General features: G+C 73.4%; 54 protein-coding genes (2 of these 54 cut by a window edge). 32 read left to right on the forward strand and 22 right to left on the reverse strand.

All coding sequences use genetic code 11. The features are described from left to right. Together AMK13_RS32085 and AMK13_RS32090 are read right to left on the reverse strand one after the other, a co-directional pair. Window positions 1-1,021, reverse strand: the 5' portion of a protein-coding gene (locus tag AMK13_RS32085) for an NADP-dependent succinic semialdehyde dehydrogenase (protein ID WP_074005190.1). The gene continues 368 nt to the left of window position 1, outside the view; 1,021 of the gene's 1,389 nt are visible here — the first part of the coding sequence; its start codon is at window positions 1,019-1,021; its stop codon lies off the left edge, out of view. A gap of 120 nt (window positions 1,022-1,141) precedes the next feature. Then, on the reverse strand, window positions 1,142-1,423 hold the full coding sequence (locus AMK13_RS32090; protein WP_049659828.1) for a DUF6158 family protein: 282 nt from the start codon (window positions 1,421-1,423) through the stop codon (window positions 1,142-1,144). A gap of 140 nt (window positions 1,424-1,563) precedes the next feature. Between AMK13_RS32090 and AMK13_RS32095 the strand changes: the two genes are divergently transcribed. After that, window positions 1,564-2,547 carry an adenosine deaminase gene (locus AMK13_RS32095; RefSeq protein WP_074005191.1) on the forward strand — a complete coding sequence of 328 codons (984 nt, stop codon included), beginning with the start codon at window positions 1,564-1,566 and terminating at the stop codon, window positions 2,545-2,547. 45 nt (window positions 2,548-2,592) lie between these two features. On the opposite strand, the gene AMK13_RS32100 is transcribed toward AMK13_RS32095, so the two are convergent. From AMK13_RS32100 to AMK13_RS32110, 3 genes are all read right to left on the reverse strand, one after another. Continuing rightward, window positions 2,593-3,213, reverse strand: a complete 621-nt coding sequence (locus AMK13_RS32100; RefSeq protein ID WP_074005192.1) for a vitamin K epoxide reductase family protein — start codon at window positions 3,211-3,213, stop codon at window positions 2,593-2,595. After that, a complete protein-coding gene (locus AMK13_RS32105; RefSeq protein ID WP_074005193.1) occupies window positions 3,210-4,001 on the reverse strand; it encodes a DsbA family protein in 792 nt (263 codons plus the stop codon). Before AMK13_RS32105 ends, AMK13_RS32100 begins: the two co-directional genes overlap by 4 nt. Before the next feature lie 102 nt (window positions 4,002-4,103). Then, window positions 4,104-4,763: a hypothetical protein gene (locus AMK13_RS32110; protein ID WP_074005194.1), complete on the reverse strand. Its 660-nt coding sequence runs from the start codon at window positions 4,761-4,763 to the stop codon at window positions 4,104-4,106. Between the two features lie 455 nt (window positions 4,764-5,218). Between AMK13_RS32110 and AMK13_RS32115 the strand changes: the two genes are divergently transcribed. Next, window positions 5,219-6,088 (forward strand): Fpg/Nei family DNA glycosylase, encoded by an 870-nt coding sequence (locus AMK13_RS32115; protein WP_049660526.1) that lies wholly within the window; start codon window positions 5,219-5,221, stop codon window positions 6,086-6,088. A gap of 117 nt (window positions 6,089-6,205) precedes the next feature. On the opposite strand, the gene AMK13_RS32120 is transcribed toward AMK13_RS32115, so the two are convergent. Next, window positions 6,206-7,066: an SAM-dependent methyltransferase gene (locus tag AMK13_RS32120; RefSeq protein WP_074005195.1), complete on the reverse strand. Its 861-nt coding sequence runs from the start codon at window positions 7,064-7,066 to the stop codon at window positions 6,206-6,208. Window positions 7,067-7,494: 428 nt separating this feature from the next. Here AMK13_RS32120 and AMK13_RS32125 point away from each other — a divergent pair, with 428 nt between their 5' ends. From AMK13_RS32125 to AMK13_RS32145, 5 genes are all read left to right on the forward strand, one after another. Continuing rightward, window positions 7,495-8,160 carry a polysaccharide deacetylase family protein gene (locus AMK13_RS32125; protein ID WP_158077770.1) on the forward strand — a complete coding sequence of 222 codons (666 nt, stop codon included), beginning with the start codon at window positions 7,495-7,497 and terminating at the stop codon, window positions 8,158-8,160. 151 nt (window positions 8,161-8,311) lie between these two features. Further along, window positions 8,312-8,638, forward strand: coding sequence for a hypothetical protein (locus AMK13_RS32130; protein WP_074005197.1), 327 nt, complete (start codon window positions 8,312-8,314; stop codon window positions 8,636-8,638). A gap of 165 nt (window positions 8,639-8,803) precedes the next feature. After that, window positions 8,804-9,676 (forward strand): sulfurtransferase, encoded by an 873-nt coding sequence (locus tag AMK13_RS32135; RefSeq protein ID WP_049658298.1) that lies wholly within the window; start codon window positions 8,804-8,806, stop codon window positions 9,674-9,676. 205 nt (window positions 9,677-9,881) lie between these two features. Beyond that, entirely contained in the window at window positions 9,882-11,408 is a 1,527-nt protein-coding gene (locus AMK13_RS32140) for a M1 family metallopeptidase (protein ID WP_074005198.1), read from the forward strand. 164 nt (window positions 11,409-11,572) lie between these two features. Continuing rightward, window positions 11,573-13,102, forward strand: coding sequence for a M1 family metallopeptidase (locus tag AMK13_RS32145; RefSeq protein WP_074005199.1), 1,530 nt, complete (start codon window positions 11,573-11,575; stop codon window positions 13,100-13,102). 67 nt (window positions 13,103-13,169) lie between these two features. Here AMK13_RS32145 and AMK13_RS32150 read toward each other — a convergent pair whose 3' ends face one another. The 3 genes from AMK13_RS32150 to AMK13_RS32160 form a co-directional block, all read right to left on the reverse strand. Further along, window positions 13,170-13,979: an aminoglycoside N(3)-acetyltransferase gene (locus AMK13_RS32150; protein ID WP_074005200.1), complete on the reverse strand. Its 810-nt coding sequence runs from the start codon at window positions 13,977-13,979 to the stop codon at window positions 13,170-13,172. Window positions 13,980-14,077: 98 nt separating this feature from the next. Next, a complete protein-coding gene (locus AMK13_RS32155) occupies window positions 14,078-15,199 on the reverse strand; it encodes an alkene reductase (protein WP_074005201.1) in 1,122 nt (373 codons plus the stop codon). Window positions 15,200-15,233: 34 nt separating this feature from the next. Continuing rightward, on the reverse strand, window positions 15,234-16,601 hold the full coding sequence (locus AMK13_RS32160; protein WP_074005202.1) for a condensation domain-containing protein: 1,368 nt from the start codon (window positions 16,599-16,601) through the stop codon (window positions 15,234-15,236). A 243-nt stretch (window positions 16,602-16,844) separates the two neighbouring features. Here AMK13_RS32160 and AMK13_RS32165 point away from each other — a divergent pair, with 243 nt between their 5' ends. The 3 genes from AMK13_RS32165 (at window position 16,845) to AMK13_RS32175 (ending at window position 22,080) form a co-directional block, all read left to right on the forward strand. Further along, a complete protein-coding gene (locus AMK13_RS32165; protein ID WP_241853121.1) occupies window positions 16,845-18,134 on the forward strand; it encodes an MFS transporter in 1,290 nt (429 codons plus the stop codon). Window positions 18,135-18,263: 129 nt separating this feature from the next. Then, window positions 18,264-19,442: a serine hydrolase domain-containing protein gene (locus AMK13_RS32170; protein ID WP_074005203.1), complete on the forward strand. Its 1,179-nt coding sequence runs from the start codon at window positions 18,264-18,266 to the stop codon at window positions 19,440-19,442. Between the two features lie 175 nt (window positions 19,443-19,617). Next, on the forward strand, window positions 19,618-22,080 hold the full coding sequence (locus AMK13_RS32175) for a penicillin acylase family protein (RefSeq protein ID WP_241853122.1): 2,463 nt from the start codon (window positions 19,618-19,620) through the stop codon (window positions 22,078-22,080). 75 nt (window positions 22,081-22,155) lie between these two features. Here the strand turns inward: AMK13_RS32175 and AMK13_RS32180 are convergent, their stop codons facing one another. Further along, the gene (locus AMK13_RS32180) at window positions 22,156-23,445 is read right to left on the reverse strand and encodes a cytochrome P450 (RefSeq protein WP_107418919.1); all 1,290 of its coding nucleotides are present in this window, start codon (window positions 23,443-23,445) and stop codon (window positions 22,156-22,158) included. 26 nt (window positions 23,446-23,471) lie between these two features. After that, on the reverse strand, window positions 23,472-24,827 hold the full coding sequence (locus AMK13_RS32185) for a glutamine synthetase family protein (protein WP_074005206.1): 1,356 nt from the start codon (window positions 24,825-24,827) through the stop codon (window positions 23,472-23,474). Between the two features lie 423 nt (window positions 24,828-25,250). Between AMK13_RS32185 and AMK13_RS32190 the strand changes: the two genes are divergently transcribed. From AMK13_RS32190 to AMK13_RS32235, 10 genes are all read left to right on the forward strand, one after another. Then, window positions 25,251-25,439 carry a ferredoxin gene (locus AMK13_RS32190; protein WP_049656520.1) on the forward strand — a complete coding sequence of 63 codons (189 nt, stop codon included), beginning with the start codon at window positions 25,251-25,253 and terminating at the stop codon, window positions 25,437-25,439. A gap of 3 nt (window positions 25,440-25,442) precedes the next feature. Beyond that, complete coding sequence (locus AMK13_RS32195; protein WP_274538708.1) at window positions 25,443-26,780, forward strand: NAD(P)/FAD-dependent oxidoreductase; 1,338 nt, start codon at window positions 25,443-25,445, stop codon at window positions 26,778-26,780. Window positions 26,781-26,790: 10 nt separating this feature from the next. Beyond that, window positions 26,791-27,597 (forward strand): acetoacetate decarboxylase family protein, encoded by an 807-nt coding sequence (locus AMK13_RS32200; RefSeq protein ID WP_074005207.1) that lies wholly within the window; start codon window positions 26,791-26,793, stop codon window positions 27,595-27,597. A gap of 52 nt (window positions 27,598-27,649) precedes the next feature. Further along, the gene (locus AMK13_RS32205; RefSeq protein ID WP_074005208.1) at window positions 27,650-29,113 is read left to right on the forward strand and encodes an aldehyde dehydrogenase; all 1,464 of its coding nucleotides are present in this window, start codon (window positions 27,650-27,652) and stop codon (window positions 29,111-29,113) included. Beyond that, window positions 29,106-30,044, forward strand: coding sequence for a 3,4-dihydroxyphenylacetate 2,3-dioxygenase (locus tag AMK13_RS32210; protein WP_049650718.1), 939 nt, complete (start codon window positions 29,106-29,108; stop codon window positions 30,042-30,044). The genes AMK13_RS32205 and AMK13_RS32210 overlap by 8 nt, the downstream gene beginning before the upstream one ends. Window positions 30,045-30,056: 12 nt before the next feature. Continuing rightward, window positions 30,057-30,902, forward strand: a complete 846-nt coding sequence (locus AMK13_RS32215; RefSeq protein WP_074005209.1) for a fumarylacetoacetate hydrolase family protein — start codon at window positions 30,057-30,059, stop codon at window positions 30,900-30,902. Window positions 30,903-30,929: 27 nt separating this feature from the next. Beyond that, window positions 30,930-31,547, forward strand: a complete 618-nt coding sequence (locus tag AMK13_RS32220) for a TetR/AcrR family transcriptional regulator (protein WP_074005210.1) — start codon at window positions 30,930-30,932, stop codon at window positions 31,545-31,547. A gap of 140 nt (window positions 31,548-31,687) precedes the next feature. Beyond that, window positions 31,688-33,136: an APC family permease gene (locus AMK13_RS32225; RefSeq protein WP_074005211.1), complete on the forward strand. Its 1,449-nt coding sequence runs from the start codon at window positions 31,688-31,690 to the stop codon at window positions 33,134-33,136. Between the two features lie 137 nt (window positions 33,137-33,273). Continuing rightward, on the forward strand, window positions 33,274-34,761 hold the full coding sequence (locus tag AMK13_RS32230) for an aldehyde dehydrogenase (RefSeq protein ID WP_074005212.1): 1,488 nt from the start codon (window positions 33,274-33,276) through the stop codon (window positions 34,759-34,761). Then, window positions 34,758-35,474, forward strand: coding sequence for a gamma-glutamyl-gamma-aminobutyrate hydrolase family protein (locus AMK13_RS32235; RefSeq protein WP_074005213.1), 717 nt, complete (start codon window positions 34,758-34,760; stop codon window positions 35,472-35,474). Before AMK13_RS32230 ends, AMK13_RS32235 begins: the two co-directional genes overlap by 4 nt. A 3-nt stretch (window positions 35,475-35,477) precedes the next feature. On the opposite strand, the gene AMK13_RS32240 is transcribed toward AMK13_RS32235, so the two are convergent. From AMK13_RS32240 to AMK13_RS32250, 3 genes are all read right to left on the reverse strand, one after another. Next, window positions 35,478-36,050 carry a MarR family winged helix-turn-helix transcriptional regulator gene (locus tag AMK13_RS32240; protein WP_049650724.1) on the reverse strand — a complete coding sequence of 191 codons (573 nt, stop codon included), beginning with the start codon at window positions 36,048-36,050 and terminating at the stop codon, window positions 35,478-35,480. Between the two features lie 150 nt (window positions 36,051-36,200). Further along, the gene (locus AMK13_RS32245) at window positions 36,201-36,899 is read right to left on the reverse strand and encodes a hypothetical protein (RefSeq protein ID WP_241853123.1); all 699 of its coding nucleotides are present in this window, start codon (window positions 36,897-36,899) and stop codon (window positions 36,201-36,203) included. Continuing rightward, entirely contained in the window at window positions 36,896-37,459 is a 564-nt protein-coding gene (locus AMK13_RS32250) for an RNA polymerase sigma factor (RefSeq protein WP_074005214.1), read from the reverse strand. The genes AMK13_RS32245 and AMK13_RS32250 overlap by 4 nt, the downstream gene beginning before the upstream one ends. Window positions 37,460-37,774: 315 nt before the next feature. Here AMK13_RS32250 and AMK13_RS32255 point away from each other — a divergent pair, with 315 nt between their 5' ends. Beyond that, window positions 37,775-38,605: an SAM-dependent methyltransferase gene (locus AMK13_RS32255; protein WP_074005215.1), complete on the forward strand. Its 831-nt coding sequence runs from the start codon at window positions 37,775-37,777 to the stop codon at window positions 38,603-38,605. Window positions 38,606-38,748: 143 nt separating this feature from the next. Here AMK13_RS32255 and AMK13_RS32260 read toward each other — a convergent pair whose 3' ends face one another. The 7 genes from AMK13_RS32260 to AMK13_RS32290 form a co-directional block, all read right to left on the reverse strand. Continuing rightward, window positions 38,749-39,528: a hypothetical protein gene (locus AMK13_RS32260; protein ID WP_143204684.1), complete on the reverse strand. Its 780-nt coding sequence runs from the start codon at window positions 39,526-39,528 to the stop codon at window positions 38,749-38,751. 30 nt (window positions 39,529-39,558) lie between these two features. Then, window positions 39,559-40,758, reverse strand: a complete 1,200-nt coding sequence (locus AMK13_RS32265; protein WP_074005217.1) for a cytochrome P450 — start codon at window positions 40,756-40,758, stop codon at window positions 39,559-39,561. Window positions 40,759-40,830: 72 nt separating this feature from the next. Then, the gene (locus AMK13_RS32270; RefSeq protein ID WP_198959479.1) at window positions 40,831-42,699 is read right to left on the reverse strand and encodes a non-ribosomal peptide synthetase; all 1,869 of its coding nucleotides are present in this window, start codon (window positions 42,697-42,699) and stop codon (window positions 40,831-40,833) included. 4 nt (window positions 42,700-42,703) lie between these two features. Further along, window positions 42,704-43,804 (reverse strand): Gfo/Idh/MocA family protein, encoded by a 1,101-nt coding sequence (locus AMK13_RS32275; protein WP_079272685.1) that lies wholly within the window; start codon window positions 43,802-43,804, stop codon window positions 42,704-42,706. Between the two features lie 10 nt (window positions 43,805-43,814). Then, window positions 43,815-44,660, reverse strand: coding sequence for a hypothetical protein (locus tag AMK13_RS32280; protein WP_074005219.1), 846 nt, complete (start codon window positions 44,658-44,660; stop codon window positions 43,815-43,817). Continuing rightward, complete coding sequence (locus tag AMK13_RS32285) at window positions 44,657-45,781, reverse strand: hypothetical protein (protein WP_074005220.1); 1,125 nt, start codon at window positions 45,779-45,781, stop codon at window positions 44,657-44,659. Before AMK13_RS32285 ends, AMK13_RS32280 begins: the two co-directional genes overlap by 4 nt. Further along, entirely contained in the window at window positions 45,778-46,944 is a 1,167-nt protein-coding gene (locus AMK13_RS32290; protein ID WP_198959480.1) for a type III PLP-dependent enzyme, read from the reverse strand. Before AMK13_RS32290 ends, AMK13_RS32285 begins: the two co-directional genes overlap by 4 nt. Before the next feature lie 513 nt (window positions 46,945-47,457). Between AMK13_RS32290 and AMK13_RS32295 the strand changes: the two genes are divergently transcribed. The 9 genes from AMK13_RS32295 (at window position 47,458) to AMK13_RS32335 (ending at window position 53,840) form a co-directional block, all read left to right on the forward strand. Beyond that, the gene (locus AMK13_RS32295) at window positions 47,458-47,763 is read left to right on the forward strand and encodes a hypothetical protein (protein ID WP_198959481.1); all 306 of its coding nucleotides are present in this window, start codon (window positions 47,458-47,460) and stop codon (window positions 47,761-47,763) included. A 9-nt stretch (window positions 47,764-47,772) separates the two neighbouring features. Continuing rightward, on the forward strand, window positions 47,773-48,282 hold the full coding sequence (locus AMK13_RS32300) for a thiamine pyrophosphate-binding protein (RefSeq protein ID WP_074005222.1): 510 nt from the start codon (window positions 47,773-47,775) through the stop codon (window positions 48,280-48,282). An 86-nt stretch (window positions 48,283-48,368) separates the two neighbouring features. Then, on the forward strand, window positions 48,369-48,863 hold the full coding sequence (locus tag AMK13_RS32305) for a thiamine pyrophosphate-dependent enzyme (RefSeq protein ID WP_198959482.1): 495 nt from the start codon (window positions 48,369-48,371) through the stop codon (window positions 48,861-48,863). Between the two features lie 29 nt (window positions 48,864-48,892). Next, window positions 48,893-49,975 carry a phosphoribosyltransferase gene (locus AMK13_RS32310; protein WP_074005223.1) on the forward strand — a complete coding sequence of 361 codons (1,083 nt, stop codon included), beginning with the start codon at window positions 48,893-48,895 and terminating at the stop codon, window positions 49,973-49,975. A gap of 104 nt (window positions 49,976-50,079) precedes the next feature. Continuing rightward, window positions 50,080-50,613 carry a GTP cyclohydrolase I gene (folE, locus tag AMK13_RS32315; RefSeq protein WP_049650735.1) on the forward strand — a complete coding sequence of 178 codons (534 nt, stop codon included), beginning with the start codon at window positions 50,080-50,082 and terminating at the stop codon, window positions 50,611-50,613. 104 nt (window positions 50,614-50,717) lie between these two features. Next, a complete protein-coding gene (locus tag AMK13_RS32320) occupies window positions 50,718-52,028 on the forward strand; it encodes an MFS transporter (RefSeq protein ID WP_074005224.1) in 1,311 nt (436 codons plus the stop codon). Further along, window positions 52,025-52,693 carry an HAD family hydrolase gene (locus AMK13_RS32325; RefSeq protein ID WP_074005225.1) on the forward strand — a complete coding sequence of 223 codons (669 nt, stop codon included), beginning with the start codon at window positions 52,025-52,027 and terminating at the stop codon, window positions 52,691-52,693. The genes AMK13_RS32320 and AMK13_RS32325 overlap by 4 nt, the downstream gene beginning before the upstream one ends. Window positions 52,694-52,763: 70 nt before the next feature. Then, a complete protein-coding gene (locus AMK13_RS32330) occupies window positions 52,764-53,369 on the forward strand; it encodes an NUDIX hydrolase (RefSeq protein ID WP_074005226.1) in 606 nt (201 codons plus the stop codon). Window positions 53,370-53,438: 69 nt separating this feature from the next. Continuing rightward, window positions 53,439-53,840 (forward strand): NUDIX hydrolase, encoded by a 402-nt coding sequence (locus AMK13_RS32335; protein ID WP_074005227.1) that lies wholly within the window; start codon window positions 53,439-53,441, stop codon window positions 53,838-53,840. A 1-nt stretch (window position 53,841) separates the two neighbouring features. Here the strand turns inward: AMK13_RS32335 and AMK13_RS32340 are convergent, their stop codons facing one another. After that, window positions 53,842-55,206, reverse strand: coding sequence for a wax ester/triacylglycerol synthase family O-acyltransferase (locus AMK13_RS32340; RefSeq protein ID WP_143204685.1), 1,365 nt, complete (start codon window positions 55,204-55,206; stop codon window positions 53,842-53,844). Between the two features lie 279 nt (window positions 55,207-55,485). Between AMK13_RS32340 and AMK13_RS32345 the strand changes: the two genes are divergently transcribed. Beyond that, on the forward strand, window positions 55,486-56,469 hold the full coding sequence (locus tag AMK13_RS32345; RefSeq protein WP_049655836.1) for an alpha/beta hydrolase: 984 nt from the start codon (window positions 55,486-55,488) through the stop codon (window positions 56,467-56,469). 13 nt (window positions 56,470-56,482) lie between these two features. Next, window positions 56,483-56,678: the start of a peptidoglycan DD-metalloendopeptidase family protein gene (locus AMK13_RS32350; RefSeq protein ID WP_074005229.1), read on the forward strand. It continues 1,379 nt past the right edge of the window; 196 of the gene's 1,575 nt are visible here — the first part of the coding sequence; the start codon lies at window positions 56,483-56,485; the stop codon falls past the right edge of the window.

Here is a 56,678-nt window from a genome sequence, read left to right on the forward strand (position 1 = left end):
CCGGGCGCCCGCCGCCGCACTCCACCCGGGCGCCGTGCACCCGGGCGTCCTCGACCAGTTCCTCCAGGTCGTCCCGGCCCTGGCGGCTGGCCAGCGGGCCGACGTCGGTGGACTCGTCCATCGGGTCGCCGACCTTCAGCGCGCCCATCGCCGCGGTGAAGGCGGCGGTGAAGCGGTCGTACACGTCGGTGTGCACGATGAAGCGCTTGGCGGCGATGCAGGACTGGCCGTTGTTCTGCACCCGGGCCCGGACGGCGGTGCGCACCGCCGCGTCCAGGTCGGCGCTCGGCAGCACGACGAACGGGTCGCTGCCGCCCAGCTCCAGGACGGCCTTCTTCACCTCGTCCGCCGCGGTGGCCGCGACCGCCCGCCCGGCCGGCTCGCTGCCGGTGAGGGTGACGGCGACGACCCGGCGGTCCCGGATCACGCCCTCCACCGCGCCCGAGCCGATCAACAGGGTCTGGAAGCAGCCCTCCGGGAACCCGGCCCGCTGGAACAGCTCCTCGATCGCCAGCGCGGTGCGCGGCACGTTCGACGCGTGCTTGAGCAGGCCGACGTTGCCCGCCATCAGGGCCGGCGCGGCGAACCGGAGGACCTGCCAGAGTGGAAAGTTCCATGGCATGACGGCGAGAACCGGACCGAGCGGACGGTAGCGGACGTAGGCCCGGGAGGCACCGGAGTCGGCGACGTCGGCCGGGGCCGGGTGCTCGTCGGCGAGCAGCTCCTCGGCGTGGTCCGCGTACCAGCGCATCGCCTTCCCGCACTTGGCGACCTCGGCGCGGGAGGCGGCGAGCGGCTTGCCCATCTCCTCGGTCATGGTGCGGGCGACCGCCTCCAGCTCCCGGTCCAGCAGGTCGGCGGCGCGGCGCATCAGTTCGGCGCGGGCGGCGAACGGGGTGCCGCGGTAGCTGTGGAAGGCGGCCTCGGCGCGGGCCAGCCGCCGCTCGATGCCGGCCGCGTCGAGCGGCTCGAAGGTCTGGACGGTCTCGCCGGTCGCGGGGTTGACGCTGGCGATGGGCATGCGGGGCTCCCAGGTGGGGTCACGGTCCGGTGCGTCTGCCCTCACACCCTCCCCGACCGCCCGCCTCCGGGCACGCCACCGGGCGCCCGGCGTGTCCCGGCGGGCGCGCGGCCCGCCCCGTCACTCCGGCAGCGACTCCACCCGGGCCGCCGCCTCCCGGGCGCGGGCCCCGGCCCTGGTCCGCGCGGCGGTGACCTGCCGGCTCGGGAAGCGGTGCAGGTACTCGGCCTCCAGCTCCCCGGTGCGCAGCGTGTGCCGCTTCAGCGCCTCCTCCGAGCCGTACAGGAACGTCTCGTGCCGCGTGCGGTGCAGCTGCTCCAGCTCGTGCAGGAGCGTGTCGTTGCCCAGGGCGTGCGCGGAGATGCCCGCGGGCCGGATGTGCGGGTCTTCGGCGTGCCGCATCTCGGTGCCTCCTCGGCGGAAGTCCCCTCCTCCAGGGTGCCCGCCGACCGCCGCCGCTGCACCCGGTCCGTCGGCGCGGATCATAGGATGAATCCTTCCGTACACGTTCAGGACCACCCCGCTAGCGCTCGGACACCCACATGCCGCTTCCCAAGGCCGAACTCCACCTGCACATCGAAGGCACCCTGGAGCCCGAACTCGCCTTCGAGCTCGCCGCCCGCAACGGTGTCGAGCTGCCGTACGCCGACACCGAGGCGCTGCGCGAGGCGTACTCCTTCAGCGACCTCCAGTCCTTCCTGGACCTCTACTACGCGCTGATGGCCGTGCTGCGCACCGAGGACGACTTCGCCGACCTCGCCGACGCCTACCTGGCCCGGGCCGCCGAGCAGGGCGTCCGCCACGCGGAGATCTTCTTCGACCCGCAGGCGCACACCGCGCGCGGGGTGCCGCTGGGCGTGGTGGTGGACGGGCTGACCCGGGCGCTGGAGCGCGCCGAGGAGCGGTACGGCATCAGCACGCAGCTGATCATGTGCTTCCTGCGGGACGAGTCCGCCGAGTCCGCGCTGGAGACCTTCGAGGCCGCCCGCCCGTACTTCGGCCGGATCGCCGGCATCGGCCTGGACTCCGCCGAGGTCGGCCACCCGCCGGTCAAGTTCCGCGAGGTGTACCGCCGGGCCGCCGAGGCCGGGCTGCGCCGGGTCGCCCACGCGGGCGAGGAGGGCCCGGCCGCGTACATCACCGAGGCGCTGGACGTCCTCGGCGTGGAGCGGATCGACCACGGGCTGCGCTGCCTGGAGGACGGCGAGCTGGTCGCCCGCCTGGTGCGCGAGCAGGTCCCGCTGACCCTCTGCCCGCTCTCCAACGTCCGGCTGCGCTGCATCGACACCCTCGCCGACCACCCGCTGCGCGAGATGCTGGACGCCGGCCTGCTGGTCACCGTCAACTCCGACGACCCGGCGTACTTCGGCGGCTACGTGGAGGACAACTTCCGCGCCGTGCGCGAGGCCCTCGCCCTCGACCAGGAGACCCTGCGCCGGCTGGCCGCCAACTCCTTCCGCGCCTCCTTCATCGGCGAGGAGCGCCGCGCCGAACTCCTCGCCGAGGTCGCGGCGTACGCCTTCTGACCTGCCGGACCGCCGCCCCCGCGCGGGCGGGGGCGGCGGACGGGGTCAGAGCAGGGTGCTCCAGTAGTACCAGAACCGGTTGAGGACCAGCAGCGCGATCACCGCGTACCACAGCGCCGGGACGACCCAGTGGTAGCGGGCCGCCTCCCGGACGGCCACCCGCAGCCGCGGGCCCACCGGGATCACGCCCGAGCGCAGGTTGTGCAGCGTGGTGTACCAGAACAGCGGGATCACCGCGGCCCACACCACCATGCAGTACGGGCAGAGCGCGCCGATCCGGTACAGCGCCTGGTACATCAGCCAGGTCACGAAGCCGATGCCGAACACCGTCCCGGCCTGCAGGCCGAGCCAGAACCAGCGCCGGAACGCCGCCCCGGACAGCAGCCCGGCACCCACCGCGATCACCACCCCGAAGGCGACCAGCCCGATCAGCGAGTTGGGGAAGCCGAAGGCCTCCGCCTGGTCGCTGCGCATGATCGAACCGCAGCTGATGATCGGGTTGATGTTGCAGCTGGGGACGTAGGACGGGTCCTCCAGCAGCCGGATCTTGTCCAGGGTGAGGACCGTCGAGGCGAACAGGCCGACGGCGCCGCCGATCAGCAGCAGCCAGGCGAACGGGCGGCTCGCGCCGTACCCGGGCCGCCCGGCGGGGGCGCCGGCCGTCACCCGGTCACCTGCTTGACCATCGCGGTGAACTGCTCGGGGGAGACGGCCTTGCCGTTGTTCAGGACGTCCAGCTTCTTGCCGTCCAGCTTGACGGTCGGGGTGCCGGTGACGTCGCTCTTGTTGAACTCCTCGTTGACCTTGGCCGCCCACGGCGCGTACGTGCCGTCCTGGACGGCCTTGACGAAGGCGTCGGTCTTCAGCCCGGGCACCTGGCCGGCCAGGTCCAGGATGTGGTTGACGTCGCCGAAGGCGTCGCTGCGCTCGTCCGGCTGGTTGGCGTACAGCACGTCGTGGAACGCCTTGAACTTGTCCACGCCCTCGTTCAGCGCGGCGCCGGCCGCGGCCAGCGCGGTGCGCGAACCCTTGCCGCCCAGGTTGTTGTCCAGGAACGTCGCCAGATGGTAGTCGACCTTGTACGTGCCGTCGTCGGCGAGCTGCTGGATCGCCTTGCCGGTGGTGGTCTCCAGCTGCTCGCAGAACGGGCAGCGGAAGTCCTCGTAGACGTCCAGGGTGTGCGGGGCGTCGGCCTTGCCGTAGGTGATCACGGTGCCGTTGGTACCGCTCGCGTTGGCCGGCACGACCAGCGGGCCGTTCGCGGCGTTCGAACCGGAGCCGGAGGAGCCGCCGACGGCGAAGGCCACACCCGCCACCAGGGCGAGCACGGCGGCGGAAGCGCCGCCGACCACCACCCGGCGGCGGATCCGGTCGGAGCGCTCGGCCTGGGCGCGGGCGACGCGCATGCGGTCGGTGGCGGAGGCCTTCTTGTCGGTCTTGCGGGTGTTGCTCATGGGGTGTCGTCCTGTGCTCTCGGGCGTACGGGGCGGCGCGGCCGGTCGGGGCCAGCGCGGGAGGAGAGAACAGCCGACTGAGCGGGCAGGAAAGCCCGTGGCTCAGACGGCCAGGGCGAACACCGGCGGACCGCGCCGGACGGCCGGACGGACGACGACGTCCTCGGCGGGGACCAGCACGCGGCTGGCCCGGGGGAACGGCACCCGGGACGGCGGACGGGACGGCAGCGGCGCGACCAGCAGCCGCAGCCAGCGGGCGGCGGCCGGCAGGTGGCGGTGCAGGAACTCGCCCAGCATCCGGACGGCCCCGGCCAGGCAGCAGAGCGCGGCGTCCGCGCGGCTCAGCCAGAAGGCGCCGGCCAGCGCGATCACCGTGTGCAGCAGGAGGAGCAGCAGCAGGCCGGTCTGGGCGGAGACGCCGTGGCCGAGCAGGAAGCCGCCGAGCGAGCCGCCGCCGCAGAGCAGCGGCTGGAGGCCGTGTCCGCTGCCTGGCGGCAGCGAGGGACAGGTGCTCTGGGCGAGGTCGAAGAGGGCGCCGGCGGCCAGCTCCAGCGGCAGGAACACCGCCGCGACCGCCGGGAAGCCGCGTTCGCGGCCGGCCAGGGCGAAGGCCGCGGCGAAGACGGCGGCCGAGGCGAGCAGCATCGGGCCGACGGGGAGGGTGCGGCCGGTGACCAGGACCTGGCCGAGCCCGGCGAGCAGCACGACCAGCGCGGCGAAGACCGCTGCGCGGAGCGTTCTGGTGACCGGGCTGGTGTTCATGGCATCCGAGTGTGCCACAGGTTGAATGTGGAACGGTCTGCTGGGAGGGGGGCTGTGAAGAGGGTCACCACCTGGGCTGAGCTGGGCTTATGCGGGGCTTACGGGGGTTGGGGTGGGGGTGTGGGCTCTCGGGAGGGTGGGGGGCCGGGGGCGGCTCCGGGGGTGGCCGCTCCGGGGGCTGGATGATTTTCAGACTGCCAACCCTGGAGGTGGGGCGTTCAGATCGTTGGCAGTCTGAAAATCACCCGTCACGCCCCTCTCCGCGGCCACCCCCTGCGCCACCCCCTCCCGCAGCGCGTCCCTCTCGCCTGGTCGGGTGGGGAGGGGCGGGCGGGTGGGGGTTGCCGTGGGTGGGTGGGTGCTGGGGGAGGTTTTGTTGCGGGCGCGCGGGCTTTTGCCCTGCGCGCCCGCTGGGGGAGCGCGCGGGGGGTGGGGGGTCGGGGGAGACTGGGGGCATGCCGGAGCTGCCTGAGGTCGAGGCGTTGAGTGCTTTCCTGTCCGAGCGGTTGACCGGGCGGGTGATCGCTCGGGTGCAGCCGGTGGCGATCAGTGCGTTGAAGACGTACGACCCGCCGGTGACGGCGTTGGAGGGGCGGACGGTCGGGGCGGTGACCAGGCGGGGCAAGTTCCTGGATGTCGAGGCGGAGGGGCTGCACCTGGTGGTCCACCTGGCCCGGGCGGGCTGGTTGCGGTGGAAGGACGGTCTGCCCGCTGAGCCGCCGCGGCCGTCTCCGCGCAATCCGCTGGCGCTGCGGGTGCGGTTGGCGGGGGAGGCGGGGGACGGGTTCGATCTCACCGAGGCCGGGTCGAAGAAGGGGCTGGCGGTGTACGTGGTGCGGGAGCCGGCCGAGGTGCCGGGGGTGGCCAGGCTCGGGCCGGATCCGCTGGACCCGGGCTTCGGGCTGGCGGACTTCGCGGCGCTGTTGCGGGGCGAGCGGCGTCGGCTCAAGGGGGTGCTGCGGGACCAGGGGGTGTTGGCGGGGGTGGGCAACGCCTACTCGGACGAGGTGCTGCACGCGGCCCGGATGTCGCCGTACAAGCTGGCCGCGAGTCTGACCGAGGACGAGGTGGCCCGGCTGTACGAGGCGCTCGGGGGCACGCTGCGGGAGGCGGTGGAGCGCTCGCGGGGGCTGGCGGCGGGGGAGCTGAAGGCGGAGAAGAAGCTCGGGCTGCGGGTGCACGGACGGACCGGTGAGCCCTGCCCGGTGTGCGGGGACACCATTCGGGAGGTGTCCTTCGCGGACTCCTCGTTCCAGTACTGCCCTACCTGCCAGACCGGGGGCAAGCCGTTGGCGGACCGGCGGTTGTCGCGGCTGTTGAAGTGAGGGGGAGGAGAAGTGAGGGGGAGGGGGAGGGGAAGTGGGGAGGGGAGGGGAGGGGAGGGGAGGGGAAGTGAGGGGTGGGACGGGTTCTGGCCGTCCCACCCGGTCGTCGGTGTTTGGTCAGCGCTTGATGGCGACGCCGCCCCAGTAGTAGGCGGCCTTCGGGTCGGCCGGGGGCTCGCCGTCGGGGCGCCAGGCCAGCACAGGGGCGACGCCCGGTTCGACCAGGTCCCAGCCGTCGAAGAAGCGGACGACGTCGTCGTAGCCGCGCGGCACCAGGGTCATCCCGCCGGCCCGGGCGGCCTCGGCGACCTTGCCGACGGCCTCGGGGTCGAAGTCCGGGGTGGGGGTGGTCAGGGCGATGCAGCTGCCGGCGGGCAGGGCGTCGCGCAGTGCGGCGACCCGGCCCCAGGGGTCGTCCTCGTCGGCGATCAGCATCAGTACGGCGATCATCAGCAGGCCGACGGGCTGGGTGAGGTCGAGGGTGGCGGTGAGCGCCGGGTCGGCGAACAGCTCCTCGGGCTTGCGCAGGTCGGCGTGGATGTAGGTGGTGCGGCTGGCCGGGCTGGAGACCATCAGGGCGCGGGCGTGGGCGAGCACGATCGGGTCGTTGTCGACGTAGACCACCCGGGTGCCGGGGCTGACCGCCTCGGCGATCTCGTGGGTGTTCGGCGAGGTCGGGATGCCGGTGCCGAGGTCGAGGAACTGGCGGATGCCGTGCTCCTGGGCGAGGTGGCGCACGGCCCGGCCCTGGAACGCCCGGTTGGCCTTGGCCATCGCCTTGACGCTCGGTACGGCCTGCTCGATGGCCTGCCCCATGGCGCGGTCCGGCGGGAAGTTGGTCTTCCCGCCCAGCCAGTAGTCGTACACGCGCGCAGAGTGCGGGGCGGTGGTGTCGACACCGAAGCGTTCCCACTGGCTGAGCTCGGTGGCGTCGTCGTCCTGCGGGCCCTGGCGGGGGGAGTCCTGACTTGTCGTCATGGCCACGTCCTCTGATGGCAGATCATCACACTGGGGAAGGCACAGCGTAGCGGTCCGGACGGGAGGTGGAGCGTCCGGTCGGGGAAGATCCGTGGAAGATCTTCGGATGTGGAGTGGACGGCCGGTGGCCTTGAGCCGTCGGAGTGGTGATGGGGGCCGTCGGAGTTGCCGTCGGGGAGTGGCGGGGACGGCCGGGGGAAGCATCCAGAATGCTGTCAGATCGTCAGATTACTTCGCGCAGATTGCTGCTGGTTGCGGCCGGAATGTCCCTGCTGGGGACGGCCGCCGGATGTCGGAGCCCTTGGGGTGGCGGGGAGGGCGGTGCGGCAGCGGGGGCGGCCGATGCCGCCGCTCCGGCCGACCCGGCGGGGCCGGCGGGGGCGTCGGCCGCGCCGTCGGTGGCGGCCCCGGGGGGCACGCCGTCCGCGGTGCCCTCGCCGGCGCCGCCGTCCGGCGCCGCGCCGAGCGCGGTGCCCGTGCGCCGGGCGCTCTCCGAGGCGGAGAGCAAGCCGGTGTACGACCTGGACCCGGAGCGGAAGGTGGTGGCGCTCACCATCGACGACGGGCCGGACCCCCGGTACACGCCGACCGTGCTGTCGATGTTCGAGCAGTACGGGATCAGGGCCACGTTCTTCCTGATCGGGGAGAACGCGGTCGAGCACCCCGCCCTGGTGCGGGAGATCGCGGACCGCGGCCACCACATCGCCAACCACACCTGGACCCACCCCGACCTGCGGCACATGTCGGAGGGCAAGGTGCGGGACGAGCTGGAGCGCACCTCCGACCTGCTGCAGCGGACCACCGGCCGGCAGCCCACCTGGTTCCGCGCGCCGGGTGGGGACTTCTCGGCGGTCTCGCTCAAGGTGGCCGCCGACCTGGGGATGCGGAACATGGCCTGGTCGGTGGACCCGCGGGACTGGGCCCGGCCGGGGACCTCGGCGATCATCGACCGGGTCCTCAAGAACGTCCGGCCCGGGTCGATCGTGCTCAACCACGACGGGGGCGGGGACCGGTCGCAGACGGTGGCGGCGTTGAAGGCGTACCTGCCGGTGCTCGTCGACTCGGGGTATCTCTTCACGGCTCCGCCGAACTGAGTTTCGCATGACGGGGCAGGTCGCGGTTTTAACCCTTAAACCACTCGAATGGGTGGATTAGAAGAACCGTTTCTGCGGTTTTTGGGCCTCTAGGGTGATCTCGCACCAATTAACCGGGTACTGCCGAGTACCACCTGAAAGGCCCTCACTCATGCGTCTCCGCAACGCCATGCTCGCCGCCGCCAGCGCCGTCGCCCTCGTCCTCGCCGTCCCGTTCTCCGCGAATGCCGCGACGGGCGACTTCCTCTACAAGGTCGGCCCCGGGGTCCCCACGGGCCTGGCCGACCCGAAGAGCCGCGAGTGCATCGACCTGCCGTGGACCACCGAGCAGGACCCGGGCTTCGCGCCGGAGAACCTCACCCAGTCCACGGCCACGGTCTTCCTGGACTTCGGCTGCTCGGGCGACGTCTTCTACGTCATGAACCCGGGCAAGAAGCTCGGTGACCGGCTGAAGCTGCGCTCCGTGGTCTTCTCCTGAGCGCCGGGGAGCGCGGGGTGGCCGGGGCCGGGCGGGCGGCGTAGGTTCGAACTGTCCGGCCCGGTCGCCGGCCCCTCGCCGTGCCCGTACGCCTGTCGTCGTCGCGCGGCCCGCCGTGCCCGTGGTCGGGCGCCGCAGCCTGGGCAGAGCGAAGGAGGGCCTGGGATGACCGGCAACGGCTACGCGCACCCCGAGGCGTTGGTCCGCACCGAATGGCTGGCCCACCACCTGGACGACGGGACGATCCGGGTCGTCGAGGTGGACGAGGACACCGAGGCCTACGACCGGGACCACATCCCCGGCGCGGTCGGCTGGAACTGGACCACCGACCTGCACAGCCAGGTCGGCCGGGACTACATCGACCGCGACGGCGTCCAGCACCTGCTGCGGGCGGCCGGGGTCGAGGACGACACCACCGTGGTGCTCTACGGGGGCAACAACAACTGGTTCGCCGCCTACGCCTACTGGCTGTTGCGGCTGCGCGGCTTCGGGCCGGTGCGGCTGCTGGACGGCGGGCGCAAGAAGTGGGAGCTGGAGGAGCGGGAGCTCACCCGTGCGGTGATGGACTACCAGCACAGCGGGTTCCGGTTGAGCGGGCCCGAGCGGCCGGAGCTGCGGGCGCTGCGGGACGAGGTGCTGGCCAGGGCCGAGGTGTTCGCCAAGCCCGGGGCGGACGCGGTGCTGGTGGACGTCCGCTCGCCGGCCGAGTTCCGGGGCGAGCTGATCGCGCCCCCGCACCTGCCGCAGGAGCAGGCGCAGGTGCCCGGGCACATCCCCGGCGCGGTCAACATCCCGTGGTCCCAGGCGGCCAACGACGACGGGTCGTTCCGTTCGGCGGAGGAGCTGCGGGCGCTGTACGGGGGGAAGGGCGTGGAGCCGGAGCGCGAGGTGATCGCGTACTGCCGGATCGGCGAGCGGTCCGCGCACACCTGGTTCGCGCTCACCGAGCTGCTCGGGTACCCGCACGTGAAGAACTACGACGGCTCGTGGACGGAGTACGGCTCGTTGGTGCGGGCGCCGGTGGTGCTCGGGGCGTGAGGGGCAGGAAGGGCAGGAGGGGTGCGAGGGGCTTCAGGGGCCTCAGGGGTGGGTGAGGTGGCGTGACGGCTTCGCGGCCGGGCTGCGAAGCCGTCGTGTCGGCGGGTTTCTTTTCATGAACATCTCACCGGAGGGGAGTGGACGAGGGCCTGCCGGGACAAGGATCGATCCGACCCAATCGTTCCGGTGATCCCTGGAGGACCACGTGCGCAAGAGGCTGATCGTCTCTGCTGCCAGTGCCCTGAGCCTGTTCCTGGCCGTTCCCGCCTCGGCTTCCGGCTTCCAGCCGGGCGCGGCCGGGGTCGGCGACCCGTACTACCCGACCTACGGCAACGGCGGGTACCGGGTCTCGCACTACGACATCCGGTTGAAGTACCAGCCCGCCACGGACGAGCTGGAGGGCACCACCACCATCCTCGCCACGGCCACCCAGGACCTCTCCCGGTTCAACCTCGACTTCGCGTTGGACGTCTCGGAGGTGCGGGTCAACGGCCGGGTCGCGAAGTTCGCCACCAGCGGTGAGCAGGAGCTGGAGATCACCCCCGCGCGGCCGCTCGCCAAGGGCTCCCAGGCCACCGTGGTGGTGCGCTACAAGGGTGTGCCCTCCACCGTGAAGAAGTACGGCTTCACCAGCTGGCACCGGACCCCGGACGGCGCCGTGGCGGCGAACGAGCCCGAGGCCGCCTGGTGGTGGTTCCCGAGCAACGACCACCCGAGCAACAAGGCCACCTACGACGTCTCGGTGCTGGTGCCGGACGGCAACCAGGTGATCAGCAACGGCGTGCTGACGGGCACCACCTCGCAGGCCGGCTGGACCCGGTACAGCTGGCGGGAGAACAAGCCGCAGGCGACGTACCTGGCCACGCTCGCGGTCGGCAAGTTCGACATCACCCGGGACACCACGCCGAGCGGGCTGCCGGTCTACAACGCGTACAGCAAGGACCTCGGCGAGAACGCGGACGCGGCGCGGGCGAGCGTCGAGCGCACCGGTGAGCTGGTGGACTGGCTGAGCGGCTACTTCGGCGAGTACCCGTTCAGCTCGGTCGGCGGCTACGTCCCCAATGTGCCGACCGGCTACGCCCTGGAGACCCAGACCCGGATCTTCTACAGCCCCCGGCAGTTCGCCCGGGGCACCAACACCTCGGTGGTCGTCCACGAGCTGGCCCACCAGTGGTACGGGGACAGCGTCTCGCTCTCCAAGTGGAGCGACATCTGGCTGAACGAGGGCTTCGCCCGGTACTCGCAGTTCCTCTGGTCGGAGCACGAGAACGAGGGCACCGCGCAGGAGCTCGCCGACTACGTCTACGCCTCGCACCCGGCCGACGACCCGTTCTGGAAGGTCAAGCCGGGCGACCCGGGCCCGGACGACCAGTTCTCCGGCGCGGTGTACGACCGGGGTGCGGTGGCCGTCCAGGCGCTGCGCAACGCCGTCGGGGACGAGAAGTTCTTCAAGATCCTGAAGGGCTGGCCCACCGAGCGCCGCTACGGCAACGCCACCATCCCGGAGTTCCAGGCCTATGCGGAGAAGGTCTCCGGGAAGAAGCTCGGGGACGTGCTGAACACCTGGCTGTTCACCCCCGGCAAGCCGGCGGTCGGGCCGGTGCCGCCGGGTGCCGCGGCCGCCGCCTCGCTGGCGCCGGGCGCGGGCCGGGCGGAGGGTCGGCTGCCGGCGGAGCCGAAGTCCTGGAAGCAGATCCAGGAGACCAACTCGGTGCACCAGTCCCATAGCTGACGACATGTCGGAATGGTCGGCGTGACGGCTTCGGGGCGCGGGCGCGAAGCCGTCATGTCGGCGCATTTCTTTTTATGAACATCTCACCGGAAGGGAGTGCGGGAGGGGTTGACGGGACAAGGATCGGTTCAACCCCATCGTTCCGGTGATCCCTGGAGGACCATGTGCGCAAGAGGCTGATCGTCTCTGCTGCCAGTGCCCTGAGCCTGTTCCTGGCCGTCCCGGCCTCGGCTTCCGGCTTCCAACCCGGCGCGGACGGCGTCGGGGACCCGTACTACCCGACCCTCGGCAACGGCGGGTACCGGGTCTCGCACTACGACATCCGGTTGAAGTACCAGCCCGCCACCGACGAGCTGGAGGGCACCACGACCATCCTCGCGACGGCCACCCAGGACCTCTCCCGGTTCAACCTCGACTTCGCGCTGAAGGTCTCGGAGGTGCGGGTCAACGGCCGGGTCGCGAAGTTCGCCACCAGCGGTGACCAGGAGCTGGAGATCACCCCCGCGCGGCCGCTCGCCAAGGGCGACCAGGCCACCGTGGTGGTGCGCTACAAGGACGTGCCGTCCACCGTGGAGAGGTACGGCGGCTACACCGCCTGGCGCCGCACCCCGGACGGTGCGGTGGTGGCCGGGGAGCCCGTGTCGGCCGCGTGGTGGTACCCGAGCAACGACCACCCGAGCAACAAGGCGACCTTCGACGTCTCGGTGCTGGTGCCGGACGGCAACCAGGTGATCAGCAACGGCGTGCTGACCGGGACCAGTTCGCTGGCGGGCTGGACCCGGTACAGCTGGCGGGAGAACAAGCCGCAGGCGACCTACCTGGCGACCCTGGCGATCGGCAAGTTCGACATCACCCAGGACACCACCGCGAGCGGGCTGCCGGTCTACAACGCGTACAGCAAGGACCTGGGCGACAACGGCGCCGCGGCGCGGGCGAGCATCGAGCGGACCGGGGAGCTGGTGGACTGGCTGAGCGGCTACTTCGGCGAGTACCCGTTCAGCTCCGTCGGCGGCTACGTCGCCAACACCTCCTCCAGTGGCGCCCTGGAGACCCAGACCAGGGTCTCCTACGGCCCCGGGCTGTTCGCCCGGGGCACCAACACCTCGGTGGTCGTGCACGAGCTGGCCCACCAGTGGTACGGCGACAGCGTCTCGCTCTCCAAGTGGAGCGACATCTGGCTGAACGAGGGCTTCGCCGAGTACTCGCAGTTCCTCTGGTCCGAGCACGAGAACGAGGGCACCGCGCAGGCAGTGGCCGACTACATCTACGCCTCGCACCCGGCCGACGACCCGTTCTGGACCGTCAAGCCGGGCGACCCGGGTGAGGAGAACCAGTTCTCCGGCGCGGTGTACTACCGCGGCGCGGTGGCCATCCAGGTGCTGCGCAACGCCGTCGGGGACGAGAAGTTCTTCCAGATCCTCAAGGGCTGGCCCACCGAGCGGCGCTACGGGAACGCCACCATCCCGGAGTTCCAGGCGTACGCCGAGAAGGTCTCCGGCCAGAAGCTCGGGGACCTGCTGAACACCTGGCTGTTCACCCCGAGCAAGCCGGCCGTCGGACCGGTGCCGCCGGGTGCCGCGGCCGCGGCCTCGCTGGCGCCGGGCGCGGACGCCGGCCGGGACGCGGCGCCGGTCGAGCCGAAGTCCTGGAAGAAGATCCAGGAGGCCGGTTCGGTGCACGAGGGCCGGCACTGACGGCAGGGCGGCACGAGGGGGTTCGGGTCGGCGGTTCCGCGCGCGCTGCGGGGACCGTCGGCCCGGCCTATGCCTCCCCGGGGCCGTCCGCCGCCAGCAGTTCGGTGAGGCGGCGGACGGCGAAGGGTATGAGCTCGCGGACCGGGACCAGGCGGCAGGGGGCGGCGCCGACGAGGACCTCGCGGATGCCCGCCAGCTCCTCGAACTCCCGCCCCACGACCGGGAAGTGGGTGTCGTTGTCGTCCCCCACGTCCGGTGCCTCGATCCAGACCCGCTCGCCCTGGATCGCCATCGGGAAGCGGCGGAGCTTGAGCCGGCGGTTGGGGGCGAAGGTCTCGGCGTAGTGCAGGAAGGTGTTGCGGTTGTGGCCGACGCCGACCAGCAGCACGTGCCCGCCGAGGTCGTGCAGCGCGCCGAACGGCGACTCCCGGCCGACGGCGAAGCCGAGCGAGCGCCGGGCGGTGACCTCCCGGGCGTGCGCGCCGACGGCGGCGACCGAGACCTGCGGGTGGGTGCTGCGCAGGCTCTCCGGCAGGGCGCGCAGCGCCTCCGCGACCGCGCCCGTGTCGCAGGGCAGCCCGGCGTTGAACAGCGGGACGGCGGCCCGGAGTTCGGCCAGCTCGGGGCCGGGCGGGCCGCTGTGCCCGGGGGCCGGGTCGTGGACCGTGCCGGAGGTGAAGGCGGGCACGGCGACGGTGCCGCCGGGCCCGACCGCCTCGCGCAGGCCGGCCACCACGGCCGCCGCGCCGCCCTCGACCCGGCCGAGGCTGGAGAGCGAGGAGTGCACGATCAGCGCCATGCCCTCACGGACGCCCACCCGGTGCCAGCCCTCCACGAGGTCGGCGGTGGTGAGCGGGCGGGTGCCCGGTGTGGTCATGGTGCCCCCTGGTGACGGCGGTGCGGTTGGTACTGGATGGTTCGGGGCCGACCATAGCGGGTGGCACTGACAGTGGGTCAGGACGGGGGTGCCCTGGGTCAGGTCGTGGTCGGCCGGACGGCGGGGTGGCCGGCCGGGAGGCGGGGGTAGTCGGTGTAGCCGGTGGCCTCCTGGCCGTAGAGGTGGGTGGGGTCGACGGGGGTGAGCGGGGCGTTCGCGGCGAACCGTTCCGGCAGGTCGGGGTTGGCGATGAAGGCGCGGCCGTAGGAGACCAGGTCGGCCAGGCCGGCGGCCAGCACGGCCTCGCCGCGCTCGCGGTCGGTGGCGGCGCGGTTCTCGCCGACGTTGCCGATCAGCGGGCCGGACCAGCGCGGGCGCAGGTCGGCCAGGGCCGGGTAGTCGTCGTTGTCGGTGAGGTGGAGGTAGGCCAGGCCGAGGCCGTCGAGTTCGGCGAGCAGGGCGCGGTAGACGGGGGCGGGGTCGGCCTCGTCCATGCCGAACTGCGGGTTGCCGGGGGACAGCCGCAGGCCGAGGCGGTCGGGGCCGATGGCCTCGGCGACGGCGGTGACCAGTTCGATCGGGAAGCGCAGCCGGTCGGCGAGGGTGCGGGGGCCGTACTCGTCGGTGCGCAGGTTGGTGTTGTCGGCCAGGAACTGGTGGATCAGGTAGGAGTTGGCGCCGTGCAGTTCGACGGCGTCGAAGCCGGCGGCGAGGGCCAGGCGGGCGGAGTCGACGTGGTCGGCGACGGTGCGGCGGATCTCCTCGCGGGTCATGGCGCGCGGGGTGACGGCCTCGGCCTTGCCACCGTCCTTGACGTGCACCGGGCCCGGGGCCGGGACGGCGGAGGGGCCGGCCGGGACGTCGCCGAGCAGCCGGTTGAGCGGGTGGCCCTGGCGGCCGCCGTGCATCAGCTGGGCGGCGATCCGCCCGCCGGCGGCGTGCACGGCCCCGGTCACGGCGCGCCAGCCGGCGGCGTGCGCGGGCGTCTCGAGGCCGGGCAGGCGCCAGCCGGACTGGCCCTGCCGGCTGGGCCAGATGCCCTCGGTGACGATCAGGCCGGCGCTCGCGCGCTGGGCGTAGTACTCGGCGACGACGGGCAGCGGCGTGCCGTCCTCGGCGGCCCGGTAGCGCGTCATCGGGGCCATGACGACGCGGTTCGGCAGGTCGAGCGCGCCGAGGCGGTACGGGGTGAGCAGGGATGCGGTGGCGGTCGTGGTCATGCCGGTACGGTAGAACTTGACATCAGTGTCAGGTTCAAGCGCCGACGGCCGCTCCGTCCGCCGGCGCGGCAGCCTCGGTGAGGATCAACTCCTCGATCCCGTACAGGAACCGCTCCATCGCGGGGCGCGGCAGCAGGGCCGGGTCCGCCGTCATGGCCAGGCTCAGCGCCTCGGCGGACTGCAGGGCGTCCAGGGCGTAGGTCAGGCCGGGGCGCGGCTCGAATTCCACCGGCCAGCTGAGGGTGGTGTGCTCCTCGCCGGGGGCGGCCGGGGCCGGGAGCAGCTCCCGGGTGTCGTTGAACACGCAGGAGCGGTCGGCCAGTTGGACCCCCTCGGCGGTCAGTCGGTCGATCTCGGCGGCCAGGGCCAGCCTGTCGTAGTACGCGTGGCGGTAGGTGCCGATCGCCGCGGCATGGGTGCGGCGCACGACCTCGCCGAACTCGGCGGTGGCGTCCGGGAGATGGAAGAGGCCGTCGCCCGCGATCACACCGACCGCGTTGGCCAGCTCCGGCAGGAAGCGGTTGTTGACCACGACGTTCAGCACGGCCTCGGTGGAGCCGGCGAGCCGGGCGGTCATCGCGGCCGTCGCGGCGAGCAGCACCGAGCCCGTGCTGACCCGGTGCCGGGCCGCGACCCGCTCGACGGCCCGGGGCAGGGCGGGGGAGCGGAGCACCGCGTTCGGGAACCGGGCGGGCTCTGCGGTGGTCGGCGGGAGGGGGTGGGACGGGAAGAGTCGGGGCGGGCCGAGCCGGAGCTTGCGCACGAACTGCTTGCGGGCCCCCGCGTCGCGCCGCAGGCCGCGTTCGGAGGTCTGGAACTCGGCTTCCTCCAGCGGCTGTTGGGCGGGTTCGCGCAGCTCGGCCAGCTCCTCGGGGGAGCTGCCGAGGCAGAGCGCGGACAGGTCGGCGACCAGCCGGCTCATCCCGGAGCCGTCCACCGCGGTGTGCGAGAGCACCAGGCTGATGTGCCGGACCAGCCCGCCCGCCGTCACCGCGCCGACCCGCACCGGCCACTGGGCGGCGGTGTCGAAGGGCTGTGCCGCCAGCTCCTCGTGCAGCCGGGTGCCGAGTTCGGCCGGGTCCTCGTGCTCCCCGGCGGGCCACAGGTGGACGTCCAGGGTGCCTTCGCCGTCGACGAGTTGGCGGAGGCCGCCGGCCTCGTCGGGGAGCAGCCGGGTGTGCAGCGAGTCGTGCAGGTGCAGCAGTCGCTCCAGGGCGGCGAGCAGGACGGGCAGGGGCAGCCCCGGGTCCAGCGGCGCGGCGGTGGCGATGTTGTAGCGCGGCGCGTCGGCCGGCGGCAGCCGTCGTACGGCGTCCCAGATGGCCCGTTGGCCCCAGGTGGCCGGTCCGGTCCCGGTCCGTCCGGACGAGAAGGCGAGCTCCAGCAGTTGGCGAGTGGTCACCGATCGGCTCTCCGTAGTGCGGTGGTCGTGGCGTCGTGGCGTCGTGCCGGTGCGTTGGGAGCGCGGGTGCTGCTGGGGAGAGTGTGGCGCACCGCCCGTCGTGCGTCGAGGGTCGTGCGGCCGTCCGCGCCCGGCGGCCGTCGGGGGTTCGGGGCTTCCAAAAGTCTCTTGATGTGAAGTATCTTGATATCGAGATTGATGCCGATCGCGCGACTCGCGCCACGCACACGACGGGGGCCTGCCATGCGGGGGAACGGACTGATAGCGCAGCTGCGGCGGCCGCCGGGCGGGCGGGACGCGCGGATCATGCTGCTGGCGCAGTGCGTCGACCGGACCGGCACGGGGGTGTGGGCAGCGGCCTCGGTGCTCTACTTCACCTACGTCTGCGGGATGGACGCGCGGCAGCTGGGACTGCTGCTCGGGGTCGGGGCGGTGGCGGGGATCGCCGGGTCCCCGCTGGCCGGGCGGGCGGCCGAACGGGTGCCGGTGCGGTGGCTGCTGATCGGCTGCCACCTGCTGCGGCTCGGGGCGATGGGGTTGCTGCTGGTGGTCGACGACTTCGCCGCGCTGCTGCCCGTGGTGGCCCTGATCTGCCTGGCCGAGCGGGCCGCCAAGACCCTGGAGATGCTGTTCGCGACCCGGGTGGCGGGCGAGCGGCGGGCCACCTATCAGGCGCTGTTCCGCAGCGTGGCCAACGCCGGGTACGCGCTCGGCGCGGGTGTCGCGGCGATCGGGCTGGCGGTCGGGACCACCGCCGCCTACCGGGTGCTGATCCTGGCCAACGGGCTGTCCTACGTGCTGGCCGCCGTGCTGGTCTGGCGCACCCGGGAGCCGTCCGGGCGCGGTCTGGTCGCGGCGAAGGCCGGGGCGGCGCCCGCCGCGCCCAGCCCCTGGCGCGACCGGGGCTACCTGCGGTTCGTCCTGCTGGACATGCCGCTGAACCTGGACGACTCGGTCCTCAACGTCGGGCTGCCGCTCTGGCTGGTCCACCACACCGGCGCGCCGCACGCCGTCGTCCCGGTCTTCCTGGTGCTCAACACGGTGCTCGTGGTGCTGCTGCAACTGCGGGTCTCCGCCTGGGCGGAGGGCGCCCTCGGGGCGGCCGCGGCGGTCCGCTGGTACGGGGTGACGGTGCTGGGGGGCTGCCTGCTGATCGCGCTCGCCACCGGCGCCGGACCGGTCCTGGCCTCGGTCGCGCTGCTGGCCGCGGCGATGCTGATCACGCTGGCGGAACTGCTGCGCTCGGTGAGCTCCTGGGAGCTGGCGGTCGTGCTGGCCCCGCCGGGCGCCCAGGCCTCGTACCTCGGGGTCGCCGGGATGTCCCAGTCGGTGCAGAAGTCGGTGGGGCCGCTGCTGCTGACCGGGGTGGTGATGGCGGCCGGGCCGGTCGGGTGGCTCGGGCTCGGCGCGGCGACCGTCGGCCTCGGCACGCTCCAGCGCCGGGCCAGCCTGCGGCGGCTGGCGGCGCTGGGCGGGGCGGCCGACGGCGCGGGGGCCAAGCCGGCGCGGCCGGTCACGGCCTCGGTGGGCTGAGCCGCAGCTGAGTCGGTGCGGGGGAGTCCCGGGACAGCGCTGGGGGACGACTGGGGGACATCCCCCATTCCTCCCCCAAGTAGCGGAGCACCGCGGCCCGTTCGGGCCGGAACCGGTTAGCGTGCGGCCATGACTTCGATCATGGGTTCGACCCTGCGCAGGCACCTCGTCGTGGCGGCCGGCGTCACCGTGCTGCTCGCCGCCAACGCGGCCACCGCCGTCGCCCGCCCGGCCGGTCCGTCCGTCGCCGAGCAGTTGCGCCGGGACGCCGCGGCGATCCACGACCTCGGCATCAGCGGCGTACAGGCCCGGGTGATCGGGCCCGACGGCCGCCAGACGGTCGCCACCAGCGGCACCGCCGACGTCACCACCGGCCGCCCGGTCTCCCCCGACGGCTACTTCCGGATGGCCAGCACGGCCAAGACGATGGTCGCGACCGTGGTCCTCCAGCTGGAGTCCGAGGGGCGGCTGTCGCTGGACGACACGCTCGACCACTGGCTGCCGGAGGTGGTACGGGCCAAGGGCGGAGCCGGCGGCGGGACCACCGTCCGCGAGCTGCTCCAGCACCAGGGCGGCATCGTGGACCACCTGCCCGGATACGACTCGAAGGACGGGTACGAGCGGGAGCGCTACAAGGTCTACCAGCCCGAAGACCTGGTGGCCGGGGCGGAGTTCGGCACCGACAAGAGCTGGAGGTACTCCAACGTCGGCTACCTCCTGCTCGACATGGTCGTCGAGCGGGCCACCGGCCGCCCCGCCCACCGGGAGGTCGAGGAGCGGATCCTGCGCCCGCTCGGCCTCGACCGGACCCGGCTGATGGGCACCTCGCCCACCCTGCCCCGGCCGCACGCCCAGGCCTACCAGTTCTTCCCCGAACCCGACGGCCGGGTGGACGTCACCGAGCAGGTGCCGATGGACCAGGGGCTCTCCTGGGCCACCACCACACGGGACGAGAACGTCCTCCTCCGCGCACTGCTCGCGGGCCGGCTGCTGCCGGCGCGGCAACTGGCCGAGATGCGGCGGACGGTGCCCGTGGACGACCAGACCTCGGAGATGTGGCACGGCGGCGAGTACGGGCTCGGCCTGGTCAAGCGCTCGCTGACCTGTGGTGGGACCTACTGGGGCCACGACGGCGGGGACGGCGGCTTCATCACCCTCAACGGCGTCACCGAGGACGGGAAGCGCAGTGCCGTGGTCTCCATGTCCGAGGCGCTCGGCGACAGTTGGGACCACATCAAGGCCCAGGAGGACGCGGCCTCGAAGCTGATCGACCACGCCCTGTGCGCCGGGAGCCCCCGCGCCAGCTGAGCGGGCGCCGGCGGGGCGTCGGGCCCTGTGATCGACGACCGCATCGTCCGACGGGAGGGTCGTGCGGGTAGGGAACGTCTCCTCCCCGGGGTGTACACGGATAGGTCGTAGGGTCGAGGGCACGTCGTCCCGAGGGGCGATGACCGGCGGGTGCCGGTGGCCACAGGGTGAGGCCATGACGGAAGTGAAGAACATGAAGGAACGTCAGTTCCCATCGAAAATAAGGCGGTTCACCTCGGGCGCGCTAGCGGTCGGGCTGACGTCCGCGCTGCTGACGGCCCTGGTGCCCGCCGTGGCCCAGGCCGCCGGCACCGACCTCGGGGCCGGCCCCGACGCCGGCCGGGGCGGCTGGACCGCGAAGATCAGCCGGACCGAGTACGGCGTCCCGCACGTCCTCGCCCGCGACTTCGGCGGCCTCGGCTACGGCTACGGGTACGCCTTCGCCCAGGACAACCTCTGCCAGCTCGCCGACCAGGTGCTCACCGTGCGCGGCGAGCGCTCGCGCCACCTCGGCCCGGACGGCGAGTCCGTGGACCGGGTGAGCAACCTGGTGAGCGACACCTACCAGCAGGGCCTGCTGCGCGCCGGGACGGTGCGCCGGCTGCAGGCCGCCCCCGCGCCGCTCGGCCCGACCGACGAGGTGCGGCAGCTGGTGGACGGCTACGTCGCCGGGTACAACCGCTACCTGCGCGACACCGGCCCCGACCACCTGCCGGACCCGTCCTGCCGGGGGAAGGCCTGGGTCGGGCCGATCACCGCGGACGACCTGTGGAACATCCTCTACTCCGCCAACACCCTGGCGGGCAGCGGCGCCGCCAAGCAGCAGATCGCCACGGCCGTCCCCGCGGCCTCGACCGGGCCCGCAGCCACAGCCGGGCCCGGCGCCGAAGCCGCCGGACCCGCGGCGGACGCACCCCGGATCGCCGCCCCCGGGCACTCCGCCGACAACCCCGAACTCGGCAGCAACGCCTGGGCGATCGGGCGCGACGCCAGCCGCGACGGCACCGGCCTGCTGCTGGCCAACCCGCACCTCCAGTGGGCCGGCGAGCAGCGCTTCTACCAGGCCCAGCTGACCATCCCCGGCGTCCTGGACGTCGCCGGCGCCGGGCTGTACGGCATCCCGTTCCTCCAGATCGGCCACACCCGCGGCCTCGCCTGGAGCCACACCACCAGCTACGCCGACCACTACACCCTCCACCGGCTCAGCCTGGTGCCGGGCGACCCGACCGCGTACCTGGTGGACGGCAAGGCCGAGCGGATGGCCCAGGAGACCGTCAAGGTCACCGTCCGGGCCGCCGACGGGACGCTCTCCACCGTCGACCGGAGCCTCTACCGCTCCCGCCACGGCTACGTCCTCGCCGACGGCTGGACCGGGGAGCACGCCTACACCCTCGGCGACGCCAACGCCGAGAACCTCCGCTCCCTGAACCAGTGGCTGGCGGTCGGCCGCGCCCAGAACCTCGACCAGCTCCGCCAGGCCCAGCGCACCTACCAGGGCCTCCCGTGGGTGTACACCACGGCCGTCGACTCCACCGGCACCACCTGGTTCACCGACGCCTCCGCCGTCCCGAACCTCCCCGACGCCCAGCGCGACCGCTGCCTGGTCGCGGGCGGCGGCTTCGGACAGGTGCTGGACGGTTCGACCGCCGCCTGCGACCCGGGCACCGACCCGGACGCGCTCGTGCCCGGCGTCTTCGGCCCCGCCAACCAGCCGGGCCTGACCCGCACCGACTACGTCGCCAACTCCAACAACGGCCCGTACCTGACCAACGCGGAGGCCCCGCTCACCGGCTTTCCCGCCATGTACCAGGGCGCCTCCGCGCGGATGCTGCGCAGCCAGCTGGGCCTGCGGATGATCGCCGACCGCCGGGCCGGCACCGACGGCCTCGGCGCCCCCGGGTTCACCCTCGGCTCGCTCCAGGCGACGATGTTCGGCAACCGGGTGCAGAGCGCCGAACTCGACCGCGACGACGCCGTGGCGCTGTGCCGCGCCCACCCGGAGATCGCCGCCTCCGACGGCAGGCGGGTCGACGTCCGCCCGGCCTGCGACGCGCTCGCCGCCTGGAACACCCGGGCCGACGCCGACAGCCGGGGCACCGTGCTCTGGCAGGCGTACCGGGACGCGCTGGCGGGGACCGGCACGACCGCCTGGCAGACGGTCCCGGCCGACCCGGCCCGGCCGCTGACCACCCCGCGCGGCATCGACGCCGCCAACCCCGACGCCCAGCGCGCCCTGGCCGACGCGGTGAAGGGCCTGGCCGCCCGCGGCCTGCCGGTGGACGCCCCGATCGGCCTCGTCCAGCGCTGGGCGGGCATCCCGCTGCACGGCTGCTCCCACCAGCTGGGCTGCTTCAACGTGCTGACGGCGGGGCCGGATTCGGGCACCGGCGGCGGCACCTACCCGACGAACCTCGGCAGCGTCCCGCACGGCGGTACCTTCCTGATGGCCACCGAGCTGACCGACCGGGGTCCGCGCACCAGGACGCTGCTCACCTACGGCGAGTCCGCCGACCCGACCTCGCCGCACTTCACCGACCAGACCCGCGTCTACGCCCGCAAGCAGTGGGTGACCGAGCGCTTCACCGAGGCCGAGATCCGCTCCGCGCCGGGCCTCGGCGTCACCGTCCTGCGGCGCTGACGCGCCGTCGTACGGGCCTCCGGGCCGCCGCCGTTCCCGGAACGGCGGCGGCCCGTCCGACCTCGTGCGGCGGGGTCAGGCGAGGGTGACCTCGACCGGGAGCCGCTTGATGCCGTTGACGAAGTTGGAGCGCACCCGCGGGACGTCCCCGGCGAGTTCGATGCCCGCCAGCCGCGGGATCAGCTCCTCGAACATGATGCGGATCTCGGTGCGCGCGAGCAGGTTGCCCAGGCACAGGTGGGGGCTGCCCTTGCCGAAGGTGACGTGGTCGTTGTCGCGGCGGGTCACGTCGAAGTCGTAGGGGTTGCCGAAGACCTCCTCGTCGCGGTTGCCAGAGGCGAACCACATCACGACCTTCTCGCCCTCCCTGATCCGCCTGCCGCCGAGTTCGACGTCGCGGGTGGCCGTGCGGCGGAAGTGGTAGACGGGGGAGGCCCAGCGCAGGAACTCCTCCACCGCGCCGGGGATGAGGGACGGGTCCTGCTGGAGGCGGGCGAGCTGCTCGGGGTGCTGGAGGAGGGCCAGCATGGAGTGGCTGATGGTGTGCCGGGTGGTCTCGTTGCCAGCGACGACCAGGAGCAGGAAGTAGTTGTCGAAGTCCTGCGGCGAGAGCGGCACCCCGTCGCGGGGGGTCTCGTTGACCAGCCTGGAGACCAGGTCGGTGCCGGCGCCGCCGTGCCGCTGCCGGGCGAGTTCGCGGCCGTAGGCGAAGACCTCCAGCGAGGCGGGCGAACGGAACGGCAGGTCGCGGTACTTCTCGCTCTCCGCGCTGTGCAGCAGGACGTCGGCGTAGTCGGGGTCGGTGTTGCCGATGATCCGGTTGCCCCAGTCGATGAGCTGCTGGTTGTCCTCCGGGGGCACGTCCAGGAGGCGGGCGAGGACGTTGATCGGGAAGTCGGCGGAGACCTCCTTGACGAAGTCGAAGCGGCCCTTGGCCAGGGCGGCGTCCAGCGTGGTGGCGGTCAGGCCGCGCAGGAAGTCGGCGTAGCTGTTGATCACGCCCGCGCCGAACTGGCGCTGGAGGATGCTGCGCAGGGCGCGGTGGCGGACCCCGTCCAGCTCCAGGATGGAGGCGCGCTTCTTGATCTGGTCGTCGTCGACCTCCTCCAGGTTCACGAACCTCGTCGAGGTGAAGGTCTCGGCGTCCCGGTCGACGCGGGCGATGTCGGCGTGCCGGGTGACCGCCCAGAAGCCGGAGTTGGGCGCCTCCTCCGGCTGCCAGTGCACCGGGTCCTGGTGGCGCAGGGTGTGGAACATCCGCCACGGGGTGACGCCGTCGGTGAAGTTGTCGAGGTCGGCCAGGTCCACCTGGTCGAGGGGCAGCGGTTCGTCGATGGCGCCGGAGGCGGGCGGCGTGGACGGCACGGTGGTCACGGTTGGTCTCCTCGGTCTCACAGGTGGTACGCGTACTCGGTGAACTCCCAGTCGGTGACGTGCCGTTGGAAGCGGGCGACCTCGTCGCGCTTGTACGAGAGGTAGGCGTCGACGAAGTCCCGGCCGAGCACCCCGGTCAGGGCCGGGTCCGCCTCCAGGGCGTCGAGCGCCTCGGGCAGGGACGTCGGCAGCAGCGCGGACCTGGCGCGGTCGTAGCCGTAGCCCTCCAGCGGGGCGGCGGGCTCCTCGCCGGCGAGGACGCCCAGCAGGGCCGCCGCGACGGTCCCCGCGATCAGCAGGTAGGGGTTGGCGCTCGCGTCCCCCAGCCGCAGCTCGAAGCGGCTGCCGGAGCCGCGCTCCGGCGGGATCCGGACCATGGCGCTGCGGTTGTCCAGCCCCCAGTCGATCAGCCAGGGGGCGAGGGTGTCGGGGCCGAAGCGCTTGTAGGAGTTGACCGTCGGGTTGGCCAGCGCCGCGAGCGCCGGGGCGTGGGCGAGGACGCCGGCCACCGCGTGGCGCGCGGTCGTGCTCAGCCCGTACGGCGCGGCCGGGTCCGCGAAGACGTTGCCGCCCGCGCCGTCCACGCAGGACAGGTGGAGGTGGAAGCCGGAACCGCCGGCGCCCTGGAAGGGCTTGGCCATGAAGGTGGCCAACCGGCCTTCCTTGCGGGCGAGTTCCTTGACCGCGGACTTGAAGCGGAAGGCGCGGTCGGCGGCCGCCATGGCGTCGGAGTGGTTGAGGTTGATCTCGAACTGGGAGCCGTCGAACTCGTGGTTGCCGTTGGTGATGCCGATGCCGAGGTCGCGCAGCAGGCGCAGGGTGCGCAGCAGGTGGTTGTCGGCGTCCGCGCGCAGCCCCGCCGTGTAGACCACGCCGGCGGCCTCGCTGTAGCGGCGCCAGCCCTGCGGCGTCCCGGGCGCGGCGTCGCACAGGAAGTACTCCAACTCCGGCCCCACGACCGGGTGCAGGCCGTGCTCACGGCACCGGTCGACGACCGTGCGCAGCAGGTCGCGGGGGGACTCCGGGGCGGGCCGTCCGGTGGCCGGGTCGGTGACGTCGCCGAGGCAGCTGGCGACTCCGGGCTCCCAGGGCAGGGCGGCCAGGGTGTCGAGGTCGGGGCGCACGCAGATGTCGGGCAGGCCGGCGTCCAGGCCGCCGGGGACGGGGACCACGTCGCCCTGGGGGCTGGTGTGGTAGACGGCGCGGCAGAAGGCGAGGCCGTGTTCGCAGGCCGAGGGCAGGTGGTCCAGCAGGACGTCCCGGGCCCGTTCGGTGCCGATGAGGTCGGGATAGGTCACCCGGACCACGTCGATGCCCTGGGCGGCCAGCCGCTCCAGGTGGTGGCGGACGGGCGGGATGTCGGATGCGCTCACCGGTGTCTCCTCTGGGGGAAGTGGGGCGCCTCCCCGCGTTCACGGCGTCGGGAGGGCCAGGGCGCACGGCAGTGGCGGGGTGGGGGAGGGGGCGCGGCGGCTTCGGGCTGCGGGGTGGGGCAGGACACGCTCGCTCGCTGGTGGCAAACGGTAGGGACGCCGGTCGCTCTCCCGCAAGGGGTCTGCCCCAGAAATTTATCCATCCGGATAGCTCTTGACCAGAGGCCGGCTGCTTCCTATGTTATTTGACATCAAACGTTTTGGCGGTCGCTCGTCACCGCCTTCCTCGGCGGCCATCGCCCCCTGCCTCCGGCGTCCGCCGCCCCCTCGGCCGTGATCCGGCCCCCGCGGCCCCACGCCCCCCGCGATCCCCCCGTTCCCTTCCTTTTCCGCGACGCTCCCCCACCACCAGGAGGACCGGCCATGAAGGTCGTCGTCGACATGAACAAGTGCCAGGACCACGGCCAGTGCGTCTTCGCCGCCCCCGACGTCTTCCGCTTCGACGAGGACGGACACCTCGCGTACGTCGCCCACCCCGACGAGGGCCTGCGCGCCGACGTCGAGGAGGCCGCCGACGTCTGCCCGCTCCAGGCCATCCGGATCGAGGACTGAGCCGTGACCGCACCCACCGCCGGGGCCGGCACGCCGACCGCCGGGGCCGGCGCACCCGTCGTCGTGGCCGGCGCCTCCATGGCCGGGCTGCGCGCCGCCGAACAGCTGCGCGCCGCGGGCTGGGACGGGCCGATCACCCTCGTCGGGGACGAGCCCCACATGCCCTACAACCGGCCCCCGCTGTCCAAGGAGGTCCTGGCGGGCACGGCCTCCTTCGACTCGCTCGCCCTCCGGCCCCGGGCCGGCGTCTCCGACGTGCACTGGCGCCTGGGCACCGCGGTCGTCCGGGCCGACCTCGACCGCCGGACCGTCGAACTCGACGGCGGCGAGAACCTGCCCTACCGCGCCCTCGTCGTGGCCACCGGCATGCGCGCCCGGCGGCTGCGCTGCCCCGGCCCCGCCACCGGGCGGCACACCGTCCGTACCCAGGCCGACGCCCGGGGGCTGCGCGAGGCGCTGACCCGGCCCGGCGCGCGGGTGGTCGTGGTCGGAGCCGGCTTCATCGGCTGCGAGGTGGCCGCCACCGCCGTCGCCCTCGGCGCCGCCGAGGTCACCGTGGTCGACCCGCAGCCGCTGCCCATGGTCGGCCCGCTGGGCGAACTGCTCGCCGGGTCGCTGCTCGGCCGCCACCGGCGGCGGGGCGTCCGCTTCGCCCTCGGCACCGGGGTGACCGGCTTCCGGGGCGAGGACCGGGTCACCGGGGTGGTGCTGGCGGACGGCCGGGTGTTGGCCGCGGACGTGGTGGTGGAGTCGGTCGGCTCGGTGGCCAACACCGAGTGGCTCGAAGGCAACGGCCTGGACCTCTCCGACGGCGTGCGCACGGACGAGCACCTGCGGGCCGGCGGGCGGCCGGAGGTGGTCGCCGTCGGTGACGTCGCCCGCTTCCCCAACGCCCGGTACGACGGCGTCCCGCGCCGCGTCGAGCACTGGTCCATCCCCACCGACACGGCCAAGCACGCCGCCAGGGTGCTCGCCGCCCACCTCGCCGGCGCCGACCACGGTCTCGCGCCGTTCGCCCCGCTGCCGACCTTCTGGAGCGACCAGCACGACTTCCGGCTGCAGTCCTTCGGCGCCCCCGGCCTCGGCCGGGACGACGCGCGCGTCCTGGCCGGCGACCTCGACGGCGACCCCGACGGGGACGTCCTGGTCGGCTACCACCGGGCCGGCCGCCTGGTCGGCGTCGTCGCCCTCGGCGGGCGGGGCGCCGCGGCCGCCGCCGCCCGCTACCGCGCCGAGCTGCTGCGGCGGCCGGACGTCGAGCAGCCGGCCGTAGCGCAGCAGGCCGTAGAGCAGCCGGCTGTAGAGCAGCCCGCCCTCCCACACCCCGCTCCCACCGCGTAAGGAACCCCAAGTGGCCAGTGTCCGTGGATACTTCCACCCCAAGACGGCGACCGGCGACTCGTCGCTGATCCCCCCGCCGCCGTGGCGCTACTCCGGCGACCTGCTCACCGTCGAGTACCGCACCGACCCGGCCCGGGTGCGCGAGCTGCTGCCCGAGCCGCTGGAACTCGCCGACGAGGACCCGGGCGCCGTCGCGCTGATCTGGGCCGACTGGCAGTCCTGCTCCGCCTCCGGACGGGAGCTGCTCGACCCGGTGCGCGCCCAGTACAAGGAGGCGTTCGCCGTCGTCCGCTGCGCGTACCGGGGCCGGACGTACAGCCGCTGCGCGCACATCTGGGTCGACAAGGACTTCGCGATCGCCCGGGGGCTGCACCAGGGCTACCCGAAGAAGCTCGGCTCCATCCACCAGACCCGGCCGCACCCGTACGGGCCCGCCCCGCGGATCGAGGCCGGCGCCCGGTTCGGCGCGACCCTCGCCGCCGCGGACCGGCGCCTGGCCCAGGCCGTCGTCACGCTGCGCGAGCCGTCGGAGAGCAACGGCTTCGTCAACGGCCACCCGATGCTCCACCACCGCTGGCTGCCCTCCATCGAGAAGGGCAAGGGCCTCGCCCTGGACGAGCTGGTCGAGTCCGGCGCCGCCTCCTTCGAGGCCGGGCAGCCCTGGGTGGGCGACGCCGAACTGGAGCTGTTCGAGGCGCCCACCGAGGAGCTGGCCCGGCTGGAGGTCCGCGAGCCGATCGCCGCCTACTACCGGCAGGTCGGCGTGGTGTGGGACGGCGGCCGGCTGCTGGAGTCCGGCACCTCCGGCGCCGAGTGACCCCCCGCCGCACCGACCACGAGGAACCCGGAGACACGAGGAAGCCCAGGACATGAGCGAACACACCACCACCGTCGCCGGGGTCGCCGTCGACACCCGGCACTGGATCGGCGGCGAACGCGTCGCCTCCGCCGGCACCTTCACCGACGTCTCGCCCGTCGACGGCGCCGTCCTCGGCGAGATCGCCCGGGGCACCGCGACGGAGGCCGCCGCCGCGGTCGCCGCCGCCAAGGCCGCCTTCCCCGCCTGGGCGGCCACCCCGTGCGAGGAGCGGGCCCGCCTCCTGCACGCCGTCGCCGACGGTGTGGAGCGCCGGCTGGAGGAGCTGGCCGTCGTGGAGACGGCCGACAACGGCGCCCTGCTGCGCTCGCACCGCCGCGGCGTCATGCCCCGGGTCGCCCACAACTTCCGCTTCTTCGCCGACTGGCTGCTGCGGCTCGGCCACGAGGACTTCGACACCCGCGGCCACACCAACCACGTCAGCTGGGACCCGGCCGGCCCCTGCGTGCTGATCACCCCCTGGAACGCGCCGCTGATGCTGGCCACCTGGAAGGTCGCCCCGGCCCTGGCGGCCGGGAACACGGTCGTCCTCAAGCCCGCCGAGTGGTCGCCGCTGACGGCCTCGCTGCTCGCCGCGATCGCCGCCGAGGCGGGGCTGCCGGCCGGCGTGCTCAACGTGGTGCAGGGGTACGGCTCCGAGATCGGCGACGCCCTCACCTCGCACCCGGACGTGCGCCGGATCAGCTTCACCGGGTCCGTGCCGACCGCCCGGCGGATCGCCGCGTCGGCCGCCGCCAACCTCACCCCGCTCAGCCTCGAACTGGGCGGCAAGTCCCCGCTGCTGGTCTTCGCCGACGCCGACCTGGACCTCGCCGTCGAGCTCGCGGTGGAGCAGTACGACAACGCCGGCCAGGTCTGCCTGGCCGCCACCCGCCTCCTCGTCGAGGAGACGGTCGCCGAGGAGTTCACCCGGCGCTTCGTCGAGCGGGCCGCACGCCTCGTGCAGGGCGACCCGCGGGACGAGGCGACCGACATCGGCCCCACCGTCCACCCCCGCCAGCTGGAGAAGGTCGACGGCTTCGTCCGGCGGGCCGTCGCGGCCGGCGCCCGCACCGTGATCGGCGGCCGGCCCCGGGACGGCCGGTACTACGCGCCGACCCTGCTCACCGACGTCGCCCAGGACGCGGAGATCGTCCAGGAGGAGGTCTTCGGCCCCGTCCTGACCCTCCAGACCTTCGGCACCGAGGAGGAGGCCGTCCGGCTGGCCAACGACACCCGCTTCGGCCTGGCGGCCACCGTGGCCACCGGCGACCCGGAGCGCGCCCGCCGGGTCACCGCGCGGCTGGTGGCGGGCACCGTCTGGGTCAACTGCTTCTTCGTCCGGGACCTCCAGGCCCCGTTCGGCGGCTCCCGCCACTCGGGCGTCGGCCGCGAGGGCGGCACCTGGAGCTTCGACTTCTACTGCGACGTCAAGAACACCGTCACCTCGCCGAAGGGGTGGACCAGCCATGGGTGAGATCGTCGGGGCCGGCCTGCTGGCCCACGTGCCCACCATCGTGCTGCCCGAGGAGACCAGGCGCCGACTGAACGACGGCCGGGAGATCACCCTCGTCACCGGCCTGCGGCAGCTGCGCGAGGAGGTCTTCGAGCGCGCGGACTACGACACCGTCGTCGTCCTGGACTCCCACTGGGCGACCACCGTCGAGTTCGTGGTCACCGCCCAGCAGCGCCGGGCCGGGCTGTTCACCTCCGAGGAGCTGCCGCGCGGCATGTGCCGGATGCCGTACGACTTCCCCGGGGACCCCGAACTCGCCCACGCCATCGCCTCGTTCGCCGACCGGCACGGCACCTGGATCACCCCGGTCGACGACGCGTACCTGCCGATCTACTACGCCACCGTCAACCTGTGGAAGTTCCTCGGCGAGGGCCTGCCGGACAAGCGCTGGGTGACCATCGGCGTCTGCCAGACCGGCGACGCCGAGGACCACCTGCGGCTGGGCCGCGCCCTGGCCGACGGCATCGCCGCCACCCCGGGCCGGCGGGTGCTGCTGATCGCCTCCGGGGCCCTGTCCCACACCTTCTGGCCGCTGCGCGAGCTGCGCGACCACGAGTCCGGCGACCCGGCGCACATCTTCACCCCCGAGGCCCGGGCCGCCGACCGGGAACGGATCGCCTGGTTCAAGGAGGGCCGCCACGACCGGGTCCTCGACACCATGGACGAGTTCCGGCGCCACCGGCCCGAGGCCGGGTTCTCCCACTACCTGATGATGGCCGGCGCCCTCGGCGAACGGGCCTGCACCGCGACGGCGCGCCAGTACGGCGAGTACGAGAACGCGATCGGCACCGGCCAGGCCCACCTCTGGTTCGACCGCCCGCAGGGCGGCTGGACGGGCACCGGCCCGTCCGCCGCCTCGGCCGGCCCGCGCAACCCCCACAGCCTCCGCTAGAAAGGCCCCGCCATGCCCGAGTACCGCCGCATCCTGCTCGACGGCGCCGCCGTCCAGACCGTGCGCGAGGGCGACGACCTGGTGGCCGGCGACGGCCGGCGCGTCGCGGCCGAGGACGCCCACCACCTGCCGCCCGTCGTCCCCTCCAAGGTGATCGCCGTCCACCTCAACCACCGCAGCCGGGTGGAGGAGTTCCGGATCGGCCTGCCCGACAGCCCCACCTACTTCCACAAGCCGACCTCGGCGCTCAACTCCCACCGGGGCGCGGTCGTCCGCCCCGAGGGCTGCAAGTGGCTCAACTACGAGGGCGAGGTCGCCATCGTGATCGGCCGCACCGCGCGCAACGTCTCCCCGGCCGAGGCGGGGGAGTACATCGCCGGGTACACCGTGGCCAACGACTACGGCCTGCACGACTTCCGGGACACCGACGCCGGCTCCATGCTCCGGGTCAAGGGCTCCGACACCCTGTGCCCGCTCGGCCCCGGGCTGGTCACCGACTGGGACTTCCACGGCAAGCGACTGCGGACCTACGTCAACGGCGAGGTCGTCCAGGACGGCTCCACCGACGAGATGACCTGGGACATGCACTACCTCGTCGCCGATATCGCCCGCACCATCACCCTGTACCCCGGCGACGTGCTGCTGTCCGGCACCCCGGCCAACTCCCGGCCGGTGGCGCCCGGGGACCTCGTCGAGGTCGAGGTGGAGGGCCTCGGCCGGCTCGCCAACCGCATCGTCGCCGGGCCGACCCCGGTGCGCACCGACGTGGGGGCGCAGCCCACGGAGTCGGAGGAGGTGCTGTCCACCGCCCTGGGCGGGGACTGGGAGTTCCGCGGCATCCGGCCGCCGAAGCGCTGACCGGTGCGCGCCGGTAGGGTCGATCACATGACCGATCCCGTCAAGCCCACCACCGTCGAGCGCGGCCCCCGCAAGCGCGTGACGAACTACGGGACGGGACGGACGGCCCTGCTGGACGCCGCCGTGCGCGTGGTGGCCCGGGGCGGTCTGCGCAAGCTCACCTACCGGGCCGTCGCCCAGGAGGCCGGTGTCACCCACGGGCTCGTCGTGCACTACTTCGGTACGCGGGACGCGCTGATCGAGGAGGCGCTGACCCACGCCATCCGCTCCTCGCTGAGCGTCAGCGCGCTCGGCGTCGGCACCGGCCCCGCGGCCGACTTCGCCACCGGTCTCGTGGAGATGGTCGAGTCCGGTCCCGAGGTGCAGGCCTTCCAGTACGAGCTGCTGCTGGAGGCCCGCCGCCGGCCGGAGCTGCTGCCGCACCTGCGCGGCCTCTACGAGGAGTACTTCGAGGCCAGCCGGAGCGAGTTGGGCCGGATCCTGCCCGGCCCGGTGAGCCGTGGCATGTCCCGGCTGGTCTTCGCCGCGCTGGAGGGCCTGGTGCTGCACCAGCTGGTCTTCGGTGAGCGGGAGGCCACCGAGGAGGCGCTGGCGGAGCTCAGGGGCCTGCTGGCCGGGCTGGTCGAGGAGCCCGACGGGCGCTGACGCCGCGCCCTACCACCCCCTCTTTCCTGCTTCCCGACCCCTTGTCAAACGCATGGCGCCGCCCCACGATGAGGCAACTCGTTTGACCTGAAACGACCCTCTCCGGACTTTCCCCCACTTCGACCTGGCAGGTGATCCGTGTGGACAGTCGGACGACGTCCTCCGAACGGACCGAGCGGGACGCCCCCACCGCGGCCACGCTCAAACCCAACGCCCTGGGTGTCCTGGGCATCCTCTTCTTCGTCCTCTCCGGCCAGGCCCCGCTGACGGGCATCGCCGGCGCCGCCCCGATCTCGGTCGCCCTCGGCAACGGCTCCGGCACCCCCGCGGCCTACGTGGTGGCCGGGGCGGTGATCCTGCTCTTCTCCGTCGGGTTCATCGCCATGGGCCGGCACGTCGTGGACGCCGGAGCCTTCTACACGTACATCGGCACCGGCCTCGGCCGGGCCGCCGGCGCGGGCAGCGCGAGCGTCGCCCTGTTCGCCTACTGCGTCATCCAGGCGGCGATGTACGGCCTGTACGGCTCGATCGTCAGCGGGCTGGTCTCCGACCACACCCCGCTCCACCTCCCGTGGTGGGTCTACACCCTGGTCACCATGGCCGTGGTGCAGGCCCTCGGCGCCCTGGGCATCGAGATGGGCGCCCGGGTGCTGGCCGCGTTCGTCCTCGCCGAGTTCAGCATCCTGCTGGTCTTCGGCGTGGTCACCCTGGTCAAGGGCGGCGGGCCGGAAGGGCTCGGGGTGGCCGAGAGCTTCTCCCCGTCGGCCGCCCTCCAGGGCGCGCCGGGCGTCGCCGTGATGTTCGCCCTGGCCTCGATGTTCGGCTTCGAGGCCACCGCCATCTACGGCGAGGAGGCGAAGGAGCCCAAGAAGACCGTACCGAGGGCGACCTACCTCTCGGTGACCGTGGTCACCGTCTTCTTCGCCCTCACCTCGTGGATGCTGATCTCCGCGTACGGTGCCGCCAAGGCCCCCGCGGCGGCCGCCAAGGCGGTGGCCGCCGGGGACTCCGCCGGGTTCGTCTTCGCCCCCGTGGCCGACCTGTTCGGCGGCTGGATCGGCGGCGTCCTGCCGGTCCTGCTCGCCACCTCGCTGTTCGCCGGCGTCCTGACCTTCCACAACTCCGCCAGCCGGTACCTGTTCTGCCTCGGCCGGGACCGGCAGCTGCCCGCACCGCTGTGCCGGCTGAACCGGCGGCACGCCCCGGCGGTCGCGGGCCGGGTGCAGACCGCCATCGCCGTCCTCCTGGTCGTGCCCTTCGCGCTGGCCGGCAAGGACCCGGTGCTCACCCTCTTCTCCTGGTTCAGCGGACTCGCCGTCCTGGCGATGATGCTGCTCTACCTGCTCACCTCGCTGTCCGTCGTGGTGTACTTCCGCCGTCGACGGGTCGACACCAGGCTGTGGAACACCGTGATCGCCCCCGTGCTGGGCGCGCTCGGCATCGCCGGTGCCATCTGGCTCATCCTGGCCAACTTCACCACCCTGATCGGGGGCGAGGCCGGTACCGCGCTGTGGCTCGTCCTGTCCGTGCCGGTCGTCATGGCGCTCGGCGTGGCCAACCAGCGCATCCGGCGCCGACGCACCGGCTGACGCGCCCCCGGGTCGACGCATTGCCCGGTCGATGCTCTCCCCGGCTGACGCTTTCCTCGGCTGACGCTTTCCCCGGCGCGCGCCCGCAGGCAGGGCGCGCGCCACCCACCCCGCACCCACGTGCTCCGGAGGACCCGATGACCCTCGCCACCCACGACGACTGGCTGCGCCGGGCCGAGGCGCTGGAACCGGCCGTCACACACCTGATCGACGGCGCCGACGAACCCGGCGACGGCGCGTTCCCCGTGGTGTCGCCCCGCGACGGCCGGGTGCTGGCCGAGGCCGCCGACGCCGGCCCGGCCGAGGTCGACGCGGCCGTCGCCGCCGCCCGCCGCGCCTTCGACCACGGCCCCTGGCCGCGGCTCTCCCCGGCCGACCGCGGACGGATCCTGCTGCGGTTCGCCGACCTCCTGGAGGAGCGGCGGACCGAACTGGCGCTCACCATCAGCCTGGAGATGGGGAAACCGGTCACCGACGCCCACGACATCGAACTGCGGGCCGTCATCACCACCTTCCGCTGGTACGGCGGGCTCGCCGACAAGCTCACCGACGAGTCCCCGCACACCGCGCCCGACGCCCTCGCCCTCGTCACCCGGGAGCCCGCCGGGGTCGTCGGCGCGGTCGTCCCGTGGAACTTCCCGCTCACCCTGGCCGGCTGGAAGATCGCCCCGGCCCTGGCCGCCGGCTGCACGGTCGTCCTCAAGCCCTCGGAGCACTCCCCGCTGTCCGCCCTGCTGCTCGGACGGATCGGCCTCGCGGCCGGGCTGCCGCCGGGCGTGCTCAACGTCGTGGCCGGCGACGGACCGGTGGCCGGCCGCGCCCTCGGTCTCCACCCCGGCGTGGACGTCCTCGCCTTCACCGGCTCCACCGCCGTCGGACGCCACTTCCTGCGCTACTCCGCCGACTCCAACCTCAAGCGGGTCTGGCTGGAGCTGGGCGGCAAGTCGCCCAACATCGTCCTGCCCGACGCCCCCGACCTGGAGCGGGCCGCGGCCACCGCCGCCTGGGGCATCTTCTTCAACCAGGGCGAGATGTGCACCGCGCCCTCCCGGCTGCTGGTCCACCGCTCCGTCGCCGAGCAGGTCACCGAGGCCGTCGTGGCGCGCGCCCGCGCCCTGCGGGTGGGCGACCCCCTCGACCCGGCCACCGAGATGGGCGCCCTGGTCGGCGAGCACCACCTCGACCGGGTGCTCGGCCACGTCCGCACCGCCCTCGACGACGGCGCCCGCCTGCGCACGGGCGGCGGGCGCACCCTGACCGGCACCGGCGGCTCCTACCTCGAACCGACCGTCTTCGACCGGGTCGCCCCCGACAGCCGGCTGGCCCGCGAGGAGGTCTTCGGCCCGGTGCTCTCCGTCCTCGCCTTCGACGACCTCGACGAGGCCGTCGCCCTCGCCAACGCCACCGAGTACGGCCTCGCGGCCGGCCTGTGGACCTCCGACCTGTCCACCGCCCACCGGGTCTCCCGCGCCCTCAGGGCCGGCACGGTCTGGGTCAACTGCTACGAGGAGGGCGACCTCACCGTGCCCTTCGGCGGCATGAAGCAGTCCGGCAACGGACGCGACAAGTCCGCCCACGCGCTGGAGAAGTACACCGAACTCAAGACCACCTGGATCCAGTTGTGACCCGTCGCCCGCTGATTGCCGTGCCGGCCCGCTTCGCCGCCACCACCTCCGCGCTGCGGTACGCCGCGGAGGTCAACGCCCGCGCGCTGGTCGAGGCCGTCTGGCGGGCCGGCGGCGAGCCCGCCACCCTGCACCCGCACGCGCCCGGCGGCACCGCCGACCCCGAGGAGGTCGCCGCCCGGCTCTCCCGCTTCGACGCGCTGCTGCTCCCCGGCGGCGGCGACCTGGCACCCCACCGCTACGGCGCGCCCGACGCCCACGAGGCCGTCTACGACGTGGACGAGGAGCAGGACGCGTTCGACCTGGAACTCGCCCGGCGGGCCCTCGCGAGCGGACTGCCGCTGCTGGCCGTCTGCCGCGGACTCCAGGTGGTCAACACGGTGCTGGGCGGCACCCTGCACCAGGACATGGGCGGCCCCGGACGGGACCACCGCCACCTGCGGCACCCCGTCCCGCTCGCGCCCGGCTCCGGGCTGGCCCGGATCGCCGGCGCAGGGGAGGTCCGGGTGTCCTGCTACCACCACCAGCACGTGGACCGCCTCGGGGAGGGCCTGGCCGTCACCGCCCGGGCCGCCGACGGGACCGTCGAGGCCGTCGAACTCCCCGACTACGAGGGCTGGTTCGCCGCCGTACAGTGGCACCCCGAGGACACCGCCCACGAGGACCCGGCCCAGCAGCGCCTCTTCGACGCCCTGGTGCGGGCCGCCGGCTGAGTCCTACCGGCGGGCGCGCCGGCCGCTGCGGCGCGGGGCGGGCTCCTCGCCGTTCAGCAGCGCGCGGCGCCGTTCCTCGCCCGACTCCTCGACCTGGAGCACCACGCGCCGCAGCCCGTCGGCGAGGCCGACGCACTCCGCGTCGCTCAGCCGGCCGGTGACGAAGGACTCCTCCTCGTTGAACGCGGGGAACACCTCGCGCATGAACTCCTCGCCCTCCTCGGTGAGCGCGAGCAGCACCAGCCGTCCGTCGGTGGGGTGGTCGGTGCGCCGCAGCAGTCCGCGCGACTCCAGCGTGCGGGACACCCCGGTCAGCGTCCCCTTGGAGATCCCCGCCTCCTCGGCGACGTGCCGGGTCTCGGACTCGCCCCAGACCCACACCACCCACAGCACGACGAAGGCGGTCCAGGTCAGGTCCGAGCCGCGCAGCACGGAGTTCTCCAGGTGCTGCCGGACGGCGGACGCGGCCCGGTAGATGTTGGCCACCGCGGCCATCCGCTCCCGGCGGATCGGAATGCCGCCGAGCTTCGCCTGGACGAGCCGCTCCGCCTCGTTGATGGACCGCTGGCTGGGCACCGGTGCTCCCTCGTCTCGCCGTCACCGCTTCGGACATGGCCTGCGCCGCCGGCACGGAGGTTTGGGCCCGTACCAGTGACTCAGGCATCTTAGATGGCCGGATCCGCCCACCCGCGGCGCGACCGCCCGGGCGGGGCGGCGGGGCGGGGGTCAGGCGCGAGCGGCGGGGGCGGAGGCGTGGGCGAGGTCGTCCACGAGGGTGGGGGAGGGCTGGGGGATCTCGCCGTGGTCCTCGTCGTCGGTGGCGACGGGCAGCTGGTGGACGACGGCGGCCACGCGCGGTGGCAGGCGCAGGGTCAGGCCGTCGTGGCAGGCGGCGAGGGTGTCGGCCCACACGGCGGGGGGGAGCGGCCGGCCGGGCCAGGGCGCGGGCGGCGCGGCCGGGTTACGGGCTTCGGCGGCGAGCTGGTCGGCCTGGTTGCGCCAGTAGTCGGCGTCGCGGAACTCGCCGCGGGCGGCGTGCAGGAAGGAGAGGCAGCTGGCGGCGGTCGTGCTGCCGCCGCCGGCGGCGAACTGCAGCCAGAACTGGCAGCCGTCGTCGTGTCCGGCGAGGTGGAGCAGTGCGGCCAGGACGAGCGCGCCGCCGGGGTGGATGCGGCGCCGGTTGTTGGTGAGGGCCTCCAGGGAGTCGGCGGCCTCGGGCTGGGCGATGATCAGGGTCGCGGCGAGGTCGAGTTCGTGGCGGGCCTGGAGGTGCTCGGCGCCCAGGGGGGCGCGGGCGCGGACGAGTCGGCGCAGGTCGGGACCGGACACGCCGTCGGGCAGCTCGACCGGTCCGTCGGGTCCGTCGCCGTTCCCGTCGTACCGGTCCCGGGGGGTGGCTGCCCGGCGGTCGTGTCCCCGTGTCACTGCATGTCCCCCATGGTGGTGTCGGTGCCGAGGAGGCGGCGGAGCTTGGCCAGGCCGTGGCTGGTGGTGGTGCGGGCGTTGGTCTCGGTGATGCCGAGGTAGGTGGCGATCGTCGGGTAGTCGATGTCCAGCATGTAGCGGAGCACGATCATGTCGTACTGGCGCTCCGGCAGCCGCAGGATCGCCTTGTAGAGCTCCTCGTAGTCGTTGTCGAGGTTCTCCAGGCTGACGCGGGCCAGGGCGTGGGCGCCTCGGATGGCGACGATCCAGTCCGGGACGACCGCGCTGGGCGGGGCCTGGCCGGCGCTCATCTCCCGGTCGGCGATGCACCGCTTGGCGATCATCCAGGCGTGGGCCTCGATGTCGGGCTGGCTCAGCGCGCCGAGCCAGTCCTGCCCCAGTTCCCGGCGGGTGCTGCGGACCGCCTGGTCGACGAGTTCCTGGTCGTGCAACCGGGCCCAGGCGACTCCGCGCCAGGTCTCTTCGCGGCTGTCGCAGAAAGCCTGGTAGGACAGCCGATGAGTGGGGCGCACGGCTGCCCACTCGTCGTCGCTGGTCAAATGATCCTCCTCGTCGCCCGTGCGGACGACGTTCGGCCGACCCGGGGGTCGGGAACGGTGGAGTCAGGTGGAGAACGGCCGTCCTCCGTACGGACATCCAATCGTCCTGAAAAGCCTGATGTGAAGGGGATCCCAAAAAGGTTTGTATGAACTGGCATGTGATGACTTGTCAGATGGTGATCAGTCACATGCGATCAGATATCGTCACGTTGAGCTGAACGATGGCCCGCGCAAGGGTTCGCCACGCTGCGCCACGGGTTGTGGCGCGCCGGCCTGCGGGCACGACATGACGCCGACGCAGGGGGACAACGCACCATGGCAGCAGAGCAGCACGACGACATCGCCACTCCGCCGGGCGTCGAGGTCAACCTCGCCATCCACCGCCCGCACTCGGCGCGGATCTACGACTACTTCCTCGACGGCACGACCAACTTCCCCGCCGACCGGGAGGCCGCCGGGCACGCCCTCGCGGTCTTCCCCCAGGCCCGGTCGGCGGCCCGCGCCAACCGGACGTTCATGCACCGCGCCACCCGCGCGCTCGCCCGCGGCGGCGTGACCCAGTTCCTCGACATCGGCACCGGCATCCCGACCTCGCCCAACCTCCACGAGATCGCCCAGGGCATCGAACCGCGGGCCAGGATCGTCTACGCGGACAACGACCCCATCGTCCTCACCCACGCCCAGGCGCTCCTGCGCAGCAGCCCCGAAGGGCGGACCGCCTACGTCCAGGCCGACGTCCGGGACCCCGACGCCCTCCTGGACGCGGTCCGCGCCACCGGCGTCCTCGACTTCACCCGGCCGATCGCCCTGAGCCTCGTCGCCCTGCTCCACTTCGTCCCCGAGGGCGCCCACGAGATCGCCGAGACGCTCGGGAACGCGCTGCCGACCCGCGGTTCCGCCCTGGTGATCAGCCACTTCACCCCCGACTACGCCCCCCAGGACGCGGCCCGCATCGAGCAGGTCTACCGCGACAACGGCAACCCGGTCCGCGCCCGGGCCGCCGACGAGTTCGCCCGGTTCTTCACCGGCTGGGACATCCTCGCCCCCGGCATCACCTCCACCCCCCGCTGGCGCCCCGAACCGGACGCCCCGCACGTCAGCGACGCCGAGGCGTCCTGCCTCGCCGCCGTGGCCATCCGCCCCTGACCGGCCCCCGGCACCAGTCTGGCAGTCCGCCGCCCGCGATGTGAAAGCCCGTCACGACGAATCGGCCCCGCTCGCCGCGCGACCGCCCGTCGGGGGGAGCGGTACGGCGGCGGTCCGGCCGCCGCCGTACCGCTCCGGCGTCTCTATGTCCCCGGGGCGACCGGGCTGATGGTGTCGCCGATGTCGCCCAGGAGGAGGGTCGCCCGGTCCTCCGGGTCCACCGAGTAGAACCTCTCGTCGAGGACGCCCGACAGGTGGCCGACGTGGAGCGTCAACGCGACCTCCCGCCGCTCCGCGTACCGGGCCAGCGCGAGCGCTCCCTCGGCGGTCGCGTGGCAGGTGAAGACGTCGACGGCGGCGCCCGGCCGGGCCGTCAGGTGCATCACCGCCATGAGGGTCACTCCGCTGGCCACGACGCCGTCGACGACCACCAGCCGGTCGCTCCGGGCGGGAAGCCGGTGGTCGACGCCGACCAGCAGGCCGCCGGCCGCGGGCATGCGCTTGGCCTGCGGCGTCCAGCCCTGGTGGCGGGGCAGCACACCGAGCAGTTCGGCCAGGATCCGCCCCTCGCGTTCCGGTGCGACGACGACCGTCCCCGGGACGGACGCGGCGTCCGCCACCCGGACGGGCAGCATGCCGTAGATGTCGAGCAGGGCGCGGAGGTAGCGGCGGCGGTGCGCCGCCTGCTGCTCGGGGAGGTTGGCGACCGCCGTCACCACCGCCATCCGCTCGACCACGCCGGGGTGCTGGTCGGAGGCGACCCGTACGCTGCCCGGCAGTTCGCCCGGGGCGTGCAGGGACTCCAGCACCTGGGGGTCGAACCGCAGCAGGTGGGTGAAGCGGGTGCCGTGGTTCCGCTCGTACGTCTCCACCGTGCGCCGGGCGTCGGGGAGGAGAGCGTCTCTTCGCACGGTACGGGGCACTGGTGACCGGCCTCCTCGGATCGGCTTCCGCTAGTGGTTGTCGAGGCTCGGGACGAACGCGACCGGGAGCGAGTCGAACCCCCAGAGGAGGTTCGAGCGCAGGCGACGGACCGGCCCGGTGACCTCCACCGTCCGGACCCGCCGGGTGAGTTCCTGGAACAGCACGGTCAGTTCGAGCCTGGCGAGCGCCGCGCCGATGCAGTAGTGGTTGCCCACGATGAAACCCAGGTGGCGGTTGGGGGAGCGCTCGATGTCGAAGCGCTCCGGGTCGGCGAAGACCTCCTCGTCGCGGTTGGCCGACGGCAGCCAGGCCACGACGTGGTCGCCGGCGCGGACGGGCCGCCCGCCGAGTTCCACGTCCTCCCTGGCCGTGCGGAGGGAGTGCATGACCGGGGACGTGTAGCGGATGATCTCCTGGATCGCCGAGGGCATCAGGCCGGGGTCCGCCCGGAGCATCCGCCACTGCTCCGGGTCGCGGGCGAGGGCCAGCAGCCCGCCCACGGTGGCGTGCCGGGTCGTCTCGTTCCCGCCGGATATCAGGGCGTCGCAGTTGTAGAAGACCTCCTGTTCGGTCAGCGGCACCCCGTCGATCTCGCCGCACACCAGGGCGCTCAGGAGGTCGTCCCGCGGTTGCTTCCTCCGCTCCTCGGCCAGTTCCTGGAAGTAGCAGAGGATCTCGGTGTGCGCCTGGACCTTCCTGGCCTCCTCCGCCGCGTCGAGCGCGGTGGAGCTCCAGGCGAAGCGGGTCCGGTCGACCATGAACTCCCAGTCGGCCTCCGGGACCCCCATCAGGTCGCAGATGACCGAGACCGGCAGCGTCTGTGCGACGCGGGTGAACTCGCAGCCGCCCTCGGCCACCGCCTCCTCGATGGCGCGCGCGGCCGTCCGCCGCATGGTGGCTTCGAGCCGGTCGACCGTCCTGGGCGTGAACGCCGAGCTGACGACCTTGCGGATCCTGTCGTGCCGGGGAGGGTCGGTGACGTTGAGCATCCGGCCCGCCGCCGCGGCCAGCACCCGCGGGTCGGAGTCCAGCCGCATGCCGTTCTCGGAGCTGAACACCCGGGGGTCCGTCAGCACGTCCGTGCACAGGCGGTGCGTCATGACCGCCCAGAAGAACTCGCCGTTGGCCCGCTCGTTCCGGTACACCGGCTGCTCGGCGCGCAGCCGCGCCCACACCGGCTCCGGATCCGAGGTCTGGTAGAGCAGCGGATCCGACAGGTCGATGGTCATCCATGGCTCCGGATGTCGGTGGAGGTGGAAGTGGAGGTGGAGGTGGGGCGTGAACGGTCGGCGGGAGCGCGGTCAGAGCAGGGCGTCCGACACGGCCGCGGCGAGCCCCTCGATGGTCGGGGACTCGAACAGCACGCGGACCGGAAGGCTGACGTTCAGCCGCGCGCGGATCCGGGTGATCAGGCCGGCGGCGAGCAGGGAGTGGCCGCCGAGCTGGAAGAAGTCGGCGTCCACGCTGATGTCGCGCCGGTCGAGGAGCTCCTCCCAGATGGCCGCCAGCGCGGCCTCGACCGGCGTGCGCGGAGCGGTGTACGCGGCGCCGGCGTCGGCGGAGCCGGTGTCCACGGGGGAGGTGAGGGCGGCGCGGTCGATCTTCCCGTGCGGTGTCAGGGGCAGTTCCGCGAGGAAGCGGACGCGGGGGGGAACCATGTACCACGGCAGTCTCCGGCGGAGGAATCCGATCAACTCCCGCTCCGTCAGGGCCATGTGAGCGTTCACGACCGCGTGAAGACCCAGGGCCGGGTTGTCCGGGTCGCTGTCGTCCAGCACCACGGCGCACGCCCGGACGGCGGGGTGTTCGCCGGCCACCGCCTCGATCTCGCCCGGCTCGACCCGGTAGCCGCGGATCTTCACCTGGTGGTCCCGGCGGCCGACGAACTCGATGCAGCCGTCGGCGTCCGACCGTGCCAGGTCCCCGGTGCGGTAGAGGCGGCCTCCCGGCGCTCCGGGGAACGGGTCCGCCACGAAGCGCTCCGCGGTCAGGGCCGGCGCGTCGAGGTAGCCGATGGCCAGGCCCGCGCCGCCCAGGTACAGCTCGCCCACCGTGCCCGCCGGTACGGGGGCCAGGGACTCGTCGAGGATGTGGCACCGCACGTTCGCGACGGGGTGGCCGATGGGGACGGAGGAGAAGCGGTCCGGGCTCCAGTCGGCCCCCGGTTCGAAGACGGTCGAGGTGATGGTCGCCTCGGTCGGGCCGTAGACGTTGCACCAGCGGATCCGCTCGCCGACCCGTTCCCGCCAGGTCAGCAGGGCGTGGCGCGACGCCTGCTCGCCCGCCACGACCAGCAGACGGAGCGACGACTCCTCGGCCAGCCGGACCAGGCAGTCCTCCTCCCGCACCCAGCCGTGCCAGAAGGCGGTGGGGACACTGAGGAAGGTGGTCCCGGTGTCGATCACCTGCCGGGTGAGGGCGCGGTACGTCTGCCGGAGCGGGTCGCCGTCGAGGACCAGGGCGGCGCCGTGCAGGAGCGGCGGGAAGATCTCCTCGGCGGCGGCGTCGAAGCCGAGGGGCCGGCACTGCAGGACCCGGTCGCCCGGCCCGAACCGGAAGTGACGGTTCACCGCGGAGCTGTGGTTCGCGAGCGAGCGGTGACCGACCAGGACGCCTTTGGGCCTGCCGGTGGAGCCGGAGCTGTAGATGACGTAGGCGGGGTCCGCTCCGGAGCCGGTTGAAGTGGAGCCGGCCGGTGGTTCGGTGGGCAGCGTGTCGAGGTGGGTCCGGACGTCGTCGAGGTCGACGATCCCGCCCCGGTAGTCGGCGAAGAGCGGGGTGAGGCCCTTCCGCGTCAGCAGGGTGGTGGCGCCGCTGTGCTCCAGGACGTACCGCAACCGCTCGACGGGGTAGTCGGGGTCGAGCGGGACGTAGGCGGCGCCGGCCCGGAGGACGCCGAACAGCGCGCTGATCAGGTGCGGCCCCCGCTCCAGGCAGATCCCGACGCGGTCCCCCGCGCCGGTCCCGCGGGCGAGCAGGAACCGGGCGAGCTGGTGGGACCTGTCGAGGAGCCGGCGGTAGGAGATCCGCCGGCCCTGCCAGAGCAGGGCCGGCGCCTCCGGTGTGCGCGCCACCTGTTCGGCGAACAGCCGGTGGAGGTGCGCCCCGGCGTCGGCCTGTGCCCCGGCGTCGGCCCGTGCTCCGTCGAGGTCGTGCGGGGAACCGCTCACGGCGCTACGGCCGTTCCGTTGCTGCCCGGACGATGTCGATCATCAGCCGGGTGTCCAGGAGCGCCTCGTGCGCGTTGGTGAGGGGCTGCGCTCCCGGCGCGCCGACGCACTCGTGGAAGTGCGCGAGCTGGGCCTTGAACGCCTCCTCGTAGGACCCCGTGACGGTCTCCTCCACGGCGGCCCCCCTGGCGGCGCCCGGCCCCGCCGGTGCCTCGTCGCGCCAGATCCGTACGGTCGACGGCGCGTTGGGCAGGAAGGGGTTGGAGATGTCCAGCATCACCGTGCGGTCCTCGCCCCAGACGGTGAGGCTCTCCTCGAACCGGCGGACCGAGGTGGACGAGCCCTGGAAGACGCACTGGAACCCGTCGGAGTACAGGAGCGAGGCGGTGAGCGTCGTGCCGTCCGGCGAGCAGTGCGCCTTGATGGAGGCCGGCGGCGCGGGGAAGGCGGCCCGGTAGACGTTCACGTCGTGGCTCCACACCCCGAACATGTCCATGTACGCTTCCAGCGCTTCGGGCGAGGCGGCGCCGAACTCCCGGGCGACCCGGCCGCGCCGCTCGTCCGGCCCCGCCGCCCCGTCGGGATCGCCGGGGCGGGTGATCCGGGACAGCTCGGGGATGATCCAGTTCCCGTACTCGGGGCCCACCACGATGTGGATCCTCGCCATGACGGGCCGGGTGATCCGCGCGATCTCCTCCAGGCCCCGCCGGACGCCGCTGTCGTACCGCTTCATGTAGCCCACCATGACCTTGGAGCCGGTGCGGTCGGCGGCGGCGATCACCTCCTCGGTCTCCGCGATCGTGTGGCCGAGGGGCTTCTCGGTGAACACGTGCTTGCCGTGCTCCAGGGCGGTGAGCACCGGTTCCCGGTGGTCGGTGGTGAGGACGAGGACCGCGTCCAGTTCGGGTGTCTTCGCCAGCATGTCCTCGACGGCCGCGTAGGCGTTCGGGACGTGGAAGCGCTCGGCCACCGACCGGGCCAGGTCGTAGGACCGGTCGCAGAGCGCCACGATGTCGAAGCGGTCGCGCAGCGCCGCCAGATTCGGGAGGTGCACCAGCTGCGCGATCATCCCGCAGCCCACGACCCCCACACGGACACGTACCATATCGGCCTCCTCAGAAACGGGCTGGTCCTGGTGCCGGCGGCTGTCGTCGGAGCACGTGCCCCAGGACGTCGACGACCCCCTCCAGGTCGGCCGCCGGCGAGACGTACCAGGCCGCGTCCCGTACGTGCCGGGGCACGGCGGGGTCCGCCACGAACGCGCACCTGACGCCCGGCACCCCGGGGACCCAGTCGGCGGGCGAGTTCCCGACGAGGAGGGTGCTCCTCGGGTCGCGCGCGGCCAGTCCGGCCAGGGCCACGCGCTTTCCGGACTCCGCGCGCGGATAGGGGTGGATCCCGGCGTACGAGCCGCCCGGACCGAGCTCGACGGAGACGGCGACGCGGCTCCCGGTGCTCCAGCCGGTCAGCCGGTGCCGTACGTCGTGGATGAAGTCCGGGGGCCCGAAGACGCTGGCGGACGCCAGGCGGTTCGCCCCGAAGGCCCAGGTGCGGCCGGTCGGCGGCCGGCCCCCGAACTCGGGGGCCACCGCGTCGCCGACCCGGGTCAGTCCGTGGGCGGCGGCCGCCGCCGCCACCTCGGCGCGCAGGCTCCGCAGCGCCGGGAACGGGGTGGTGACGCGCACGGTCCCGTCGACCGCGACCACGTTGCCGTTCTCGGCGATCACCGGGAACCCGGACGCCGTGCTTAGGCCGATCCGGGCGCCGAACTCCCGCAGTTGCCGGAGCGGCGAGTCCGAGCAGAGGCCCACGGCGACGCCCGCGGAGGTCAGGTGCCGCACCAGCCGCCGGAAGCGCTGCAGGGCGAGGGCGTCCGGAGGGCCGCTGGGGACCGAGGGCACCAGGGTGCCGTTGACGTCGAGGAGCACCACGGCGAACGGCTCGTGGCCGGGCCCGGTCACCGGGCGGCCGATCCGGCCGGCACGTCCGTGCCCCGCTCCTCGACCTCCGCGATCAGTTCGGACCAACTGTCCATCCCCGTCTGGAGTTTGCGCAGGACGGATATGACCGGCTCGCCCGGCTCCGCCATCCCCAGCGACAACAGCGGCCGGCGCGCGTCGGGTCGCAGGTCGGCCACCCGGAGGGTGCGCCGCAGCAGCTGGTCGACGCGGGCGACGAAGCGCGCGTTGGCCTCCAGCATGAGGGCGGCGAACTCCCGGTCGGCCCCGGTGGGGCTGCCGAGCCGGGCCGAGGTCCGGACGAAGGGGAGCCAGTACGGTGTGCGGCCCCACGTTCCGTCCGGCAGCCGGACGACGAGCCCCGAGAGGCCGAGCAGGAAGTTCCTTGGGTCGAGCAGTTCCAGGGCGGGCCCGTCCGGCCCGGCGGCGGTCCGGTAGTGGAGCACGGGGTCGACGGCGGCGCCCAGGATGGGGGAATGTGCCGAACCGCCCAGCCGGATACCGGGGATGACGTGCCGGACCCGCCGTCCAGTGTCCTGGAACAGGCGGATGACGGCGGCGACGGTCCCGCCGGTGGCGATGTCGTCCTCGATGAGGGTGTAGCCCCGCCCGGCCGGGTCCGGTGGCAGCGAGGCGATCTGGTCGCGGATGGGGGCGGCGCCGGGCCGCGGCACCAGCCCGACCTGCCGACGGCCGCCGAGCAGGAAGCCCCGGGACACCCGCAGCGGCCGGACCGCCCGGTCGAGGAGCGGATCGAGGCTCACCGGCGGCCCGCCGGTGACCCGGCGGCGGACCGCCAGTTCGAGCCGGTGCGCGTCGACCAGGTGGAACCGGAGGCCGCCGGGCCGTGGCACTACCGTGCGCAGCGCGTCCCTCAGGTCCCGCTGGAAGGCGCGGTAGGCCTCCGCGACGGCGGGAGCCGAGCCGCCCGGCGACACGGTGCCGCACCCGGCCGGTGCGCGGCCCAGGGTCCGTACGCAGTAGGAGGTGTCGTCGCGCATGACGATGGTGAACGCGCCCGTGGCGGGGGCCTCGATGCGGGTCGTGACGTCGGAGCCCGGGTCGGGGCTCACGAGGTGGTGGTCGGGGTGCGCGAGGTGGTGGCCGGGGACGGCGCGGATCACCGCGGGCTCCGCTCGCGGCCCAGGACGTACCTGCCGCGGGCGACCTCCCGTTCCCCGTCGAGCACCACCTCCAGCGGCATGGGGTGGCAGTGGAACAGGGCCAGCCCCGCGTGCAGGCCGTAGGCGCCGACGTTCGGCACCGTCAGCAGGTCTCCGACGGCCACGTCCGGAAGGCGCGCGTCCCTGGTCCAGACGTCCAGCGGGTGGCAGAGCGGGCCGGCGACGATGGTCCCGTCGGGGACGGCGGACGCGTGGGGATCGTCACCGCACTGGAACCGCGGCTCGATCCGGTCCTCCTTGCGGAGCCCCGACATCCCGCCCAGGTGGTTGACGCCGGTGTCCAGGACGACGACGCGCCGCCCCTGCGAGCGCTTGACGTCCAGCACCCTGGTCAGCAGCCGGCCGCAGCCCGCCGTCAGGTAGCGGCCCGACTCGAAGACGACCCGCCGCTCCCCGTCCGGCCAGCCGGGGAGCCCCTCTTCGAGCAGGGCGTCGAGCCGGCTCCTGAGCGCGTCGAACCGCGGCAGTGCGCCGGGGACGGCGTACGGCGCGCCGAAGCCTCCGCCGAGGTCGATCACGGGGAGCCGGCGGCCGAGCGCCGTCTCGATCCGCCGCACGACGTCGAGCCCGTAGCGGAACACCGCGAGCAGCGCGTCCACCCGGGTCAGGTTGCTGCCCATGTAGAGGTGCAGGCCGGCCAGTTCCGCGTGCTCCCGGTCCGCGAAGAGCTCGGGCCGCTCCAGCACCCAGGCCAGGTCGGCGCCGAACTGGGAGGGGCCGCCGGTCATCGCGAGACCGGCCCCGGCCGGGGGGACGGGCGGGTTGACCCGCAGCAGCGCGCGCACCCGCGTGCCCGCGGCGCGGCCCATCCGGTCGAGCTGGTCCAGGGCGTGCGGGGAGTCGACGGAGAACTGCCGGACGCCCGCCGCGAGGGCCCCGGCCACGTCCTCGTCGCGTTTGCCGGGGCCGGTGTAGAGCGCCCCGTCGGCCGGGAAGCCGGCCTGGAGGGCGGCGCGCAGTTCGCCGGGCGAGCTGACCTCGGCGTGGCAGCCGAGCGCCGCCAGCCGGCCGAGGACGGCGGGGTGCGGGTTGGCCTTGAGGGAGTAGAGCAGGGTGGCCGGGCCGGGCAGTGAGCCCACCAGCCGGCGATGGGCGTCGCTCACGGCGGCCAGGTCGTAGAGGTAGGCCGGTGTCTCCCACCGGGTTTCCGGTAACGCCGTTCTCGTCGTCGTTTCCCCGACCTCGACGTCCATAGAACCGAGGGCTCCTCATGAGTCGTGCGGGCGCACCTTCTGACGGGCTTCAGGAGACCCCGCCGGGCCGGGGAGGACAAGGCCCCCTGGAGCCCGGTGGCTGCTTTCGGTCATGTCATGCCACTTCCGGGTGACGGGGTTCCGGTTTCCCGGGCCGGTCGGCGGACGCCGGGAGACGGCTGGTCAGGCGTCGGTCCGGCGGGTCGGCGGATCCGTCTCCCGGGGCGCCGCGCCGTGCGCGGGTTGGTCCAACTCAGGTTGGCTCATTAAGAGTTGGGGTGATGGTGGTCCGTTGCTGTCCGTTGGGCGCGCCTCTAGAGTCTCGGCATCGGCCGTGGTCTGACGACGTTCGGTACCCGCAGATTCTCGGTCACGCGAAACACGCCACCAGCAGCGGCTCACGGGACAGATCGGGGTACGCACATGCAGGAGCACATCGAGCAGGTCGGTACCAAACTCGTCTACTCCGACGACCGCGTCAGGGTGTGGGTCCTGGAGCTGGACCCGGGGGAGGAGACGATCATCCACCAGCACCCCTGCGACTACGTCTACGTCGCCACGGAGAGCGGCCGGGCGGAGACCGTGCACAAGGACGGCACCGGCTACGTCGGGGAGGACAAGCTCGGCGACGCCGTCTACCACGAGGCCGGACAGCCGCACCTGCTGCGGAACATCGGGGACGGCCACTACTCGAACATCATCGTCGAGTTGCTGGCCACCACCAGGTGAGGCTGCCCCATGTCGGCTGTCGCGGCGTACGAGGCGCTCGTCGAGGCGGGTGTGGAGATCGTCTACGCGGTGCCCGACTCGCTCCTGGCACCGCTGTGCCGGGAGGCGTCGGCACGGCGTGAGATCCGGTACGTGCAGGTCAACGACGAGGCCACGGCGGTCGGCCTGGCGGCCGGCGCCCGACTGGCCGGCGCCCGTCCGCTGGTCGTGATGGAGAACTCGGGGCTGCGCCGGGCCTGCGAGACCCTGGCCCGGCTGACCATGAGCCACCGGCTGCACACCGCGCTGCTGATGTCCCGGCGCGGGGCCTTCGGCGAACCGAACTGGTGGGGAATTCCGCACGAGGAGACGATGCACCGGCACACGGCGATGCTCTCCCTGGTGACCGCGGACGTCCATTCCTGCGCGGAGTTGGCGGAATGCCTCCGCAAGGCCTATGCCACGCTCGACACCGGGCAGCGGAGCGTGGCACTCGTGGCGAACGCCGGGATGACGGCGGAACTGAGGGGTGCGCCATAGAAACCGCCGAATTCCTCGAAGCCCTGTACGCCAGGCTCCCCGCGGACTCGGTGTCGGTCGCGCCGCTCGGTCGGACGAGCGAGGTGATGTACGCGCTCCGTCCCGCCGACACCCTCTTCACCGACACCATGGGCGACGTCACCGCGATCTCCCTGGGAATGGCCATGGCGGCGGCCCCGCTGTCCGTGGTCGGCATCGACACCGACGGCGGTTTCCTGATGAACCTGTCCGTACTCACCGCACTGGGCGACCAGTTGCCGAGGCTCGGCAACTACACGCTGGCCGTCATCGACAACCACCTGTACGAGTCCGGCGGCGGGCTGCCCAGTCGTGGGACGGCCCTGGACTGGAGCGCGCTCTTCGGCGCCGTCGGACTGAAGTCGGTCCTCGTCGAAGCGCCGCACCAGGTGCCGGAGGTGCTGCCGCTGTCCGGCACGGTGCTGATCGCCTCCGTGCACAACCGGGCACCCGCACCGGACGCGCTGAAGACGGTCGACGGCGTCGAGTCCTCGTACCAGGTGGAGCGGGTGCTGGCCGAACGCACCGGGCGAACGCCGAGGCGGCCCGCGCTCAAACCGTGACCCTACCCGTGGAGTTGGTGGATCATCCGGTGAAGTACCTCCTGCACAGCGACGACGCGGCCTGCTACGGCCTGGACCCCGCCGGCTCCCCGACCAGGGTCCTCGTCTGCTCGACCGCGGCCTCGCGCACCCTCCTCACCGACCCGGCCGTCTCGGGCCACCGGTACCGTTCGCTGCTCGGCACCGCGGTGTCGACCGCGCTCGACCTGGTGGCGGAGGCCGACCCGGCGGTGGCCGAAGCCCTGGCGACCGAGGCGACGACGGTCGTCACCATCCTGCGCGGGGGCCTCAGTTTCGGCGTCGACAGCGCGCTGTCGCACCGCTTCGGCTCCCCCGAGGCGGTGAGCTTCGTCGGCACCGACCGGGGAGCCGCCCACCCGCTCGACATCTCGTACGAGCGCTGGGAGTTCGCCGGGCGGCAGCTGCTGGTGCTCGGGGACATCATCGGCACCGGGGCGACGGTGGAGAAGGTGCTCCGGGCCGCCCGGCAGGCGGCGCACGGCCGCGGCGCGGAGATCGCCGGCTACCTGGTGCTGACCGTCGGATCCCGGCAGGGCGTGCGGCGCCTGCGGGACTACTTCGCCGAACTGGCCCACCGGGGCGAGCGGTTCAGCGCCGTCATCGTGGCCCTGGAGGCACTGTTCGAGCTGCCCGACCGCACCCGGCTCGGGCAGGCCTTCCCCCAACTGCCCTTCGACTTCCTGCGATCCCCCCGCTGGTCGACCCCGGACTTCGAACTGCACCGGCTGGGCCGCCGGGACAGCCTCTTCGAGAAGTGCGCCGTCTACGACGGCGGCGTGCGCGCCTTCACGCCCGGCGAGCACCGGCGGTTCCGGGCGGACTGGTGGACGGAGGTGCGACGGCGGGGGAGCGCCGCCGGGCTCTCGCTGGCCGACCTGGGCCGGAGCACCGCCGGACTCGACCGGTACGCCCGGCCCCTGGACGACTGGCTGGAGGGGATCGGCTGGGCGGCGCCGGAGACCGTCCGGCACCTCGGCGTCGACCACGCCGAACTCCACGCGCTGGGACGCCGGGCCCACGAGTACGCGGCGACGGCCTCCCTCGACGCCTACGCCGACGCCCGCCTGGCACCCGGGGAGCCGCCGCGCTGAGCACCGCCGACGGTCTTCAACCTCCCACCCCACCAGAAGACTTCGCCGGAGCCCCGGCGAGGCCGGCGGCGGAGTCCGCCGGACGGACCGAGAACGGAGACCACATGACGATCGCCGAGTGGCTACGGGACAACGTCACCACGGACAAGCGGGCCCTGGACTGGTACACCGAGCCCGAGTGCGAGCCCCGCATCGTCCGCGCGTACCGGGAGCTGCTGAGCGGCTACGAGACCGACACCTCCAAGATCCTCAAGACGACCGTCCTGGTCGAGGGCGACCACCAGGGCGTCGTCCGGGTGCACGACATCAACTACTACTCGATCTGCGCCCACCACTTCCTGCCCTTCTACGGCAAGGTCGACATCACCTACGTCCCCGGCAACCGGATCCTGGGGCTCGGCAAGTTCCCGCGCCTGGTCCAGGCCTTCAGCAAGCGGTTCCAGATCCAGGAGCACCTGGTGAAGGACATCGCCGAGGAGATCATGGCCTCCGGCGGGGCCCGCGCCGTCCGCGTGGAGTCCAGCGGCCGGCACATGTGCATGTGCAGCCGCGGCCCGTCCGACCAGACCGTCATCACCGACACGACGTACGTGACCGGTGACGTCGAGCTGCTGACGGCCTACGGCCCGCAGCACTGACGCGTCGTGTGATGGGAGGGTGCCGACTCCTCCTCCCCTCTCATCACACGACCGGCCGGTGCCGGCCCGCCCGTCAGCCCGTCCACTTCCCTGGAGAGCGAACCATGCGCAAGAACGGTGTCGCGCGCCGCGAGAGCACCGGGTCACCGTGGCCGGCCATCGTGACCACCTGGCTCTCCGGGGTCTTCGCCGCCTTCGGGCTGGGCGCGCTCTCCCCGCTCGGGTCCGAGATCCGAGGGGACCTGCACCTCTCCCTCGGCCAGTTCGCCTGGGCGACCTCCAGCATCACCGCGGTGAGCGCCGTCCTCGGCGTCCCCGCCGGGTGGTGGATCAGCCGGCTCGACGCCCGGAAGGCGCTGGCCGGCGGGCTCGTCCTCACCACCCTGTCCGTGGCGGCGACGGCCTTCGCGGGCAGCTGGTCGCCGCTGCTGGCGGCGCGCACCGCGCAGGGCTTCGGCTACCTCCTGGTCTTCGTGGGCGGGCCGATCATGCTGACCCGGCTGGCCGAGGGGCGGGCGCAGGCCACGGCGCTGGCGCTGTGGGGCACCTGCGTCCCCACCGGGCTCGCCCTGGCCACCGCCCTGGGGGGAGCGGTCAGCGGCGCGATCGGCTGGCGCGGCTGGATGGGCGCGACCGCGCTCCTCCCGCTCGTGCTGGCGGTCGCGGTCGGCGCCACCCGCCCCGCCGCCGCCCGCGCGCCGACGGCGGACCCGGCCGCCGAGGGCACCGGAGCGCCACCCCCGCGGACCGGCTGGATCCCCCCGGTGCTCTTCGCGCTGAGCTTCGCCTGCGTCTGCCTGGCCGGGGTCGCGATCGTCGTGCTGCTGCCCACGTTCCTGACGGAGGAACGCGGCGCGTCCACGGCCACCGCCGGCGTCGTCGCCGCAGTGGTCTCCCTCGGCAGCGTGCTCGGCAGCGCGCTCAGCGGGCTGCTGCTGCGCCGGGGCGTCGGGCTGCTCGCGATGACTCCGGTGCTGGCCCTGCTGCCCGTCTCGGCGCTCCTGGTCTTCGCGCTGAGCCTCCCCGTGGTGGCCGTGATGGTCCTGGCCTGCGTCGGCCTGGTGGTCGACGGGGTGATGATCTCCGCGATGTTCGCGGCGGTGCCGCGGATCGCCGGCAGCCCCCGGCGCGCCGACGTCACCAACGGGCTGGTCGCCCAGCTCGGCAGCCTCGGCACGCTGGTCGGGCCGCCGGCCTTCAGCCTGGCCGTGGACGGCGCCGGATGGGCCGGTGCCGGGCTGGCCGCGCTGGCCTTCACGGTGGTCGGCGTCGCGCTGCTCCTGGCGGTCTCCCTGCCCGCGCCGCGCGGTCCCGCCCGACCCCGGTCACGCGGCGGGCAGGCGGAGGCGGAGGCGGCGGGGGACCGGGCGGCGGTACCGTACGGAGGACCCGGCGGAAGGGATCTCACGTCATGACGTCCGGAACGCGTGCGGGCCGCGGGCCCCGCGTCGTCCTCTTCGACCTGGACGACACCCTGGTGGTGACCGCGGAGGTCAAGTGGGCCCACCACAAGGCGGTCGCCCGGCGGTTCTACGGGATCGACCTGACGGACGCCGAGCTGGCGCTGCACTGGGGCAAGCCCTTCGACGCGATGATCCGCGCCCTCTACCGCGACAGCGACACCCTGGAGCGGATGCGCGAGGCGAACCTCTCGCTGGAGGAGGAGTTCCTCAAACGGCCCCTCCCCGGCGCCGTCGAGGTCGTCCACGAGCTCTGGCGCCGGAGCGTCGGCGTCGGCGTCGTCACGTCCACCAACCGCCTCTCGGCCCTCCGGGACGTCGAACGGATCGGGCTGCGGACGGACCGGCTGGTCCTGCTCCAGGGAGCGGACGACAGCCCCCACCACAAACCGGACCCCCGGGTGTTCGACGCCGCGCTGGCGACGCTGAGCGGAAGGGGGGTCGGGGTGGACGACGTCTGGTACGTGGGCGACGCCCTCATCGACCTCGCGGCGGCCACCGGGGCCGGGCTGCGCTTCGTCGGCGTCGCCACCGGCTTCCACACGCGCGAGGACTTCGAACGGGCCGGTGCCGAGCACGTCCTCGACGACGTACGGCAGCTGCCCGACCTGCTGCCCTGACCGGGGCGGCGCACCCCGCCCACCGGCGTCCACCGGCGTCCGTGGGCGTCTACCAGCGCGGAAGGCCAGGATGAACATCGAGACGCTACACCCGGCCCCGGACACCTACGCGGAGTACTGCGTGCTCTGCCGGGGCGGCCCCGTCACCTGGACCACGGCCGGGGGCAGGCGGGAGGTCCGCTGCGGCAACTGCGGTGGGCGCAGCGCCCGGGCCATCGTCATCGACCCCGGCCTCTCCTGGTGGTCCGCCGAGGACGGCGAGTACTGGCACGAGACCGCGGCGGTCTTCGTCCGCGATCCGGCGGACAGGTTCCTGCTCTTCCAACGCGTCGCGTTCCCCTACGCGTTGACGGTCCCGGCCGGCCATGTGGACCGGGACGAGGACCCGGCCGACGCCGCGGCCCGCGAACTGCGCGAGGAGGTCGGCCTGACCGCCGGCGACCGGCTCCGGTTCGTCGCCACGTTCCCGATCCCGGGAGACTCCTGCCGACGCGGATCCGACGCCCACGTCTGGCACGTGTACCTGCTGACGGTGCCGGACGGGGGCCGCGTCACCGTCAACGAGGAGGGCGAGGCGCCCCGTTGGCTCACGCTGGACGAAGCGCTGGCGGCCGACCTGACCCACGCCGTGCGGCAGGTCGTCACCACCTGTACGGAGCAACTGCTGGACGGCTGAGGGCCGGTGGGGGCGGTATCCTCGGGGACCGGCCGGAGCAACCGGTCGGAGCAACAGGAGGACTGGTCCATGGCGGCGCTCATCGACAAGGTGGCGTGGATCCACCTGGAGAACGGCCTGGTGCTGAGCACGCGTTCCCACGGCAAGGACGCCTACTACCTGCCCGGGGGGAAGCGCGAGCCGGGGGAGAGCGACCTCGACACGCTGTGCCGGGAGATCGAGGAGGAGCTGTCCGTCGCCGTCGTACGGGACTCGGCCGCCCTGCTGGGCGTCTTCGAGGCCCAGGCCCACGGGCACGGCCAGGGCGTGGTCGTCCGCATGACCTGCTACACCGCCGCGTACGAGGGGGTGCTCGCGCCGGCCAGTGAGATCGCCGAGCTGGTGTGGCTCACCTACGCCGACCGGCACCGGACGTCCCCCGTGGACCGGATCATCTTCGACCGGCTGCGGGCCGACGGGCTGCTGCGCTGACCTACGTTCTTTCCAACGCGTCCTCCAGGAGGCCGAGTTGGTCGCCCAGCGCGTCCCCCAGCCCGTCCAGCGGGGCGAGCAGGGAACGGTCCCCCACCAGGCCCAGGTTCAACCGGCCGCCCGCCGAGCGGGCCGCGATGAACAGGCCGACCCCGTGGCAGACGCTGCCCAGCGGGTGGATCGTCTCCAACGGGCAGCCGGCGAAGTACATCCGCTGCGCGGAGCCGGGGATGTTCGACACCACGACGTTGTACGGGGGGCGGGTCGCGCCACCCAGGCCCAGCACGTTCTGCGCGACGAACGGCCAGGTGAACAGGGCCCCGTAGAGCCCGGTGGAGCCCTTCGGCAGCTCGCCCAGCTCCCGTTTGGCCAGCGCGCTGGACCGGGCCACGGCGCGCAGCCGCTCCAGCGGGTCGGCCACGTCGGTGCCGAGGCTCATGACCGTCATGGCGAAGGAGTTGGCGGTGGACGCGTCGCCCGCCTCCCTCGTCGAGACGGGGGTGCCAGCGGTCAGGGACCGCGCCGGAAGCGCCCCGGCCGCGGCCAGGCACTGCCGGAGGGCGCCCCCGCACACCGCCAGCAGGACGTCGTTGACGGTCGTTCCGGCGTCCTTCGCCACCGCCCGGAACCGGTCGAACTCGTAGCTGCGGGTGATCACTTGGCGCTGCCGCCCGACGGCGGCGTTCAGCGGGGAGCGCGGGACCAGGAACGGCACCGCGCGGGTGCGGTCGGCCCTGGCCCGCACGCCCCGAGCCATGGTCCTGGCGGCCCGGCCGAGGCCCAGCGCGGTGGCCGCGAGCCCGCGGGCCGTCGGTCCGGCTGCCCCGGTGCTGTGGTCGGCGGGGGCGGCGATGCTCCACAGCGGGCGCAGCCCCTCGTCCCGCGGATCGGCGCTCAGCATGCGCCGCAGGCGCTGTTGGACGCCGAGCCCGTCCGTGAGCGCGTGGTGCACCTTGACGTACAGGGCGAACCGGCCGTCCGCCAGGCCCTCGATCAGATGGCACTCCCACAGCGGCCGCGTGGTGTCGAGCGGCCGGGCGTGCAACCGGGAGACCAGGTCGGTCAGTTCGCGCTCGCCGCCGGGCACGGGCAGCGCGGAGCGGCGCAGGTGGTACGACCGGTCGACGTCCTTCCCGGCGAGCACCTCCCAGGTGCCGTCTAAGGCCCCCCAGCGTGCGTGGCGCGGCCGGAAGGTGAAGGGGGCCGCGACGGGCGCGGCGACGAGCCGCTCGAACAGGCGCTGTACGTACGGCCCGGGCTCGGCACCGGCGGGCGGCCCGAAGGTGGCCAGGAGCGCCACGTGCTGGGGAGTGGTGGCGGACTCCAAGGCGAGAAAGACCCGGTCGGGCATCCTGATCCTGGCCACAGCACCCCTCCTGTCCGCGTCCGGTCACCAGTCTGGTGGCGGCGGCACCGCCGGACAAGAGCGCGCCGTCGGACAGGGACGCGCGGCCGGACAGGGACGCACGGCCGACGACCCGACGCTCCGGGAACGCACCAGTCTCCGCGCCCGGCCCCGCCGCTGTCAGTCCGTATGGTTCCGGATTCCGCGCCCCCCGGCGGGTGGCTACCGTCCGAACCGTCCGAACGACGGACATCCGGCGGTCGCGGACCGGCCGCCGACACGCGCCCTCAGGAGGTCACGGTGACCGCGAACCACCCCACCCGCAGGAGCATCCTCAAGTCCGCCGGCGGGCTCGGCGCCGCGCTGGCGCTCGGCGGCGCGAGCGTCCTCGCGACGGCCTCGACCGCCCACGCCGCCGACGACGGCTTCGGCCTGCACATCACCGACCGCGGCGAGGCCGACGCCCGGATGTGGTACTACCGCTTCCACACCGCCGAGATCGGCTGGGACCCGGCCGTCAACGTGCTGCTCCCCGACGACTACCACACCAGCGGGCGCACCTACCCCGTCCTCTACCTCCTGCACGGCGGCCTCCAGGACTTCATCGAGTTCGACCGCCAGGGCGTCCGCGACTGGACCATCGGCAAGCCCCTGATCGTGGTGATGCCCGACGGCGGGCAGGCCGGCTGGTACTCCAACCCGGTCAGCACCAACGTCGGCCCCCGCAACTGGGAGTCCTTCCACATCAACCAGCTGATCCCGTGGGTCGACGCCAACTTCCGCACCTTCGCCGAGCCCGAGGGCCGCGCCGTCTCCGGCTTCTCCATGGGCGGCTTCGGCGCCCTGAAGTACGCGGCCAAGTACTGGGGCCACTTCGCCTCGGTCAGCGCCCACTCCGGCCCGGCCAGCCTGCGCCGCGACAACGGCGCGGTCGTCCACTGGGCCAACGTCTCCGCCGCCGTCAAGGACCTGGCCGGCGGCACCATCTACGGCGCGCCGCTGTGGGACCAGGCCAGGGTGACCGCCGACAACCCGGTCGAGCGCCTGGAGAGCTACCGCAACAAGCGGATCTTCCTGGTCGCCGGCACCAGCCCCGACCCGACCAACCCCTTCGACACCTTCAACGAGACCGCGGTGCTGGCCGGGCAGCGGGAGTTCCGCGCCCTGCTCGACGGCGCCGGCATCCCGTACGAGGCCCACGAGGAGTCGGGCGGGCACTTCATCCGGCCCGACATGATGCGGCGCGACATCGACGGCATCATCGGCCGCCTCCGCAAGGCGTGAGGGGGCCGCACCGATGATCTCCCGCACCTCGCGGCGGGCCCTGGCCGTGGTGGCCCTGCTGCTGCCGGTCGCCGTCCCGGCCGCTCCCGCTGTCGCCGTTCCCGCTGTTCCCGTCGCTGCCGCCGTTGCCGCCGGGTTCGCGGCGGCCTGCCCGACCGACGGCGCCATCACCCAGCACTACACCGCGGAGCACAACGGCATCGACATCG

Origin of the sequence: Streptomyces sp. CB02056, from assembly GCF_001905545.1 — a bacterium.
In the GTDB taxonomy this organism is placed as follows: domain Bacteria; phylum Actinomycetota; class Actinomycetes; order Streptomycetales; family Streptomycetaceae; genus Kitasatospora.

Bases quoted from the DNA above. Each gene is read 5' to 3' on its own strand.
- AMK13_RS32255 (WP_074005215.1), top strand. From the start codon at position 37,775: ATGGCAGCAGAGCAGCACGACGACATCGCCACTCCGCCGGGCGTCGAG.
- AMK13_RS32335 (WP_074005227.1), top strand. From the start codon at position 53,439: ATGGCGGCGCTCATCGACAAGGTGGCGTGGATCCACCTGGAGAACGGC.
- AMK13_RS32095 (WP_074005191.1), top strand. From the start codon at position 1,564: ATGCCGCTTCCCAAGGCCGAACTCCACCTGCACATCGAAGGCACCCTG.
- AMK13_RS32105 (WP_074005193.1), bottom strand. From the start codon at position 4,001: ATGAGCAACACCCGCAAGACCGACAAGAAGGCCTCCGCCACCGACCGC.
- AMK13_RS32135 (WP_049658298.1), top strand. From the start codon at position 8,804: ATGACCGGCAACGGCTACGCGCACCCCGAGGCGTTGGTCCGCACCGAA.
- AMK13_RS32170 (WP_074005203.1), top strand. From the start codon at position 18,264: ATGACTTCGATCATGGGTTCGACCCTGCGCAGGCACCTCGTCGTGGCG.
- AMK13_RS32295 (WP_198959481.1), top strand. From the start codon at position 47,458: ATGCAGGAGCACATCGAGCAGGTCGGTACCAAACTCGTCTACTCCGAC.
- AMK13_RS32230 (WP_074005212.1), top strand. From the start codon at position 33,274: ATGACCCTCGCCACCCACGACGACTGGCTGCGCCGGGCCGAGGCGCTG.
- AMK13_RS32320 (WP_074005224.1), top strand. From the start codon at position 50,718: ATGCGCAAGAACGGTGTCGCGCGCCGCGAGAGCACCGGGTCACCGTGG.
- AMK13_RS32150 (WP_074005200.1), bottom strand. From the start codon at position 13,979: ATGACCACACCGGGCACCCGCCCGCTCACCACCGCCGACCTCGTGGAG.
- AMK13_RS32275 (WP_079272685.1), bottom strand. From the start codon at position 43,804: ATGGTACGTGTCCGTGTGGGGGTCGTGGGCTGCGGGATGATCGCGCAG.
- AMK13_RS32215 (WP_074005209.1), top strand. From the start codon at position 30,057: ATGCCCGAGTACCGCCGCATCCTGCTCGACGGCGCCGCCGTCCAGACC.
- AMK13_RS32090 (WP_049659828.1), bottom strand. From the start codon at position 1,423: ATGCGGCACGCCGAAGACCCGCACATCCGGCCCGCGGGCATCTCCGCG.
- AMK13_RS32205 (WP_074005208.1), top strand. From the start codon at position 27,650: ATGAGCGAACACACCACCACCGTCGCCGGGGTCGCCGTCGACACCCGG.
- AMK13_RS32210 (WP_049650718.1), top strand. From the start codon at position 29,106: ATGGGTGAGATCGTCGGGGCCGGCCTGCTGGCCCACGTGCCCACCATC.
- AMK13_RS32330 (WP_074005226.1), top strand. From the start codon at position 52,764: ATGAACATCGAGACGCTACACCCGGCCCCGGACACCTACGCGGAGTAC.
- folE (WP_049650735.1), top strand. From the start codon at position 50,080: ATGACGATCGCCGAGTGGCTACGGGACAACGTCACCACGGACAAGCGG.
- AMK13_RS32190 (WP_049656520.1), top strand. From the start codon at position 25,251: ATGAAGGTCGTCGTCGACATGAACAAGTGCCAGGACCACGGCCAGTGC.
- AMK13_RS32175 (WP_241853122.1), top strand. From the start codon at position 19,618: ATGACGGAAGTGAAGAACATGAAGGAACGTCAGTTCCCATCGAAAATA.
- AMK13_RS32305 (WP_198959482.1), top strand. From the start codon at position 48,369: ATGTACGCGCTCCGTCCCGCCGACACCCTCTTCACCGACACCATGGGC.
- AMK13_RS32130 (WP_074005197.1), top strand. From the start codon at position 8,312: ATGCGTCTCCGCAACGCCATGCTCGCCGCCGCCAGCGCCGTCGCCCTC.
- AMK13_RS32265 (WP_074005217.1), bottom strand. From the start codon at position 40,758: ATGACCATCGACCTGTCGGATCCGCTGCTCTACCAGACCTCGGATCCG.
- AMK13_RS32120 (WP_074005195.1), bottom strand. From the start codon at position 7,066: ATGACGACAAGTCAGGACTCCCCCCGCCAGGGCCCGCAGGACGACGAC.
- AMK13_RS32115 (WP_049660526.1), top strand. From the start codon at position 5,219: ATGCCGGAGCTGCCTGAGGTCGAGGCGTTGAGTGCTTTCCTGTCCGAG.
- AMK13_RS32220 (WP_074005210.1), top strand. From the start codon at position 30,930: ATGACCGATCCCGTCAAGCCCACCACCGTCGAGCGCGGCCCCCGCAAG.
- AMK13_RS32155 (WP_074005201.1), bottom strand. From the start codon at position 15,199: ATGACCACGACCGCCACCGCATCCCTGCTCACCCCGTACCGCCTCGGC.
- AMK13_RS32110 (WP_074005194.1), bottom strand. From the start codon at position 4,763: ATGAACACCAGCCCGGTCACCAGAACGCTCCGCGCAGCGGTCTTCGCC.
- AMK13_RS32300 (WP_074005222.1), top strand. From the start codon at position 47,773: ATGTCGGCTGTCGCGGCGTACGAGGCGCTCGTCGAGGCGGGTGTGGAG.
- AMK13_RS32165 (WP_241853121.1), top strand. From the start codon at position 16,845: ATGCGGGGGAACGGACTGATAGCGCAGCTGCGGCGGCCGCCGGGCGGG.
- AMK13_RS32325 (WP_074005225.1), top strand. From the start codon at position 52,025: ATGACGTCCGGAACGCGTGCGGGCCGCGGGCCCCGCGTCGTCCTCTTC.